Source organism: Lactobacillus sp. HMSC08B12, assembly GCF_001808415.1.
GTDB classification, from domain to species: Bacteria; Bacillota; Bacilli; order Lactobacillales; family Lactobacillaceae; genus Lactobacillus; species Lactobacillus delbrueckii.
Genome location: NZ_KV793196.1, coordinates 1 through 49,787, shown reverse-complemented (window position 1 = coordinate 49,787; position 49,787 = coordinate 1). Strand labels below are relative to the sequence as shown.

Annotated in this window: 47 protein-coding genes, 1 tRNA gene, 3 pseudogenes and 1 other annotated feature; of the genes and pseudogenes, 3 read left to right on the top strand and 48 right to left on the bottom strand. The window is 51.2% G+C overall.

The window, feature by feature from the left end; all coding sequences use genetic code 11:
• Positions 1–224: 224 nt before the first annotated feature.
• The 5 genes from acpP to HMPREF3168_RS08085 all read right to left on the bottom strand — a co-directional run bounded on the left by acpP (position 225) and on the right by HMPREF3168_RS08085 (position 5,632).
• The gene (gene acpP, locus HMPREF3168_RS08105) at positions 225–467 is read right to left on the bottom strand and encodes an acyl carrier protein (protein ID WP_003611988.1); all 243 of its coding nucleotides are present in this window, start codon (positions 465–467) and stop codon (positions 225–227) included.
• Positions 468–528: 61 nt separating this feature from the next.
• A complete protein-coding gene (gene plsX / locus HMPREF3168_RS08100; RefSeq protein WP_003611984.1) occupies positions 529–1,521 on the bottom strand; it encodes a phosphate acyltransferase PlsX in 993 nt (330 codons plus the stop codon).
• A gap of 25 nt (positions 1,522–1,546) precedes the next feature.
• Positions 1,547–3,586 carry an ATP-dependent DNA helicase RecG gene (recG, locus tag HMPREF3168_RS08095; protein ID WP_070489534.1) on the bottom strand — a complete coding sequence of 680 codons (2,040 nt, stop codon included), beginning with the start codon at positions 3,584–3,586 and terminating at the stop codon, positions 1,547–1,549.
• Positions 3,586–5,250 (bottom strand): DAK2 domain-containing protein, encoded by a 1,665-nt coding sequence (locus HMPREF3168_RS08090; RefSeq protein ID WP_070489532.1) that lies wholly within the window; start codon positions 5,248–5,250, stop codon positions 3,586–3,588. The genes recG and HMPREF3168_RS08090 overlap by 1 nt, the downstream gene beginning before the upstream one ends.
• Before the next feature lie 19 nt (positions 5,251–5,269).
• The gene (locus HMPREF3168_RS08085; RefSeq protein ID WP_002879711.1) at positions 5,270–5,632 is read right to left on the bottom strand and encodes an Asp23/Gls24 family envelope stress response protein; all 363 of its coding nucleotides are present in this window, start codon (positions 5,630–5,632) and stop codon (positions 5,270–5,272) included.
• Positions 5,633–5,807: 175 nt separating this feature from the next.
• On the opposite strand from HMPREF3168_RS08085, the gene rpmB reads away from it, so the two are divergent.
• Positions 5,808–5,993, top strand: coding sequence for a 50S ribosomal protein L28 (gene rpmB, locus HMPREF3168_RS09960; RefSeq protein ID WP_003615500.1), 186 nt, complete (start codon positions 5,808–5,810; stop codon positions 5,991–5,993).
• A gap of 100 nt (positions 5,994–6,093) precedes the next feature.
• Here the strand turns inward: rpmB and HMPREF3168_RS08080 are convergent, their stop codons facing one another.
• The 12 genes from HMPREF3168_RS08080 to gmk all read right to left on the bottom strand — a co-directional run bounded on the left by HMPREF3168_RS08080 (position 6,094) and on the right by gmk (position 19,029).
• Positions 6,094–7,665 (bottom strand): ATP-binding cassette domain-containing protein, encoded by a 1,572-nt coding sequence (locus tag HMPREF3168_RS08080; RefSeq protein ID WP_070489530.1) that lies wholly within the window; start codon positions 7,663–7,665, stop codon positions 6,094–6,096.
• Between the two features lie 163 nt (positions 7,666–7,828).
• Positions 7,829–7,903 (bottom strand): LPXTG cell wall anchor domain-containing protein, encoded by a 75-nt coding sequence (locus tag HMPREF3168_RS11010; RefSeq protein ID WP_371440834.1) that lies wholly within the window; start codon positions 7,901–7,903, stop codon positions 7,829–7,831.
• A gap of 712 nt (positions 7,904–8,615) precedes the next feature.
• Entirely contained in the window at positions 8,616–8,876 is a 261-nt protein-coding gene (locus HMPREF3168_RS08070) for a hypothetical protein (protein ID WP_035170830.1), read from the bottom strand.
• A gap of 241 nt (positions 8,877–9,117) precedes the next feature.
• On the bottom strand, positions 9,118–9,801 hold the full coding sequence (locus HMPREF3168_RS08065; protein ID WP_070489527.1) for a thiamine diphosphokinase: 684 nt from the start codon (positions 9,799–9,801) through the stop codon (positions 9,118–9,120).
• 29 nt (positions 9,802–9,830) lie between these two features.
• Positions 9,831–10,724, bottom strand: a complete 894-nt coding sequence (gene rsgA / locus HMPREF3168_RS08060; protein WP_016396451.1) for a ribosome small subunit-dependent GTPase A — start codon at positions 10,722–10,724, stop codon at positions 9,831–9,833.
• The gene (gene pknB, locus HMPREF3168_RS08055; RefSeq protein ID WP_070489525.1) at positions 10,725–12,731 is read right to left on the bottom strand and encodes a Stk1 family PASTA domain-containing Ser/Thr kinase; all 2,007 of its coding nucleotides are present in this window, start codon (positions 12,729–12,731) and stop codon (positions 10,725–10,727) included.
• Entirely contained in the window at positions 12,721–13,476 is a 756-nt protein-coding gene (locus HMPREF3168_RS08050; RefSeq protein ID WP_050952595.1) for a Stp1/IreP family PP2C-type Ser/Thr phosphatase, read from the bottom strand. Before HMPREF3168_RS08050 ends, pknB begins: the two co-directional genes overlap by 11 nt.
• Positions 13,477–13,481: 5 nt before the next feature.
• On the bottom strand, positions 13,482–14,798 hold the full coding sequence (gene rsmB, locus HMPREF3168_RS08045) for a 16S rRNA (cytosine(967)-C(5))-methyltransferase RsmB (protein ID WP_070489523.1): 1,317 nt from the start codon (positions 14,796–14,798) through the stop codon (positions 13,482–13,484).
• Positions 14,788–15,735 (bottom strand): methionyl-tRNA formyltransferase, encoded by a 948-nt coding sequence (gene fmt, locus HMPREF3168_RS08040; RefSeq protein WP_070489522.1) that lies wholly within the window; start codon positions 15,733–15,735, stop codon positions 14,788–14,790. Before fmt ends, rsmB begins: the two co-directional genes overlap by 11 nt.
• Before the next feature lie 12 nt (positions 15,736–15,747).
• Positions 15,748–18,129, bottom strand: a complete 2,382-nt coding sequence (priA, locus tag HMPREF3168_RS08035; RefSeq protein ID WP_070489519.1) for a primosomal protein N' — start codon at positions 18,127–18,129, stop codon at positions 15,748–15,750.
• 62 nt (positions 18,130–18,191) lie between these two features.
• On the bottom strand, positions 18,192–18,413 hold the full coding sequence (gene rpoZ / locus HMPREF3168_RS08030; protein ID WP_070489517.1) for a DNA-directed RNA polymerase subunit omega: 222 nt from the start codon (positions 18,411–18,413) through the stop codon (positions 18,192–18,194).
• 1 nt (position 18,414) lies between these two features.
• Entirely contained in the window at positions 18,415–19,029 is a 615-nt protein-coding gene (gene gmk, locus HMPREF3168_RS08025) for a guanylate kinase (protein WP_070489515.1), read from the bottom strand.
• A 173-nt stretch (positions 19,030–19,202) separates the two neighbouring features.
• Here gmk and HMPREF3168_RS08020 point away from each other — a divergent pair, with 173 nt between their 5' ends.
• On the top strand, positions 19,203–19,508 hold the full coding sequence (locus HMPREF3168_RS08020) for a hypothetical protein (protein WP_070489513.1): 306 nt from the start codon (positions 19,203–19,205) through the stop codon (positions 19,506–19,508).
• Positions 19,509–19,660: 152 nt separating this feature from the next.
• On the opposite strand, the pseudogene HMPREF3168_RS10790 reads toward HMPREF3168_RS08020, so the two are convergent.
• The 13 genes and pseudogenes from HMPREF3168_RS10790 to rplU form a co-directional block, all read right to left on the bottom strand.
• Positions 19,661–20,353: pseudogene (locus tag HMPREF3168_RS10790) on the bottom strand (peptide ABC transporter substrate-binding protein); the annotation flags it as partial.
• Positions 20,354–20,564: 211 nt separating this feature from the next.
• Entirely contained in the window at positions 20,565–22,253 is a 1,689-nt protein-coding gene (gene recN, locus HMPREF3168_RS08005) for a DNA repair protein RecN (RefSeq protein ID WP_070489505.1), read from the bottom strand.
• 21 nt (positions 22,254–22,274) lie between these two features.
• Positions 22,275–23,090 (bottom strand): TlyA family RNA methyltransferase, encoded by an 816-nt coding sequence (locus HMPREF3168_RS08000; RefSeq protein ID WP_002879684.1) that lies wholly within the window; start codon positions 23,088–23,090, stop codon positions 22,275–22,277.
• The gene (locus tag HMPREF3168_RS07995; RefSeq protein WP_070489503.1) at positions 23,090–23,953 is read right to left on the bottom strand and encodes a polyprenyl synthetase family protein; all 864 of its coding nucleotides are present in this window, start codon (positions 23,951–23,953) and stop codon (positions 23,090–23,092) included. Before HMPREF3168_RS07995 ends, HMPREF3168_RS08000 begins: the two co-directional genes overlap by 1 nt.
• Before the next feature lie 4 nt (positions 23,954–23,957).
• Complete coding sequence (locus HMPREF3168_RS07990) at positions 23,958–24,197, bottom strand: exodeoxyribonuclease VII small subunit (RefSeq protein ID WP_002879682.1); 240 nt, start codon at positions 24,195–24,197, stop codon at positions 23,958–23,960.
• Positions 24,190–25,560, bottom strand: coding sequence for an exodeoxyribonuclease VII large subunit (gene xseA, locus HMPREF3168_RS07985; protein WP_070489501.1), 1,371 nt, complete (start codon positions 25,558–25,560; stop codon positions 24,190–24,192). The genes HMPREF3168_RS07990 and xseA overlap by 8 nt, the downstream gene beginning before the upstream one ends.
• Positions 25,547–26,398 (bottom strand): bifunctional methylenetetrahydrofolate dehydrogenase/methenyltetrahydrofolate cyclohydrolase, encoded by an 852-nt coding sequence (locus HMPREF3168_RS07980; protein ID WP_070489499.1) that lies wholly within the window; start codon positions 26,396–26,398, stop codon positions 25,547–25,549. Before HMPREF3168_RS07980 ends, xseA begins: the two co-directional genes overlap by 14 nt.
• A gap of 46 nt (positions 26,399–26,444) precedes the next feature.
• Complete coding sequence (nusB, locus tag HMPREF3168_RS07975) at positions 26,445–26,843, bottom strand: transcription antitermination factor NusB (RefSeq protein ID WP_002879679.1); 399 nt, start codon at positions 26,841–26,843, stop codon at positions 26,445–26,447.
• Positions 26,843–27,277, bottom strand: coding sequence for an Asp23/Gls24 family envelope stress response protein (locus tag HMPREF3168_RS07970; protein WP_004560645.1), 435 nt, complete (start codon positions 27,275–27,277; stop codon positions 26,843–26,845). The genes nusB and HMPREF3168_RS07970 overlap by 1 nt, the downstream gene beginning before the upstream one ends.
• A gap of 19 nt (positions 27,278–27,296) precedes the next feature.
• Positions 27,297–27,863 carry an elongation factor P gene (efp, locus tag HMPREF3168_RS07965; RefSeq protein WP_050952606.1) on the bottom strand — a complete coding sequence of 189 codons (567 nt, stop codon included), beginning with the start codon at positions 27,861–27,863 and terminating at the stop codon, positions 27,297–27,299.
• A 69-nt stretch (positions 27,864–27,932) separates the two neighbouring features.
• Complete coding sequence (locus tag HMPREF3168_RS07960) at positions 27,933–29,039, bottom strand: M24 family metallopeptidase (RefSeq protein WP_070489497.1); 1,107 nt, start codon at positions 29,037–29,039, stop codon at positions 27,933–27,935.
• 144 nt (positions 29,040–29,183) lie between these two features.
• Positions 29,184–29,483, bottom strand: a complete 300-nt coding sequence (gene rpmA / locus HMPREF3168_RS07955) for a 50S ribosomal protein L27 (protein WP_002879309.1) — start codon at positions 29,481–29,483, stop codon at positions 29,184–29,186.
• Between the two features lie 15 nt (positions 29,484–29,498).
• Positions 29,499–29,810, bottom strand: coding sequence for a 50S ribosomal protein L21 (rplU, locus tag HMPREF3168_RS07950; RefSeq protein ID WP_003618434.1), 312 nt, complete (start codon positions 29,808–29,810; stop codon positions 29,499–29,501).
• Between the two features lie 16 nt (positions 29,811–29,826).
• Positions 29,827–29,903 (bottom strand) — a sequence feature (ribosomal protein L21 leader region).
• Positions 29,904–30,050: 147 nt separating this feature from the next.
• Between rplU and HMPREF3168_RS07945 the strand changes: the two genes are divergently transcribed.
• A complete protein-coding gene (locus HMPREF3168_RS07945) occupies positions 30,051–30,407 on the top strand; it encodes an arsenate reductase family protein (RefSeq protein WP_013439856.1) in 357 nt (118 codons plus the stop codon).
• A 41-nt stretch (positions 30,408–30,448) separates the two neighbouring features.
• On the opposite strand, the pseudogene HMPREF3168_RS07940 reads toward HMPREF3168_RS07945, so the two are convergent.
• The 18 genes and pseudogenes from HMPREF3168_RS07940 to HMPREF3168_RS07855 form a co-directional block, all read right to left on the bottom strand.
• A pseudogene (locus tag HMPREF3168_RS07940) lies at positions 30,449–31,156 on the bottom strand (PLP-dependent aspartate aminotransferase family protein); the annotation flags it as partial.
• A 122-nt stretch (positions 31,157–31,278) separates the two neighbouring features.
• Positions 31,279–31,692: pseudogene (locus HMPREF3168_RS07935) on the bottom strand (ABC transporter ATP-binding protein); the annotation flags it as partial.
• A 12-nt stretch (positions 31,693–31,704) separates the two neighbouring features.
• A complete protein-coding gene (purD, locus tag HMPREF3168_RS07930) occupies positions 31,705–32,970 on the bottom strand; it encodes a phosphoribosylamine--glycine ligase (RefSeq protein ID WP_070489495.1) in 1,266 nt (421 codons plus the stop codon).
• 16 nt (positions 32,971–32,986) lie between these two features.
• Positions 32,987–34,528 (bottom strand): bifunctional phosphoribosylaminoimidazolecarboxamide formyltransferase/IMP cyclohydrolase, encoded by a 1,542-nt coding sequence (purH, locus tag HMPREF3168_RS07925; protein WP_070489492.1) that lies wholly within the window; start codon positions 34,526–34,528, stop codon positions 32,987–32,989.
• Positions 34,529–35,110 (bottom strand): phosphoribosylglycinamide formyltransferase, encoded by a 582-nt coding sequence (purN, locus tag HMPREF3168_RS07920; RefSeq protein ID WP_070489490.1) that lies wholly within the window; start codon positions 35,108–35,110, stop codon positions 34,529–34,531.
• Between the two features lie 8 nt (positions 35,111–35,118).
• Positions 35,119–36,153: a phosphoribosylformylglycinamidine cyclo-ligase gene (gene purM, locus HMPREF3168_RS07915; RefSeq protein WP_070489536.1), complete on the bottom strand. Its 1,035-nt coding sequence runs from the start codon at positions 36,151–36,153 to the stop codon at positions 35,119–35,121.
• A gap of 2 nt (positions 36,154–36,155) precedes the next feature.
• Positions 36,156–37,634 (bottom strand): amidophosphoribosyltransferase, encoded by a 1,479-nt coding sequence (gene purF / locus HMPREF3168_RS07910; RefSeq protein ID WP_003615543.1) that lies wholly within the window; start codon positions 37,632–37,634, stop codon positions 36,156–36,158.
• The gene (gene purL / locus HMPREF3168_RS07905; RefSeq protein WP_035162012.1) at positions 37,610–39,832 is read right to left on the bottom strand and encodes a phosphoribosylformylglycinamidine synthase subunit PurL; all 2,223 of its coding nucleotides are present in this window, start codon (positions 39,830–39,832) and stop codon (positions 37,610–37,612) included. Before purL ends, purF begins: the two co-directional genes overlap by 25 nt.
• Complete coding sequence (purQ, locus tag HMPREF3168_RS07900) at positions 39,832–40,506, bottom strand: phosphoribosylformylglycinamidine synthase subunit PurQ (protein WP_070489488.1); 675 nt, start codon at positions 40,504–40,506, stop codon at positions 39,832–39,834. Before purQ ends, purL begins: the two co-directional genes overlap by 1 nt.
• Positions 40,506–40,754, bottom strand: coding sequence for a phosphoribosylformylglycinamidine synthase subunit PurS (purS, locus tag HMPREF3168_RS07895; RefSeq protein ID WP_003615547.1), 249 nt, complete (start codon positions 40,752–40,754; stop codon positions 40,506–40,508). Before purS ends, purQ begins: the two co-directional genes overlap by 1 nt.
• Positions 40,755–40,758: 4 nt before the next feature.
• Positions 40,759–41,481, bottom strand: coding sequence for a phosphoribosylaminoimidazolesuccinocarboxamide synthase (gene purC / locus HMPREF3168_RS07890; protein WP_003615550.1), 723 nt, complete (start codon positions 41,479–41,481; stop codon positions 40,759–40,761).
• A gap of 323 nt (positions 41,482–41,804) precedes the next feature.
• Complete coding sequence (gene purB, locus HMPREF3168_RS07885) at positions 41,805–43,100, bottom strand: adenylosuccinate lyase (RefSeq protein ID WP_011544054.1); 1,296 nt, start codon at positions 43,098–43,100, stop codon at positions 41,805–41,807.
• 43 nt (positions 43,101–43,143) lie between these two features.
• Complete coding sequence (purK, locus tag HMPREF3168_RS07880; RefSeq protein ID WP_016396430.1) at positions 43,144–44,268, bottom strand: 5-(carboxyamino)imidazole ribonucleotide synthase; 1,125 nt, start codon at positions 44,266–44,268, stop codon at positions 43,144–43,146.
• Entirely contained in the window at positions 44,258–44,725 is a 468-nt protein-coding gene (gene purE / locus HMPREF3168_RS07875) for a 5-(carboxyamino)imidazole ribonucleotide mutase (protein ID WP_016396429.1), read from the bottom strand. Before purE ends, purK begins: the two co-directional genes overlap by 11 nt.
• Positions 44,726–44,908: 183 nt before the next feature.
• The gene (locus tag HMPREF3168_RS07870; RefSeq protein WP_035170816.1) at positions 44,909–45,157 is read right to left on the bottom strand and encodes a DUF2087 domain-containing protein; all 249 of its coding nucleotides are present in this window, start codon (positions 45,155–45,157) and stop codon (positions 44,909–44,911) included.
• Between the two features lie 120 nt (positions 45,158–45,277).
• Positions 45,278–47,086, bottom strand: coding sequence for a hypothetical protein (locus tag HMPREF3168_RS07865; RefSeq protein WP_070489486.1), 1,809 nt, complete (start codon positions 47,084–47,086; stop codon positions 45,278–45,280).
• Between the two features lie 184 nt (positions 47,087–47,270).
• The gene (locus HMPREF3168_RS07860) at positions 47,271–49,409 is read right to left on the bottom strand and encodes a type IA DNA topoisomerase (RefSeq protein ID WP_016396426.1); all 2,139 of its coding nucleotides are present in this window, start codon (positions 49,407–49,409) and stop codon (positions 47,271–47,273) included.
• A gap of 188 nt (positions 49,410–49,597) precedes the next feature.
• Positions 49,598–49,671: transfer RNA gene (locus HMPREF3168_RS07855), tRNA-Arg, on the bottom strand.
• Positions 49,672–49,787: the final 116 nt, after the last annotated feature.

The following is a 49,787-nucleotide window of genomic DNA, read 5'->3' as shown; positions in this document are numbered from 1 at the left end:
GTGTTCAGTTTAATTTTACAATCGGCGATTATTTTCTAGTGCTTTTTAGTTGTTTCTTCATCATTTCTGCCAGTCCACATCATAATCATTAAATTATTGTTTGCTTTTTATCATATTTGCCGCCATTTCCTGGAAAGAGACCACAAAAAAAGCATTTGCCGCAGATCTTTCTTTGGCAAATGCTAATTAAATATTAGTTGCTTTCATTTCGTTTTCAATGCACTTTAGCCTTGGTGGCTCTTGATGTAAGCTACCGCGTCAGCGACTGTGATAATCTTAGCAGCGTCTTCATCAGGAATTTCAGCGCCGAATTCGTCTTCCAGCTGCATGATGAATTCTACCAAGTCGATGGAGTCAGCGTCCAGATCCTTGGTAAAGTTAGTGTCCATAGTGATTTTGTCCTTGTCCAGCTGGAAGTTGTCAGCGATCAAAGTGGCAATCTTGTCAAAAATTTCTGCTTCAGTCATTATTCTTTCTCCTATAATTTCTAACTGCCCACTTGCTTGGGCTATTTTCTTTTTCTTATCCTTACTTACTGAATTCTTGCTTAAAGGTATTTGTTAAGTCTTCAGTCAAAATCTTGTCGATCTGCTTAACCGCGTAGTAGACGGCCCGGGCGTCTGACCGGCCATGCTGCTTGACGACTGGTGAGTTTAAACCGAGCAAAACCGCCCCGCCATACTTGGCCGTGTCAAAGCGGCTGGCTACAGACTTCAAGGCGTCTTTAGCCAGCAGGGCCCCCAGCTTGGCCTTAACACCATTGTTCAAAAGGCCGTCTTTCAGCATGTGGATGATGACGCTGGCCGTTCCTTCGATGCTCTTTAAGACCGCGTTGCCGGTAAAACCGTCTGTGACCACAACGTCGGCCTTCCCTTGCAAGAGTTCGTGCCCTTCAATGTTGCCGGTGAAGTTCAGGGAGCTGTCCTGCAAGAGCTGGTAGACTTCCTTGTGCAGGTCGTCGCCCTTGTCAAATTCAGCCCCATTGTTTAAAAGAGCTACTCTTGGCTTGGAAACGCCACGGACCTTTTCCGCATAGTAGGAGGCCATTTCCGCCCATTGCAGCAGGTATTCCGGCTTGCTAGTAGCATTAGCGCCAACGTCAATGATGTTGAAGCCGTCATCTGAAGATTCAACTGGCATGGTCGGCATGAGGCCTGGCCGGGCCACGCCCTTGATCCGGCCGACAATGAAGATCCCGCAGGTTAACAGGGCCCCGGTATTGCCTAGTGACAGCAAAGCGTCTGCCTTGCCTTCCCTGACCCAGTTAGCTGCCACGACCATGGAAGAATCCTTCTTGGTCCGCATGGCCTTGACTGGCTCATCTTCATCAAGAATAACTTCCGTGGTGGCCACGATTTCGATCTGGTCATCGCCTGCTGGCAGCAGCTCTTTCAGCTTGCCTTCATCGCCGAAGAAGATAAACTTGTCTTCCGGCAGTTCAGGCTTGGCCTTTAAAACTGCTTCTACAATCGCCTCAGGAGCGTTTTCCCCGCCCATGGCGTCAATCGCGATTTTTCTCATCAATAATCTCTTTTTCTATATTGGACTAAGCTCTCGCTTGTACGATTTTCTTATATTTTATCACAGCTTGCAGGTCTGCCAACTTTTCTGCTTTCAGGTCCGGATCAGCCTGGACGATCCGCTTGGCCTCATCCCTGGCTACCACCATGACCTGGTAGTCGCTGACAACGCTGCCCGTCCTGAATTCCGGCAGGCCTGACTGAGCCTTGCCAAAGAGGTCACCCTCGCCCCGCATCTTGAGGTCTTCTTCGGCGAGCTTAAAGCCGTCGTTAGTTTCAGCCACGATCTTCATTCGCTGCTTGCCGGCTTCTGTCTTCGGGTCAGCTAAAAAGACGCAGTAACTTTGCGTCTGCCCCCGGCCGATCCGGCCACGCAGCTGGTGGAGCTGGCTTAAGCCAAAGCGGTCAGCGTCAAAGATGACCATCAAGTTGGCATTGGCCACGTCAACGCCAACTTCAATCACGCTGGTAGTAACCAGAATATCGACCTCCCCTGCCGCAAAGCGGTCCATGATCTGCTCTTTGTCAGCTGCCGCCATTTTCCCATGCAAAAGGACAACTTCCTGGTCTGGAAATTCGCCGGCCAGCCTGTCGTGCAGGGCTTCAGCATTTTCCAGGTCAATCGTTTCCGACCCACTGATCAAGGGCGTAACCGCATAAATCTGGAAGCCTTCCGCCAGTTGCTGGCGCATCAATGAATACACCTCATCTAGCTGGCTGCTGGTCTTCCAGTAGGATTTAATCGGCTTACGGCCGGCTGGCAGGTGTCTGATTTCTGACAAGGCGGTGTCGCCATAAACAGTCAAGGCCAATGAACGGGGAATCGGGGTCGCCGTCATGGCCAGGATATCCGGCCGGTCCCCCTTGTTGATCAAGGCCAGGCGCTGGACAACGCCAAAACGGTGCTGCTCGTCGATAATAACCAGGCCCAGCTTTTTAAAGGCCACTTGCTCTTGGATCAAGGCATGGGTGCCGATCACCACATTAATGCTGCCATCAGCCAGCTCCTTGTAGATTTCCCGCCGCTCCATGGTTTTAGTTGATCCCGTTAAGAGGGCCACCCGGACGCCGAAATCTTCCAGCATGGCGGAAATTTTGTGATAGTGCTGGTTGGCCAGAATTTCAGTTGGCACCATCAAGGCGGCCTGGTAGCCAGCTGTCACTGCCCCGTAAATGGCAAACACGGCCACTACGGTTTTCCCGGACCCAACGTCCCCCTGAAGAAGGCGCTGCATCTGCTGGTCAACAAACATATCGGCAAAAATCTCATTAATCACCTTTTTCTGGTCAGGAGACAGGGCAAAAGGCAGAGACTTGGTCAGCTTGCCGATTTCTTCCAGGTCGTAATGCTTGGCATAACCACTGTGGCTCTTATTTTGGCTGGACATCAAGGCCAGCTGCATTTGAAAGAGGAAGAATTCCCGAAAAACAGCGCTTCGGCGGGCCTCCTTAGCCTCAGTCAGGTCTTTAGGGTGGTGCATGGCGATGACCAGGTCCTGGTCAGCCATGAGCCGGTAGTGCTTGCGCAAGTCCTCTGGCACAGCATTGCCCATCTCATCCATGCTTTCGGCAATCGCTAGGTCGATCATGGTCTGCAGCTTCTTTTGCTTGATCTGCCGGTTGACCGAATAAATCGGCGCCATCCCGTCATCACTGTTTTTATTGGCTAAGAGCTTATAAGCTGACAGGCACTGCTTTCTCAGGTCATATTTGCCATAGACGGCGATTTCCTGGCCCACGCTCAGCTGCTTGGTCAGCCATGGCTGGTTAAAAAAATTGACCATGATAATATCATGATCAATTCGTAGTTTGAAGCTGACCCGGCTCTTGTGGTAGCCAAAGTAATTCTGGTAGGGGTTGGTGGCCACGATCCCCTTCAGCATGACCTTCTGTCCGTCCTCCAGCTGGTCCAGCGGCAGGTTCTCCAGTTCGTCATAGCGGTAAGGGAAGTAGAAGAGCAAGTCGTAGATGCTATAAATGCCCAGCGACTGCAAAGCTTCTGCCGTCTTGGCCCCCACGCCCTTCAAGGCCGTCACCGGTCTGAAAATAGCTTCGTTTAAAGTCATTATTCTACAGAAATCAAGAAGTTGTAAACTGGCTGGCCACCGTCGTGAATTTCGAATTCGCAGTCATCATCTTCGTGAGCTGCTTCCAGGCGGTCAACAACTGCCTGGGCTTCTTCTTCAGTAGCATCGCTGCCGTACATCACGGTCACGATTTCAGAGTCTTCATCCAGCATCTTTTCTGTCATAGCGACAGTTGCGACAATTGGGTCAACATCGTCAACCACAATAGTGCCATCAACGATACCAATGAAGTTGCCCTTGTGGATTTCAACGCCGTTGATTTCAGTGTCACGGGTTGCCCGGGTTACTTCACCGGACTTGACAGAGCCAAGTTCATCAGTCATGGCTTCAACGTTCGCGTCAACACTGGCTTCCGGGTTGAAGGCCAGCATAGCAGTTAAACCTTGCTGGATAGTCTTGGAAGGCACGATGCCGACTGGGATTTCAGCAACTTCAGCAGCCTGCTTGGCGGACATGATGATGTTGCCGTTGTTTGGCAGGATGATCGCCTGCTTGGCGCCAGACTTGGTGATGGCGTCTATGATGTCTTGAGTTGAAGGGTTCATGGTTTGCCCGCCGGAGATGATCCGGTTGACCCCTTCGCTTTCAAAGAGCTTGCGGACACCGTTGCCGGAAGCCACTGCGATCACTGCAAAGTCAACGCTTTCTTGTTGTTCTTGCCCGTTGTCAACGATCGTTTCGTGCTGAATCCGCATGTTGTCGATCTTGATCTTGCCCAATTGGCCGAATTGTGACCCGTAAAGGAAGACCTTGCCTGGGTATTCAGTGTGAACGTGAACCTTGGCGATTTCTCCGTCAGAAACTGCTAAGAGGGAGTCACCCAGTTCTGACAGGTAGCTTCTGAATTCTTCCAGGTCGAATGGCTTCTTGTTTGGCACGTCAGCCTTGAGGTCAACCATGATTTCAGTACAGTAGCCGTTGGCAATGTCGGAAGTTGCCAGTTGCCCTTGCACTGCCTGGTGGTGGGTAGCGTTGATCAAGGAGTTCATGTCGTCAGCATCTGGCACGTACTTGTCATCGAAGTTTTCACCCAAAAGGCCTTCCAGGAAGCCTTCATAGATAAAGACCAGACCTTGGCCGCCGGAGTCAACCACGCCGACTTGCTTAAGAACTGGCAGCAGGTCAGGAGTGCTCTTCAAAGCTTCCTTGGCGCCTTCAACGATCGCCTGCATTACTTCTTCTACATCATCGGTTTCATTTGCCTTGTTAGCACCTGCTTGAGCGCCGACCCGGGCCACAGTCAAGATGGTCCCCTCAACCGGCTTCATCACAGCCTTGTAGGCAGTAGCCACACCATTGCTAAAGGCATTTGCCAATTCCTGGGCGTTCAAAGTGGTCTTGCCTTGAGTTGCCTTGTAGAAGCCGCGGAAGAGCTGGGAGGTGATAACCCCACTGTTGCCGCGCGCGCCCATCAGCATCCCCTTAGCCAGGCTTTCGGTCAAGTCGCCGACACTGCTGCTTGTGTTTTCGGAAACGGCCTTAGCCCCGCTTTCCATCGTGAGATTCATATTCGTGCCAGTGTCGCCGTCAGGAACTGGGAAAACATTTAGATCATTGACGAATTGCACGTTCTTGCTCATCCGGTGAGAGGCAATCCGCACCATGTCTCTAAATTCTTTACTGCTAATTTCACTTAAAACCAATATTGAATCCTCCACTTATCTAGTCGTCGAGAACCTTTACACCTTGAACAACGACGTTGACCGCCTTGGTGTCGATCCCCAGCTGGCTTCTTAAGTTATATTTGACACTGTCTTGTACATTACGACTTACTTCAGAAATTTTCAAGCCGTAGCCAACAATAATATAGACATCAACAGTTACTTGATTTTCGTCAGACTTAACAACGACGCCGCGCTTGTAGTTTGCCCGGCTCAAAATGCTGTCGACTCCGTCTCTGATGGCATTCTTGGATGCCATACCGACAACGCCATAGTTAGACGTAGCTGCACCACCAACAACAGTTGCAATTACACCGTTTGAAATATCAATCAAACCATACTTTGTCTTGATTTTAACAGCCATGTTTATCCTCCGTCTTATTTCCAATATACATCCTTATTTTATCATAACGAGATCAAAAGCTAACAGTTCCAACTTTATTTTCTGGAAAATACTTTTCAAAATAATAATTGAAAAAGGTCAAACTTTATGGTAAAGTCTAATAGTATGACATGACATGTAAAGGGGGTTTAGCAGCATGGCAAAAGATTTCGTAACCGGTAAGAAGACCACTTTTGGTAACACGCGTTCACACGCTTTGAACTCATCAAGTCGTTCTTGGAAGCCAAACCTTCAAAAAGTTCGCATTCTTGTAAACGGCAAGCCTAAGCGCGTTTGGGTTTCAACCAAGACTTTGAAGTCTGGTAAAGTTACCCGTGTCTAGTGACGAAACGAGCCCGGTAGATCAATGATCTGCCGGGTTTTATTTTTGACAAAAATTCATCAGCAACAAAAACAGGCGGCTCATTGAGCTGCCTGTTTTGTTACTTCTCGGCTAAATTGACCACCCGGTCAAACATAGCTATTTCTTCATCTGAAATCTTGTGAGCTACTTCGATTACGGTGCTAGGGAAATTCTGTAGAATTGTCTGGTGAATTTGCTTGGACAAGCGGGGATCCAGGGCTGAGGTCGCTTCATCGGCCAATAACACCGGCCGCTTGGCCAGCAGAGCTCTGGCGATTTCCAGCCGCTGCCCCTGACCGCCGGACAAGTTTTTGCCTTCTTTTCCGACTTGGTAGTCTAGACCTTTTTCCTCAATCAAGCTGGTTAAACCGGCTTTTTGACAAACTGCCAGCAGGTCTTCCCGGCTGACTTCCCTGCCTAAAGAGATATTATATTCGATCGTATCATCAAGAATATAAGGCTTCTGCTGGACAAAGGAGAAGTACTCGTGGTCCTTGCTCCAGTCACCATTGGCGTCTTCACCGTTGATCTCGTAATGTCCATCTGCCAGCTTGATCCGGCCAACCAAGACGTTAAGCAAGGTTGTCTTGCCCCAGCCAGACGGTGCTTCCAGCAAGACTTTTTCACCATTTTTAACAGTCAAATCGAGATTGTTTAAAAGCTTCCGGTCCCCTCTTTGCACACTTGCATCGTCTAAAGAGAGTTCCTTAAATTCATCCCGGTCCGCAGCACTTTCTTTTGCTGTAAAATCTGCCACGGCAGTAAACTTTTCCCAGATCGGATTGCTGGTTTTAATGTCATTGACCGAAGAAAAGATACCGACAATCGGATTGATAAAGTTGTTGGCCAGCTGGGAGATCATCATGAAGGTCCCCAAAGTGATCTGCCCTTGAGTCACAAAGTAGATCCCCAGGCTGAAAGGAATGATCATGCTGCAGACGTAGGCAAAGGAAGTGATGACTTCTGTCGTCACCATTTCCGCCTTTTTCATCTTGGCCAGGGCCGTTTCCATTCTCTGGCTGTAGTGGAGCATTCTGCTGTAAATACTGTCTTCAGCGTCATAGAGTCTGGCAAAAGCGGAAAAATTGATGGTGTCCGTCATTGCCTCAGTATATTTGCTGTTCTCCCCTTCCCAGGCAGAAGAAGCAGATTCAATTTTTGGCCCGAAAACATTCTGCAAAAGGCCGGGAGCCAGGGAGGCGACCAGGAAAATCAAGGATAAAGCCCAGGAAGACAGCATGGCTGCCGCAAATGCCGCGATGAACTGCAGGCCATTGAAAATAATGTCCAGTTCAGCTTCCACCCGGTGACTTTCCACTTGCTTGAGGTCATTAGTCATAAAGGACAGGTCAAATTTGGGATCAGAATTATCTGAATACAACAAATATTTTGTTGCCTGCTCCTTGATCTTCAGGTTGACGTCCTTAATTATATTCGCCTGCATAATTTGGTAGATTAAGGCCAGGCAGGCAAAAAGGACAATACCCACAACTGCTTTAATAGTTAATTGTAATAAACTCCCCTTAGGATTTCCGGCAAAATTAATGAATTCCTGGAAGACATAAGCGATAAAAACCGCCTGCAGTGCCTTTGCGGCGGCGAAGACCGCAAAGACCAGCAACTTCCACTTGCTGGCATATTTTAACGTCATTTCTCTCCTCCTCGTAAATAATAAAGTATTTCCAAATATGCTTAAAATAATACTACTGAAAAATTAAAATGTAAATATACGATTCTAATTTTTTAAAAAAGCTGTATACAAAAAGCGGCTCTGAAATAGAGTCGCTTTTCCAATACTTTTATTGTTTATACAATTACTTTTCGTTCTTCTTACGCCGGCCAAAGACGAAGAAACTTGCACTGGCCAGCAGTGCCACAATCCCTGCCAAAAAGGCAGACTTATCCTGGCTTTCGCCGGTTTGCGGCAAAGTTGCGCTTGCTTTTTGCCAGTTGCCTTGGTTTCAGTCTTGCCTGCCGGAATTACGATAGTTTCGGTTTCCCCGGAGTCAGCCGGACTTTCACTTGGTTCGTCTTCTGCTGGAGTTTCAGCTAGTTCGTCTTCGCTTGGAGTGGTTGGAGTTTCGCTCGGCTCGTTTGCTTCTTCCAAAGCTTCCAAAATAGCCAGGTGCTTCTTAGCTTCAGTAAGTGCCAAATCCGCTGCTTCCTTGGCCTTAGCCGCGACAGCTGAATCAGCCTGCTTGCTTGCCAAGTTGGCTTGCACCTCAGCTTGAGCAGCTTCTTCTGCGGCAGCATCAAGTTCTGCCAACTTAGCCTTTTCACTGGTAGCAGTCTTTTCTGCTTCAGCCAAAATAGCAGCCTTTTCCGCAGCTTCCTTGTTTACGCTGGCCAGTTTGCTTTGTGCTGCCTTGTCTGCGGCAGAAGCTTCTTCTGCAGCTTTTTGGGCATCAGCAGTCTTTTCCTGCTTAGCCGCAGCAAGAGTTTCATTTGCCGTAGTCAAAGCTGCTTGCTTAGCAGACAGGTTGCTTTCGGCGCTTGCGAGTTCTTGTTTGGCTTGAGCAAGCTTAGCGTCAGCTGCCTTGAGCGCGTCAGCCTTTTCATCAGCCGCCTTTTGAGCGGCAGAAGTTGCTTCTTGCGCCTTAGTCAATTTTTCCTTTTCAAGGCGTCATTGGCCACTACCTTAGGTAAAGCCTGGTATTCCTGCTCAGCTTCGCTTTCGGCTGCCTTCTTTGCAGCTAAGTCTTTATTTGCGGTGTCGCTGGCAGCCTTAGCCTCATTATCCGCGTCAGTCAGTTCCTTAACCTGGCCGTTTACCTGGTCAACTGCCTTCTTGGTCAGCCAAAGCTGCTTGAGCTTCATCATTAGCCGTCTTGGCTTCTTGCGCCTTCTGGCTGAGTCTGCCATCGTTTCAGCTGCACTTGCTTCATCTTTTTTTCGCTTTATTTTCCATATGACTCACCTCTATAAACACACAATAGTTCGAGATAATATCCCTTAGCTTTTATTATACAAATAAGTTATTTATTGATAAGCGCTTTCACGGAGGAATATTTGCATTTCTTTGTAAAATCACGTCAAAGGCGCGAAAAAGTCCCGCTTTTCAGCGAGACTTTTTTATAATATTAATTATACTATCTTTTGCAAATCAAGCCATTTGGTAGCGGTCTAAATCTTTAGAATAAACAACCGCTACTAAGCCTTTCTTCAAGGATAACCGGCAGCTATCCTTATCCGGCAAAAACTCATTAGAGGTAAAGGACCGCAGATAGTCACCGCTATAAGGAGCCAGGTCATACAAGGCCCCCTCAATCGTCAAATCTTCTACTGGCAGAAGGCAGGTCACCCCAAAGTAGCTATAGTCCTGCTTCTTCATCTCGTAGCTGCCAGCTTGCCGGTAAAAAATCAGATTCTGCTTGTCAATCAAGGTCAGCTGGTTGGCATACTTACGCAGGTCCGGGTTCAAAATGCCAAAAGCATTGATCGCCGCGTGGTCAAGCCGGCCGCCAGTAGCCCCGTAAACCTTTAGCTGGTCAATCTTATAATCGCCAAAAGCAATCCCCAGCATCAATTCTGAATCAGTCCAGTCCTTCTTGGGCACCGAATAGCGGATATCCGCGACCATACCTTCTACCCAGGCCAGTTCATCAGCCTTCAGCGAGTCAAAATCTCCGATTGCCAAATCCGGCTTAAAGCCTAATTCCAGTAAAAGCAGCGCTCCCCGGTCGACCCCAATCAAAAGGTCACCCTTGGCTTGCGCCTGCTTCAGCTGCTCCTTCAAATCAGCCGGCCATTCTTCCTTTGGCCCGCCAAGCAACACTGCCGCGTCCATCACAAAACACCCTACCCTAACTTATTTCATCACTTCAAATATTCCGGCATCCGGCCTTCCTCGATTTCCGTCCGCATGGCCAGATAGTCATCATAGCGGAAAGCAGCGATTTCACCTAGAGCCAGCTGGTCCTTGACCGCGCACTTCGGTTCATGCAGGTGCTGGCAGCCCCGGAACTTGCAGCCCGTACTCAAGGCCTTAAATTCCTTAAAATACGTACACAGTTCATTCAGTTTGATCGGCGTCAGATCAATTGCCGAAAAGCCTGGCGTGTCTGCTAAAAAGCCTTCCCCTAATTTGAAAAGGGTAACCGTCCGGGTTGTATGTTTTCCCCGGTTCAAGCTGGTTGAGATCGCGCCCGTCGCCTGGCCCGCGTCTTCCTTGATAAAGTTCAGCAAAGTTGACTTCCCCGCCCCTGACTGGCCAGCCAGAGTCCAGATCTCGCTTTCCCCGATCTGCTTGGGAAGTTCTGCTGCTAGGCTTTCCCTGTCCAGGTAAACCCGGTAGCCGATCTTTTGGTAGTAAGCCAGCTGGCTTTCAATTTCTGCCAATTTTTCCTTTTCCAGCAGGTCGCTCTTTGACAGGTAGATCGTTACCTCTACTCCCTGCCAGGCAAAAAAGACCAGGAAGCGGTCCAGGAGAGCGGTGGAGAAATCTGGTTCAACTGCCGAAATGACCAAAAGCACGTGATCGACATTAGCCACCGCCGGCCGGCCGATCCGGTTCTTCCGGGGCAGAATCTTCACCAAATAAGCCAAGCCCTGTTCATCCAGCTTGACCTGCACGCTGTCACCGACCTGGGGCTTCTCCCGGTTCTTGCGGAAAACGCCCCGGGCCCTGGTCCGCACGACTCCTGCCGGCGTTTGCACGTCGTAGTAGCCGGCAATTAAAGAAACTACCGTTCCTTGTACTATTTCTGCCATTTAATTCCCGCTTTCACTGTCATCTGCTGAAATCGTCTCATCAACTACAGTTTGGTCATCACGGACAATCTTGATCTTACCGTCACCCTTAGTAACAGAAAAAGTGATCGTAAAGTCCGTGTCCTTGGTGATGTAAAGGTCCCGGTAAATATTGCCGAGACTGTGGTCGTCATCCTGGATATAAATCCGGACATGGTTGCCCTGGCTGGGGGAAGAGCTGGAGCTTGACTCACTTAAGCTTGATGAGCTCTCTGCAGCCTGGTAGTCAACCGTGAAGGTCTTCTTGACCTCTTTCTTCTCAGCCCCCTTGGAGACCGTAATCGTCAAAGTATCACCCTCAGAGACCTCGCTGCCAGCGGCAGGATCAGTGGAAATCACGTCACCGCTGTCCACGCTGTCCGAGTAGTCCTTCTCAACCTTGACGCTGAGCTTCTTGCTCTTGGCGTAAGACTGGGCGTCTTCCAGGCTCTTGCCCGTCAGATCGGCCAGTTTAAAAGTTGCCTTCTTGCTGCTGGAGGAGCTTGAAGGCTTAGGCTGGTCTTCTAAAGCCACGGCCACCACCAAAGTGATCGTTGTCTTAGAGGCATCTACCTTGCGGCCGGCCTTGACGCTTTGGGAAATGATCAAGCCTGGCAGGTACTCATTTGATGGCGCCTTCCGGCTCTTGACCTTGAAGCCCAACTTGTTCAGCTTCTTTTTGGCGATCGACAAATAAAGGCCCTCAACATCGGGCACCTTGGTCAAGTTTGGTCCCTTAGACACCAGCAGGTTGACCTTTTCCCCCTTGTCAACGGGACTGTTGGCCTTCGGCGTGGTCGAAATCACCTTGCCTTTTTTAACATCGCTGGAGTAAGTCCGCTTAACAGCGCCTACTGCCAGGCCCGAGCTCTTCAAAGAAGTCTTGGCTGCCTTCTCCGTCATGTTCACGACGTCCGGCACCCGGACATTGTTATGGCCAACTGCCAAAAACATGAAGAGCAGGATGGCAAAAACCGGGAATAATGACCCAATCCACCACCACTTATATTTCTTGATACTAGCCCAGAAAGACCGCTTCTTTGGCTCTTCAGCCTTGCCTTCCTTGGCCTTCTCAGCCTGCATGACCTTGCCGTTCAAGGCTGGCAGGATCTTAGTTTCATCATTATTGCCGTGGCTTGGCCGGTAAATTGCTTCGCCTGCCCGGCTCGGATCCAGACTGGAGTCCAGGTCTGCCTTCATTTCAGCCACGGAAGCATACCGGTCCCGCGGATCCTTGGCCGTCGCTTTTAAAACAACGTTTTCCAGGGCCTGGGGAATGGCCTTGTTTTGCTTTCTAAGGGACGGAATATCGTCTTCAGCATGCTTGAGGGCAATTGCCACCGGCGTTTCCCCATTAAAAGGCACATGGCCAGTCAAGGCCTCATACAGGATGATCCCCAAAGAATAGATGTCAGACTGCTTGGTGACCATCCCGCCCCGGGTCTGCTCAGGAGACATATAGTGCACCGAACCCAGGACCGAGTTGGTCTGGGTGATCGCGCTTTGGTTCAAGGCGACCGCGATACCGAAGTCAGCAATTTTGATGTTGCCTTTTTCATCCATCAAAATATTCTGCGGCTTCAAATCGCGGTGAATCACATTGTGCTTGTGGGCCAGTTCCATCGCTGACAAAATCTGGTCCATGATCTTGATGACCTGCGGGAGGGGAATCGGGCTGTTTTCCCGGATATAGTCCTTTAAGTCAGGTCCCTTCACGTATTCCATGACCATATATGGCAGGCCATGGTCGGTCCCCACGTCAAAAACAGAGACAATATTAGGGTGGCTCAGTTCACTAGTGGCCAGGGCCTCTCTTTGAAAGCGGGCCAGAACCTGGGAGTCCTTCTGCAAATCAAGGCGAATAATTTTAACGGCGACCTGTCTCTTCAAAATTATGTCATCAGCCAGGTAGACGTTGGCCATTCCGCCTTCACCCAGGGTGTCGACGATCCGGTAACGGTCTCCAAGCAAATAACCTTTATTGATCACTCGCGCCATCCTCCTCATTTACGGCCAGGCAGACGGTAATATTGTCGCCGCCGCCCAGACGATTGGCTTCATTGACCAACTTGTTGCACCTCTCCTGCAGGTTCAGGCCCTTGGTCGCCAAAACCTGTTGAATCAAAGGATCCGATAGGGAATTGGTCAAGCCGTCAGTGCAGAGAAGGAGCACGTCATCAGTCTTCATTTCAAGTTCATTATATTCCGGATCAATAGTGCTTGAAACGCCTAAGGCTTGCGTAATGATATTTTTCTGCGGGTGGGTCTTCGCCTGTTCTTTGGTGATCTGCCCCATCTTGACCAGTTCATTGACTAAAGAGTGGTCTTCAGTGATCTGGCGGAAATTCCCTTCAGAGTAGCTGTAGGCCCGGGAGTCACCCAGGTGGGCAATCAAGACTTCCTGGTCAAAGAACATGGCCAGGACAATCGTCGTGCCCATCCCGTTCAAGTCCGGGAAGCGGTCTGCGGCCTTCAGAATCGTTTCGTTTTCTGAGCGCAGCTGGACGTCCAGCCATTTTCTGGCCAGATTCTTGTCGTGCAGGTCGGTGTTAGCGAAATTGTGGCCCAGGTGGCTGACTGCCATCGTGGAAGCAACGTCGCCGCCCTGGTGGCCCCCCATCCCATCGCAGACGATGGCCATGGTTACCCCAACGCGATTCTGAAAAATCTGCACGAAGTCTTGATTGCTCTCTCTAACTCTACCAATACTTGAAGCAAATGCCGTTTTAATCACAAGTACTAACCTCTTGTCGTAAACTTGGCAATGAAAAATCCATCACTGTTGTAGCTGTCGGGCAAGATCTTCAGCATCCCCTTGGGCGCGGAGATCTTGGCCGTTTCAAATGGTTTCAATGCAAAATCTGGATGCGCGGCTAAAAATTTCCGCACGTTTTCTTCGTTTTCTTCTACAGAGATTGAGCAGGTGGAGTAGACTAACTCCCCGCCCTTTTTCAGCAAGCCGGATACTTCGTTCAAAATGTCCAGTTGGATTTCAGCCAAATGGCTGATGTCTTCCGCTGTTTTCGTGTAGCGGATTTCCGGCTTGCGGCGCAGCAGTCCCAGACCGGAACATGGTGCGTCTATCAATATCTTATCAAATTCTTGCCCGGAAAAATACTCCCTTGCCTTCCGCGCGTCCAAAGCTTTGACCTTGACCCGGTCAGCAACCCGCATTCTGGCGGCATTTTCCTTGACCAGACGCAATTTCTTTTCATGGATATCCAGAGCAGTCACTTGCCCGTCAGGCAATTGCTCAGCTATTTGAATGGTCTTGCCGCCTGGGGCGCTGCAGGCATCAAGGGCCTGCTCATTTCCCTTAAAGTCAAAGGCTTCTGCCACCAGGCTGGCTGCTTCGTCTTGCACCGTCACTTCACCATCTTTGAAAAAGTCGGTCATCACGATCCCGCCCCGGCTTAAGGCATAGCTGCGGCTGGCCAAAGGCGACTCCTGAGGGGCAAAATGGGTCCGGTCCAGGTCCCGGACGACCCGCTTTTCATCAGCCAAAGCCGAAATCCGGATTTCGTTTTTCGCCTTGCTGTTGAAGCTGGCCATGATTTTTTCTGCCCTGCTCTTGCCCCAGTTGGCTACGAAATAGTCGCTCAGCCAAAGGGGCATGCTGCACTTGACGCTGAGATAGTCTGGCGCGTCTTTTTCCGGCAGGACCTCTCCTCGCCGTAAAAGCGAGCGCAAAATCCCGTTAACCAGGCGGTAGCCGCTAGATTTTGGCCGGCCATAGGCCTTAGCCAGCTTGTTGGCCTCGTCTAAGACTGCCCGGTTTGGTACCTTGTCTAAAAAGAAGATCTGGTAGGCCGACATCAATAAAAGGGGCTTGATATATGGCTCTCTCAGCCGGGCCTTGACCAGGTCCTTGAGCTGGTATTCCAGGTAAAGCTGGTATTGGATGGTCCCATAGACCAGGTTGGTGGCCAGCCGGCTCTCTTCACCCGGCAGCTTAGCCGCCTTTAACGCGTGGTTTAAGCTGATATTTGAATATGAGCCCTGGTTAATCACCTTCATCAAGGTGTCTAGGGCCACGGTGCGGGCGTTAGTCTTCATCTACGATCTTTTCTCCTGCTGCAAACTTCTTCCCCTGCCCATTCAAAAAGTCCTTGATGGCCATGGCCTTCTTGCCATTTGGCTGGACTTCAAGCAGGTTCAAGACCGTGTTGCCGGCAAAGCTGATAGCAAAGCGGTCCTGGTTGGTCAAAAGGTGGCCAGCTGGCAGACTGGTGTTGTCGTCAGCCACTTCTGCCTTCCAAACCTTTAAGCGCTGGCCCTTGATGACCAGGTAGGCGCCTGGGTCCGGATTGAGGGCCCGGATCAAGTCCTTGGCCTCCTTGGCCGTCAATTTCAAGGAAATTCTTTCTTCAGCCTTGCTGATGGTTGGGGAAAAGACTACCTGGCTTGGATCCTGCGGCTTTTTGACAATTTCGCCACTGGCAATCTTTGGCAGAGTTTCCAAAAGCAGGTCCCGGCCAAGCGGAGCCAGTTCTTCGAAGACTTCCCCGCTGGTCTCATCTGGTCTGATCGGCAGGCTGGCCTGGGCATACATGTCGCCGGCGTCCATTTCCTTGACCATTTCCATGATGGTGACCCCGGTTTCCGCATCCCCGTTTCTGACCGCATACTGGATCGGTGCCCCGCCCCGGTATTTCGGCAAAAGGGATCCGTGCACGTTAACAGCCGCGATCTTAGCGGACTTCAGGAATTTGGTCGGCAAAAACTGGCCAAAGGCCGCGGTGATGATGAAATCAGCGTCAAGCTGCAGCAATTCGTCAAGTTCAGCTGACTTGGACAGGCGGACTGGCTGGTATAAAGGCAAGTCGTTGGCCAAAGCCACTTCCTTGACCGGGGAGTAAACGACCTTTTGCTTGCGGCCAACCTTCTTGTCCGGCTGGGTGACCACGGCCAAAATATGATAACCGGCCTTGATCAGGCCTTCCAAAACTATAGCGCCGAATTGCGGCGTTCCTAAAAAGATTACTGAATTCACGTTTTTATTCCTTTACATAATTCTCTCTGGCTCTGAATCGATCTCAACAGTCAAGCCGTACTTTTTCACTTCCTGGGCCTGGTCCTGGATCTGGTGCAGGAGCTCATTTAAGTGTTTTTCTCTTTTATATTTTACCAGTATTTGGTAATAATACTGGCTCTTTAAGCGGCTGATCGTTGCCGGAGCCGGCCCTAAGATAATAGTCGGCGCCCGCAATTCCCTCTGCAATTGCCGTTTGATTTTAAAAGCCTCCCGGGCCGCGTTTTGCTCATTTTTGGCTGAAACGGAGACCAGGACCGTGTAAAAGTAAGGCGGGTAGTCGCTGGCATGGCGGACCCGCATTTCTTTAGCGTAAAAAAGCTCATAGTCCTGCTTTTGCGCCAGGTGGATAGCGTAGTGGTCCGGATTATAAGTCTGGATCATGACCTGCCCTTCCTTGTCGGCCCGCCCTGCCCGGCCAGCTACTTGCGTGAGCAGCTCAAAAGTCCGCTCAGAAGCGTTGTAGTCGGGCAGCCATAAACCAGTGTCGGCATTGATTACCCCAACCAAAGTTACATTAGGGAAGTCCAGGCCCTTGGCGATCATCTGCGTGCCCAGCAAGATGTCGGCTTCTCCTTGGCCAAAACTGGTCAAAATCTTGTCATAGCTGCCCTTCCTCCGGGTCGTGTCCACGTCCATGCGGAGGATTTTAGCTTGCGGAAAAAGCTCAGCCAGCTCTTCTTGCACCTTCTGCGTCCCCGTCCCCAAAAAGCGGATCTGCCGGTCCCGGCAGTTGGGACAAATCTCCGGAACAGCTTCTTGGTAGCCGCAATAGTGGCACTGCATAGTCCAAGTGTCCTTATGCATGGTCAAGGACAAGTCACAGTTAGGGCACTTTAAAACAAAGCCGCAATTGCGGCAGAGCATGAAGTTGGCAAAGCCCCGCCGGTTTAAAAGCAGGATTACCTGCTCTTTTTTCTCCAGCCGCTTTTGAATCGCCTCAGCCAATGGACAGGAGATGTCAAACTGGCTGCCGGCAAACTGCACGTGCTTTAAGTCAAGCAGGTCGACTCGCGGTAAAGGCTGGCTCTTGGCCCGCTTTTTTAAGCGCAAAAGCTGGTAGACCCCCTTTTGGGCCCGGGCCCGGCTGGCCAAAGACGGCGTCGCGCTACCCAAAATCAAGGGACAGTGGTGGTAGCGGGACCGCCAAATTGCCACGTCCCGGGCATGGTAGCGGGGATTGTTGTCCTGCTTGTAGGAGCCTTCATGCTCTTCATCGATAATGATGAGGCCTAAATTGTCCAAGGGGGCAAAAACCGCGCTTCTAGCGCCTACGACCACCTGGGCCTGCCCCCGGCGGATCCTGCGCCATTCGTCATAGCGCTCACCTTCCGACAAGGCCGAGTGTAAAACCGCCACCTGCTGGCCAAAGCGGGCCTGGACCTGCTTGACCATCTGGGGGGTTAGGGAAATTTCCGGCACCAGCATCAAGGCTGTCCTGCCCAAGGCCAGGGCCTGGCTGATCGCCTGCAGGTAGACTTCGGTTTTCCCGGACCCTGTCACTCCTTCTAAAAGAAAGGTCTGGCTGACCCGGCCCTTGATGTCCTGACTGACCCGGCTCAAGGCCGCGGCCTGCTCGTCATTTAGGTCTAAAGGCCGGCTGGGAGCAACCGGCTTGGTTGGCCGACGGTATTTTTCCTGGTCTTTTTCCTGCAGCCATTTCTTGCTGACCGCCGTTTTTAAAGTTGCTGAACTGATGCCCAGACCGGTCAATTCTTCCCGGCTTTTAGGATAAGCCGCAAAGTCCCCGGCCAAATCAGCCAGCAATTTTCTTTGCTGGCTGGCCGTTTTTCTAGTTTCTAAAAAAATCTCCTGGTAGTCAGCGGCCGACAGAAGCGGATAGTAGACTGAAACCAGCTTCTTTTTCGCCTTATTTTCAACCAGGTATTCTATCCTGGCCTCCCCCTTATTCAGGAGCTGCTTGACCAGCTTGATCAGACGCGGCTCTTCTAAGTTGGCCAAATCCACCGGGTCTCCCGCAAAAAGAGGCATTTGCTCTGCCCGCGGGCTGTTTGGCAGGAGGATTTTCCGGTAATTGGCCCGCATTACCCCCGGTAGCATGGTCTTGAGGATACTGATCCGGTAGGCAAAAATCTGCCGGGCCAGGTCGCTGGACAGGGCGACCAGCTCGGGAGTCAAAGGCGGCATTTCATCGACCACTAAGAGCAGGTCCTTTAACTGGCCGGTAAAGTCGCTGCTTTTTTTCACGGCGACGACAAAGCCCTGGACCTTGCGGCGGCCAAAAGGCACCACTACCCGGCTGCCAATTTCAACTTCCAGGTCATCAGGGATATGGTATTCAAAAACGCGGTCAGTCTGGTGGGCGGCCACATCGACAATAACTTCTGCGATCAAGTCCTTCTCCCTTCCTTTACGCTAAAAGAGGAGCGGGCTTCTGGTCCGCTCCTCTTCAAGGATTATTCGTTGGCTTCACCGTGAGGGTCAGCGTCAATCGTTATCTTGCCGGCAGCAATTTCTTCCAATGCCTGGCCGACCGGCTTCAAGTTGTGGTAGGTGTCCAAAGCGCCCGGCTTGCCGGCTTCCAGTTCACCAGCCCGCTTGGCAGCCAAAACTGACAGTGAGTATCTTGAATCAACTTCATCTAGCAGCTTGTCAATTGATGGATAGGTAATTCTCATCTTAGTCCTCCTTAACCATTTTCCGATAATCGTCGATCACGCGCTTGACGCTGACGTGTTCAGCGTCAACGATTGCTTTAATGTGGTTGACGGCGTTGGCGACAGTGTCGTTGACTACCGCGTAATCATAGTCCTGCATCACCAGAATTTCCTTGCGCGCTTGGGTAATTCTGCCCCGGATCACGTCTTCGGATTCCGTGCCCCGGTGTTCCAGCCGGTCTCTTAAAGTGTGCAGGTCAGGCGGCGTCAAGAAAATAAAGACGCCATCTGGCATTTGTTGGCGAACCGTTCTGGCCCCGTTGACATCGATTTCCAGCAAGACGTCCTTGCCGGCAGCCAGCATTTCCTTGACCGGGCCCAAAGGGGTCCCATAAAGGTTGCCGACGTATTCGTTGTATTCCAGCAGCTGATTGTCAGCAATCGCCTGCTTGAATTCTTCCCTGGTCACGAAGTAGTAGTCTTTCCCGTTCACTTCGCCTTCACGGGGCTTGCGGGTAGTCATTGAGACTGAGTATTCGAAGGGGAAGACCTTGTGTTCAACAATTGCGCTTTTGACGGTTCCCTTGCCCACCCCGGACGGGCCGGACAAAACCAACAGTAATCCTTTATCTGCCATGATAGCTCCTTTTTTGACTAGTAATTCTATTTTGGACCATAAGCGCCTTCTGATCAAGTCTTAAGGCCGAAAAAAGCTTTTTTAAAAAAGGGGCTTGCTTTTTCGAATGTTCGTTCGTATAATATGCTTACAAACAGGCGTTCGAAAATGATTTACTTAAAGGAGTATTCACCATGTCCAAATTTCAAAACTTTGCCAGCCGAGCCGCTCAGCCCCTTAAGAAGGCCTTTCGCTATCTCTTTGCTTATGACGAAGACCGGCTCACCCTCCGCGGCGACAGCCTGGCAGTTAACTTAGCTAAATTGCAGCTGGCCTTCTTGAAGAGGCAGTATCTCCTGGTCACCTTAAATGACGGCAGCTGGCGGGTTGGCAAGATCACCAAGCGGATTTCACCCAGCCGCTTCGTTTTCCGCGATGCCGACAACAAGATTTTTTACTTGCTTGACATTAATGACATTTTAACAGTTGAGCTGCCTTAAAGCAAAAAAGAGCCTGGCTTTTCCAGACTCTTTTTGCAGTTATGTTCTCTTACGCTTTTCGTTATTTCACGCTGGCGTACTTGAACTGCCAGCCGCCGAGGTTGTCGTTGTAGACATTATTGATTTCCGGTCTGATCAAGTAAGCAGTTGAGATAGTACTTATTCTTGACCATCTTCCAAGACAGGTTGGACCCCGTCCAGCCCTTTTGCATATACGGCCAGTTATAAAGCATGTACTTTGAAGCCGTCCCGTAGTTGGACCCGTACTTCTTGACCGCCTTTTCTGCCTGCGGGAAGAAGAGGGCGAAAGCCATCAAGTTCTTGAAGTAAGGAATCCGCCGGTCCAAAGTCACGACCAGCTTGTAGTCGCCTTCTGCTTTCACGCCCAGGCTGGATAAAGGCTTCTTGCCGGCAGTAATAGCCGTGGCATTCTTGATGCCGTCAAACAAGTAGGCATATTCTGAAGCCGTCTTAGGGTTGACCGTTCTTCACCAGGAATAGACAAAGTCCTTGGCCGTGACCGGACTGCCATCACTCCACTTGGACTTGCGCAAAGTAAAGGTATAGGTCTTGCCGTCCTTGGAAACCGTGCTGCTGGTGGCCAGGGCCGGCATCAACTTGCCATTTTTCCCGGTCCGGTACAAGGCTTCCATTGTGTTCCGCAATTGGTCAAAGCTGACAGTATCACTGGCCTTGGATATGTCAATGGTCGAAATTTCAGCTGAAGTCGACCAGAAAAATTCCTGCTTCTTGCTGGCCTGGCTATTGGATTTGCCGCAAGCCGTCAGCATAATCATTGACAAGGCCGCCAGAGCCAGCGGCGCTTTATTCTTAATCGGTCTCATTTTTTCGCCCTCTCTTTCTTGCAGATTTTTACACTGGTCCAGAAATACATTATATTTTCTGGGAGTATGTTTAAACTTAAATTAAAACAGCAATTATCCATTGTCGACGCTTTTCACCTGCAATTAAAGCAGAAATTGCGTATTCTTCCCATGCGCATGCAAAAAACTCTCCTGCCTTCTGGCAAGAGAGTTATTTTTTGATAATTATTTTCTAATCTTGTTTCTGCTGACTGGCAATCAGGTCGGCCGCGTTTTGCTCAGCAGCTTCGCTGACATTAGCTCCGGCCATCATCTGGGCGATCATCTTGATGCTGCTGTCTTCATCAAGTTCCTTGACCTGGGTAAAGGTCTCACCGGCTGCAACCTGCTTGGCGATGGCAAAGCGGTGGTCGGCGCTGGCCGCTACCTGCGGGGAGTGGGTGATGGCGATAACCTGCTTTTGGCCGGCAATCGCGTGCATCTTCTTGCCGATGGCCGCTGCCACCCGGCCGGAAACCCCGGTGTCAATTTCATCAAAGACCATGGTGCCAACCGGCTCAACCCGGGAGAAGATAGCCTTTAGGGCCAGGATCAGCCGGGACTGTTCCCCGCCGGAAACGATCTTGACCAGCGGCATCAGCTCTTCGCCTGGGTTTGGTGCGATGTAGAAGGCCAGGTCATCAGTCCCCTTGACCGTGAAATTATCAGTCTTGGCGAAGCGGATGGAGAAACGGGCTTTGTCCATGTACAGGTCAGCCAGTTCACGCTTGATCGCTTCTTCCAGCTTCAAGGCGGTAGATTCTCTGGCCTGGTGGAGGTCAGCCGCCATGACTGACATTTTTTCTTCAACAGCAGCTATCTGCTTGACCAGTTCTTCTTCGTCAAGGCCACCAGTTTCAAACTGGCTGAGCTCCTTGGAGACTTTTGCATAGAAGTCAAAAACGTCTGCCAGGCTTGGTCCATACTTCTTCTTCAAGTTATTCAAGAGGTCCAGGCGGTTTTGCACGTACTGGTAGCGTTCTTCATCAAATTCCAAGCTGTCCATGATGTCGCCCAGTTCTGAGCGGGCATCGCTCAGCGAATATACCCCGTCAGTAATGGACTGGGCCACATTCTTGAAGTCCTTGTCCAGGTCGGCCAAATCTTCTGCCGCTCCTTGGGCATCCCCCAGCAGGCTGGTTAAGCCATGCTCGTCATCGTCAAAAAGCTGGATCATGAAGTTGGCGGATTCAGCAATCTTCTGGTAATTGTTCAGCTTGTTGAACTCGTCTTCCAAGTTCTGGTCTTCCTGCTCATCCGTCAAATCCGCTTGAGTCAACTCTTCGACCTGGAACTGGAGGATGTCCTGGCGCTGGGCCAGTTCCCGGCTGTCCCGGCGCAGGTGCTCCAGGCGCTGGTTAAGGCTTTGCCAGGTCCGGTATTCAGCCTGGTACTTGCCTAAAAGGGGCTTGAAGTCCTTGCCTGCGTATTCATCGACCAGGTCAATCTGCCGGCTTTGGTCCATCAGCATCTGCTGGTCGTTTTGGCCATGGATGTCGACCAGGTACTCACCAATTTTTGCCAAAGCGGTGATGGTGGTCAGTTGCCCGTTGATCCGGATGACGTTCCGGCCCTTGCTGGAAATCTCCCGGCTGATGATCAGGTCATCACCGTCCATCGGCAGGCCGTAGTCAGCCGCGATTTGTTCAACTTCCCGCATTTCCTCATCTTGCAGGGTAAAAAGGCCCGTCACCACTGCCTTGCTCTGGCCAGACCGGACCATTTCTTTTTGGGCCCGGTGGCCCAGCAAAAGTGACAAAGCATCGATCAAGATGGACTTGCCGGCCCCGGTTTCCCCGATCAGGACTGTCATTTGCGGCTGAAACTTGATTTTCAGACTCTTAATGATAGCGAAATTCTGGATATCCAATTCGACAAGCATAAGCGTCCCACAGCATCCTTTCTACAGACCCTGGGCAGCCCGGTCAACCAGCTCGCTGACTGAGCCGGACCAGAGATTCTGCCCTGGATTTGCCTGGTCCTTCTTCAAGTGAAGCAAAAATTCAATATTCCCCTTGCCGCCCTTGATTGGTGAATAGTCAACGCCCAAAATGGAAAAGCCAATTTCCAGGGCCTTGGCCATAGTGTGCTCGATCACTGCCTGGTGAACCGCGTGGTCCCGGACGATCCCGTGCTTGCCGACATTTTCCGGACCGGCCTCAAACTGAGGCTTGATCAAGCAGACGGCATCCCCCTGGTCTTTTAAGATTTCATACATCGGCGGCATGATCAAGTCCAGGGAGATAAACGACACGTCGGTCATGGCGAAGTCCGGCAGGCCTTCGGTAAAGTCGGCGGGAACCGAGTAGCGGAAGTTCTGCCGCTCCATCACCACCACCCGGGGGTCATCCCGCAGCTGCCAGGCCAGTTGGTTATAGCCCACGTCCAAGGCATAGACCAGCTTGGCCCCATTTTGCAGGGCCACGTCGGTAAAGCCACCAGTTGAAGCCCCGATATCCAGGCAGACCTTGTCTTTTAAGTCAATGTTCCAGACCTTGACCGCCTTTTCCAATTTGAAACCGCCCCGGGAAACATACTTGAGCTTATCCTTTTTAATGAAAAATTCCTCGTCAACGGGAAACTTCTCCCCGGCCTTATCGATCCGCTGGTGGTTGTGGTCAGTTACAAGACCCGCCATGATGGCTCTTTGGGCCTGAGTCCTGGAGTTAAAAATTCCCTTGGCGGCCAATAATACGTCCGCGCGTTCTTTACTTGCCATTACAGTACCTTCTGATACAAATCCAAAAAGCCCAGCAAAACTTCTGCCTTTTCCCCGGCCAGGTCAGCCTTGCCCTTTTCAATCAGCTGCTTGAGTTCATTTCTGGTTGCCTCTGCCCCCAGCATGGTCAAGCTGTTGTTCTTGCCCACTTCCTGGTCCTTATGGGTCGCCTTGCCCGCTTCTTCCTGGCTTTCAACGATGTCTACAAGGTCGTCATAGAGCTGGTAAGAGCGACCAAAGTGCTTGGCGAAGGCCAGGTACTTTTGGGCCTGCTGGTCAGGGCAAGCAGCTAATGCCGTGGCCATCTGAACGCTGGCCAAAATCAAGCAGCCGGTCTTCAGCCATTCCATGTGGTCAATCACTTCTTCACTGCTGTCTTCATTGTTGGTGGTGTCGATGTCCAGATATTGGCCAGCCACCATCCCCTTTGGACCCACAGCTTCAGTAATGATCTCGACCAGCTTCCAGTTATGTTCAGCCTGGGCGATCCACTGGATACCTAAAGGCTGGAGAGCATCCCCGGCCAAAATAGCTTCAGCTTCGCCCCATTTCTTGTGGCTGGTCAATTCCCCCCGCCGGTAATCGTCATTGTCCATGGCCGGCAGGTCATCGTGGATCAAAGAATAGGTATGGATCAGTTCAATCCCGCAGGCGGCCTGGACTTCTTTTTCGGTGATCTCAACGCCCAAGGCGTCTAAAGTTGCCAAAAAGAGCAAAGGCCGCAGGCGCTTGCCCCCAGCCATAACTGAATAAGCCATGATTTCAGCAAAACGGGGGTCATCGCTTTCTTTTGCCAATTGTCCTTCTAAAAAATCATTGATGATTGGCGTGTACTTAGCTTGAAATTCTTTAAAAATTGTCATGGCTTTATTCCTTTGGTGCTGAAGCATCGGTTGGATCAAGTTCCTTCTCGCTGCCATCAGACTCGATCAACTTGGCCACGGTGTTTTCGGCCTTGGTCAATTCCTGCTTCAATTCCCGGCTCAGCTTGACTCCGGTCTGGAACTGGGCCAATGATTCTTCCAGTGACAACTGGCCATTTTCCAGCTGGCCAACGATTTCCTGCAGCTCCTTGAGCTGGCTTTCAAAATTGTTCTTCTCAGTCATTCTTTTCTTCCTTAATCTCTTCAATCCGGCCGATGGCCTGGCCATCCTTTAAGTGCAGGCGAACCTGGTCGCCTGGAGCCAATTGCTGAACTGACTTGACCACGTTGCCGCTCGCGTCAGTCGTGTAGCTGTAGCCCCGGGCCAGGGTCTTTAAAGGACTGTAGTCGTCCAGCTGCTGGACGGCCTGCCGGCAGGCAGCCTGCTTTTGTTCCAGAATCCGCTTGATCCCCATTTCCAGGCTCTTGGCCAGGTAGCTGTTTTCCTGCTTAAGCTGCTTGATTCTCCGGTCTGGGGCCTGGTGCTGGAGGCGCTGGGTCAAAAGGCTGAGCTTTTGCCCCTGGTCTTTGACAATTACTTCCATCATCCGGCTCAGCTGCTGGGACAATTGGTCGACCTGCTGCATCTTCTGCTCATAGAGGCGCTGGGGCTCTTTCATGATAAAAGAATTCTCCAGCTGGGCCAGGGCCTGGGCCCGGACCTGGATCACGGCCCGGATGTCGGTCAAAAGCCGGGTCTGCAGCTGGCCAATTTCAGCCAGGACCAGGGTCAGGGCCGGCGTCGCCATTTCAGCGGCTGCCGTTGGCGTAGCCGCCCGGCAGTCAGCTGCCAGGTCACAGAGGGTGGTATCTGTTTCGTGACCAACTGATGAAATCACCGGCATCTTCATGGCATAAACCTGGCGGACCACTTCTTCTTCGTTAAAAGGCCACAGGTCTTCTAAAGATCCGCCCCCCCGGCCGATAATGAGCACGTCATATTCATCTGCCCGGGCTTGGATCTGCTGCATAGCAGAAACCAAGCTGCCAGCTGCGCTTTCCCCTTGCACCTGGGCTGGGAAAAGGTCAATTTCAGCGTGCGGGAAGCGGCGGTTAGCCGTTACCATGATGTCGTGGATGACCGCCCCGGAGGCTGAAGTCACAACAGCGATCTTATCTGGAAAAAGGGGCAGAGGGCGCTTATGCTCTTGGGCAAAGAGGCCTTCTTTAGCCAGCTTCTCCTGCAGCTGCCTAAAGCGTTCATACAAGGCACCAAGGCCGGCCGGTTCCATGCTTTTGGCATAAAACTGGTAGCTGCCCTGGGCTTCATAAGTTGACAAGCGGCCGGTCACGTAGACCTTCATCCCTTCTTCCGGCTCGAACTTAACCTTGTCAAAGTCTCCGCGGAACATCACCACATTGATTTTAGACTTGTCGTCTTTTAAAGAAAAGTACTGGTGACCACCTCTCCGGAAGCGGAAATTCGACAATTCCCCTTGGAGAAAAATTTGCCGCAGGTAGGGATCCCGGTCAAATTTCTGCTTAACATACCAATTTAATTCACTGACAGTCAAGTACTTTTCGTCCGTCCCATTAGTCGAGTCCATGCTGTCTCCTCGTCAATTTGATGACTTCTTCCATTAAAAACTCTACCGTCAAAGGGCCAACCCCGCCAGGCACAGGCGTGATCCAGCTGGCCTTTTCTTTAACGGGGGCAAAATCAACGTCACCGACCAGGTAGCCGTCCACCCGGTTGATGCCTACATCAATCACGACCGCCCCTTTTTTAACCATGTCCGCCTTGATCATTTCCGCCTTGCCGACCGCGCAGACCAGGATGTCGGCCTGCTTGGTCAAGTCAGCCAAGTTCCGGCTGCGGGAGTGCAGGATTGAGACAGAAGCGTTTCTTTCCAGCATCAAGGCAGCCAGGGGCTTGCCGACAATGTTTGACCGGCCGACAATCACGGCGTTCTTGCCAGTCAAGTCAATTTGGTAGTGGTCCAAAAGGGCAATGATGCCGGCAGCCGTAGCTGGTTCGACAAAGTGCTTGCCCTGCCAGAGGCGGCCGATATTGGCCGGAGTCAGGCAGTCAACGTCCTTCTCCGGATCGATCCTTTCAATGACCCGGTCAGCATTAATCTGCGGGGGAACCGGTAACTGGACCATCAGGCTGGAAACTTCCGGGTCCGCGTTCAAGCTGTCGATCAACTTTAAGACATCCTCTTCGCTTTCATCAGCCGGCAATTGATAAACTACCTGCTTGATGCCCAGCTTCTCAGCCTTCCGCTTCTTGGAGGCGACATAGACCTTGCTGGCCGGATCATCGCCAATATTGATGACGCAGAGCTTGGGACTGACCCCATGCTCTTTTAAGGAAGCCACTTCACTGCCTAACTTTTCCCCTAATTCCCGGGCCAGCTTCTTCCCGTCTAAAATTTCTCCCAAAACTGCCTCCTTAAGAAAAAAAGCCGGCGAAATGCCGGCTTAAAGATTATTCTTGCACAAAGTTTGCCAATATGCCATTGATGAAGGCCTTTGACTTCGGATCATCAAACTCGTCACACAAGTTCAAAGCCTCGTTGATGGCTGACCGGTCTTCAATAACCGGGCTGTACAGCATTTCATACAGGGCTACTTCCAAAATCGCCAAGCTGGTCTTGCTCAGCCGCTCCAAGCGCCAGCCTTGCTTCAAGTTGGCGGAAAGCTTGTCACGCAGTTCAGCCTGCTTGTCGATCACGCCGCTGACCAGTTCCTGGCTGTAGGCCGGCAAAGTATCCAAGTCCAAAGCGGACTTGACATTGTTTTCCAATTCACTGGCCGTCACGCTGGGATCCTGGTTGTACAGATAAATGGCTTGCAGTGCAATTCTTCGACTATCGTGTTGATTCATTACTTATCTTCTTCTTGATCGGGGAATAATGGTTGATCAGCATCTTCAAAGTTCTTTTCATCTTCAGGGAAGACGAGACCAACGACATGAACATCAATGGACTTCAAATTCATATCCGTCATCTGAGTCAGCTGCTGCTTCAGAGCTTCTTGAATCTTGCCCGCAACAGCTGGCACGTTGACGCCGTACTTGAGATATACGTAAACGTCAGCCGTCAGTTCGCCGTCTTCATCAACTGAGACGGCAACTCCCTTGCCCCGATCCTCGCGGCCAAAGACACGGCTCAAGCCTGACTTCAAGCCACCGCGCATCCCGGCAACACCGTCGACCTTCTGAGCTGAAATGCCCAGAATGACTTCGAGTACCTGCAGGTCGATCTTGATTTGATCGCCCTCATCATTGCCGCTTAAAACGATTGTTGAATTATCAGCCATTTTTCCACCTCGAAAATTACTACTTAGAACGTGATACGTATGAACCGTCACTAGTATTGATCGTCAGCACGTCACCAACATTGATAAAGAATGGCACAGTGACAACCAAACCGGTTTCCATCGTAGCTGGCTTACCACCACCTGATGAGGTATCGCCGCGGATGCCTGGTTCGGTTTCAACGACTTCCAGGTCAACCGTGTTTGGCAGGTCCAGACCCAAGGTTTCACCATTGTGGGAAATAATGTTCACAATCATGTTTTCCTTCAAGTACTTGGCTTCCTGGTCGATCTGAGCGTTCGGCACTTCCAATTGCTCGTAAGTTGCCGTGTCCATGAAGACATAGCTCGAACCGTCGTTGTAAAGGTATTGCATTTGCCGGGTTTGAATGTCAGCCGTTTCAACCTTGGCAGTTGAACGGAAAGTGTATTCTTGAACGGCGCCAGTCCGCAAGCTCTTCAGCTTTGAACGAACGAAGGCACTGCCCTTACCTGGCTTAACGTGCTGGAATTCAACGATACGCCACAGGTCGTTGCTGTATTCGATCGTGAGGCCGTTCTTGAATTCGTTAACAGAAATCATTGTCATCTGGTAAATCCCCCATTTCTACATCTTAAATTGTACCAATAAACACTAAATTTTACCATAAAAATAATCTTACAGGTGAATGAGTTCGTCCTTTGGCAAAGTGGACAAAACTTCCGGAGTGTCGCCATTAACCAGAATATCATCTTCGATCCGGACCCCGCCTTGCGGCAGGTAGATGCCTGGTTCAACCGTGTGCACGATCCCGTTTTCCAGGGTCGTCTGGCTGAACAAAAATTCCGGCTGACACATTTCATGGATTTCCAGGCCGATCCCGTGGCCAATCCCATGGCCGAAGTATTGCCCGTAGCCGGCGTCATTGATGTAGCCCCGGGCTGCCTGGTCAACGTCCTTGCCAGTTGCCCCGGCAACAGCGGCGGCAATCCCCCGCTTTTGTGCTTCCAGAACGATCTTGTAGATCTTTTCCAGTTCGTCTTCCACGCTGCCCAAAGCGTAGGTTCTGGTAATGTCGGCGGTGTAGCCGTTATATGAAGCGGCCGCGTCAATTACGACCAGTTCGTGCTCTTGCATCAAGCGGTCGCTGGCCACCCCGTGGGCCCAGGAAGAACGGGGACCAGAAGCGATAATTGAGTCATAGCCCGGGCCGTCGCCGCCGTAGAGCTTGAAGAGGTAGTCGAGCTTGGCGCCCACGTCTCTTTCCTTGGCACCTGGCTTAAGCATTGGCAGAACTTCTTCAAAGGCTCTTTCTGAGATTTCAACAGCCTTTTTAAGAGTGGCCAGTTCCAGGTCATCCTTGACATTGCGGACCCGTTCAACGATTTCAGCAGCCATCACCAGGTCAACATCTGGCAGCTGGGATTTGATCGCGTCATATTCATAAGCAGAAACAAATTCTGCTTCGACTAAGAGTTTCTTGACCCCCAGCTTCTTGACTTCTGCCGCGATTTCGGCCGCTTCGTGGCCATGCTTCATGACTACCTTCAGTTTACCCACTGCCTGGGCTTCAATTTGCGGGGCAAAGCGGGAGTCTGACAGAAGCACCCGGTCGCCGTTTTTGGTAATGATCAGCTGGGCTTCTTCACCGGTAAAATTAGTCAGATAGCGGTAGTTTGCCCGGTTGAAAACCAAGAGGGCATCCGCGTCCTTGTCCTTGATCAAGTCAGCAGTTTCCTTGATCCGTCTGGTCAACAGACTTAACAATTCATTGTTCTTGCTCATAAGCACCATCCTTTTCTGCAGCTTTTAAGCTTTTATTCATGATGCTTTTATTATACAAAAGATCAAGGGCTTAAACATGCTTTCCCCGGAAAAAGGGCAAGAAAAAAGCAGGCAGCTGGGCTGTCTGCTCCTTTGCCGGCTTGATTATTCAGCGTCTTCTACTGGCAAAACAGAAACTTGCTTCTTGTACTTGCCAAGACGTTCGAACTTAACAACACCGTTAGTCAGTGCGAACAAAGTGTCGTCGCCACCGCGGCCAACGTTCTTGCCTGGGTGGATCTTAGTACCACGTTGACGGTAGATGATTGAGCCAGCGTGTACTTCTTGACCGTCGGCACGCTTTGCGCCCAAACGACGACCAGCTGAGTTACGACCGTTGGTAGTTGAACCACCACCCTTGTGGTGGGCGAGTAACTTTGCGTTTGAAAGAATGTTCATCATCATAGTGTTCACCTCTTACTAAGCTTCGATGCTCTTAACAGTAACCTTGGTGTAAGGTTGACGGTGACCGTACTTAGAATGTGAGTGCTTCTTTGGCTTGTACTTGAAAGTTACAACCTTCTTTTCCTTGCCTTGCTTGTCAACACTAGCAACTACCTTAGCACCTTCAACTAATGGAGTACCAACCTTAACGTCGTCACCATTAGCTACCAGGATAACTTGGTCAAAAACAACTTCTTCGCCAGCTTGTACGTCAAGCTTTTCAACGAAGATACTTTCGCCTTCGGCAACCTTGTATTGCTTGCCACCGGTCTTAATAACTGCGTACATTAGTACACCTCCGTATAAAATTACTTAGACTCGCCATCAAAGGTGCTGCCCAAAGCAGGCTTGTCAACCTTATCTGCGCGGTTGCAGAATCGAGGTATCACTCAAATTGCAACTCTGTTAGTATAGCACGCTTTGCCCGCCTTGCTCAAGTCTTTTGCCAGGCAAATTCCTGTTTTTGCCACATTTTTTGCGTTAAACTCAAAAGAGATAATTTAGTAAGGAAGAAATCGAGGGAAAAACATGCCAAAATTCTATGGATACAAGCGCTGCTCCACTTCCCGGAAGGCCCAGAAGTGGTTTGACGACAAAGGCATCAGCTATGACTTCCAGGACCTGGTGGAGACTCCGCCGGAAAAAGACCTGCTCTTGTCCTGGCTGACCAAGTACCAGGACCGCGGCCTGCGCTACTTTTTCAACACCAGCGGCCAGCACTACCGGCAAATGGGCCTGAAAGACAAGTTGCCAAATATGACTATAGAGGAAGCCGCTGATCTCTTGTCTAAAGATGGCAAGCTGATCAAGCGCCCCCTGGTCGTTGATGACCAGCACTTAACCTGCGGCTTTAAAGAAGAGGTCTACGAGCAGACCTGGAAATAAGCAAAAACAAGTTCCGGCTTCTGGAACTTGTTTTTTTGCTTTTATTCCCCCAAGGCCTGGGCCAGGTCGGCAATCAAGTCGTCCGCGTTTTCCAGGCCCACTGAGAGCCGCAAAAGCCGCGGCGTAATTCCCAGCCTGAGACGCTGGTCTTCTGCAACATCGTCATGGGTCTGGTAGTAAGGAATGGTCAAGAGGCTTTCTGGCCCGCCCAAGCTTTCCGCGAAAGTAATCAGCTTGACGCTCTTGAGAACCCGGTCGACTTCTTCGTCGCTGTCCAAATAAAAGGAGATCATCCCCGCCTTGCCCGGGTAGAGGACTTTTTCCACGTGCGGCGCCTGCTCCAGGAAAGAAACGATCTTTTTCGCGCTGGCCGTGTGCTGCTGCATTCTTAAAGGAAGAGTCTTCAAGCTTCTGTTCAAAAGCCAGCTGTCAAAGGCGAACATAGTGTCGCCAACCGTAATGGTGTACTGGAAGTAAAAATCGGCCAAAACCGGATCCTTGACCACCACGACCCCGCCTAAAATGTCGTTGTGCCCGCCCAGGTACTTGGTGGCTGAGTGAATGACCACGTCTGCCCCTTGGGTCAGCGACTTTTAAGTATTGTCAACGGCCACCAGGATATCAGGATTATAGTCATGAATAGCATCAGCCACGGCCTGGATGTCTACGCTCTTCATCATCGGGTTGGACGGGGTTTCCAGCCAAACAAGCTTGGTCTTTGGCGTCAAAAGCCCCAGCAAATTTTCCAAATTAACTGTTTTCTTAATCTAAAACTAATTATACCCGAAGGATCAGCCTTTTCCTAGCAGATAGGAAATGAAGAAAAAAATAACCTTCGAAAGCAGTTTCCCGCTTTCGAAGGTTATTCTTTTTAACCACCAAGGTAGGCCTTTTGCACGGCCGGGTCGTTGAGCAGGTCCTGCCCGCTGCCGGTCATCTTAACTTCGCCTGAGGCCAAAACGTAGCCCTGGTTGGCAATGCTGAGGGCCTGCCAGGCGTTTTGTTCAATCAAGAGGACAGTCATGCCTTCCTTGTTAATGCTTTTAATAATGTCAAAAATTTCCTGGATGTAGATTGGCGCCAAACCCATGGATGGTTCATCCAGCAAGAGCAGCTTCGGCCGCGCCATCAAGGCCCGGGCCATGGCCAGCATCTGCTGTTCCCCGCCGGAAAGAGTTGCGGCGTCTTGTTTTTGCCGTTCCTTCAAGATCGGGAAGCGTTTGAACATGGCTTCCATGTCCTTTTCCACCCCGTCCTTGTCCTTTCGGAGGTAAGCGCCCAGCTCCTTTTTCCAGCTTTAAAAGCGCTTGCCGGTTGCCCGGTAGCCGATATCACGCCGGTAGAATGTCTGCGGGATATCCAGCTTGGCCAGGTAGGCATAAACGTGTTCTTGGGCTTCTTTTAAGTCAGCTGCCTCAGCCCGGACCATCAAGATCCGGCCGCCGCTGCCGGCCAAATCAGCAGCCGGGCCGGTTACGTTGGCACAGTCAATGAAAATGCCATCTTCAGCTGGCAATTGGCCCAGTTTTTGCCCCTTAAGTGGCTTCTTCGGATAGCCTTCAGCGGCCAAAATGACGCCAAGGACTGCCTCATCCTTTTCTTCAACGGCTGGCATTTCCTCATCATTTACGCAGGCAGCAACCAGTTCCGCAAAGTCGCTCTTCAAGCGCGGCAAAACAACTTCCGTTTCCGGGTCACCCAGGCGAACATTGTATTCGATCATTTTCGGCCCCTGCTTAGTCATCATGAGGCCCAGGTACAAAACGCCGTGGTAGTCATAGCCGCCAGCCAGCAGACCCTTGGCCGTCGGTTCAACCAACTGGTCAACGATTTCCTGGTATTCAGCCTGGCTCAATTGCGGAACCGGGCTGTATGACCCCATCCCGCCGGTGTTCGGCCCCTTGTCGCCGTCATAGGCCCGCTTGTGGTCCTGAGCCAGAGGCAGGAGGCGGTAATTGCCCCCCTGCATAACGGCAAAGACGGAGTATTCCGGGCCAGTCAGAAATTCTTCAAGAACTACCTGCTTTTGCCCCTTGGCAAACATTTCGGTCAAAGTACTTTCCGCCGTTTCCTGGTCTTCAGCGATGATCACGCCTTTCCCGCCGGCCAGGCCGTCTTCTTTCAAAACGACTGGCAAGCCAAAGTCTGGCAAGGCACTAATGGCAGTTTCTGCACTCTGGAAGGTTTCATAACGCGGGTGCGGCACCTGGTACTTTTCCATGAACTGCAGAGCATAGTCTTTTGACCCTTCCAATTGGGCTGCTCTGGCATTAGGCCCGAAGATCTTCAAGTCAAAAGCATGGAAGTAGTCAACAATCCCGGCTACCAAGGCATCTTCCGGACCCACAAAGGTCCAGGCAATGTCTTCCTTAATAGCAAAGTCCTTCAAGGCCTTGAAGTCGTCTTCTGCAATACCGGTAGCTTTAACGCCGATCGCGGCCATGCCGGAGTTGCCCGGCGCGCAGAAGACTTCTGCAACGTGCGGGCTCTTCTTCAAAGCGCGGGCGACGGCGAATTCCCGGCCGCCAGAACCAACTACTAAAATTTTCAGCTTGTCTTTCATTTTTTTATCAGCCCTTTTAGTGTCTAAAGTGACGGACGCCAGTGAAGACCATGGCAATGCCGTACTTGTTGGCCATGTCGATGGATTCTTGGTCACGAACAGACCCGCCTGGCTGTACGATGGCCTTGATGCCGTGCTTACCGGCGTATTCAACGCAGTCGCTGAACGGGAAGAAGGCATCGCTGGCGATGACTGCCCGGTCGTCCAGGGCTTCTGCCGCGTGGTCGATGGCAATCTTTTCAGAGTCGATCCGGTTTGGCTGGCCGGCCCCAACACCCAGGGTGCGTTCATTGTTAGCGACAACGATCGCGTTGGACTTGGTGTGCTTGACTGCCTTCCAGGCAAAGAGGAGACTTTCCAGCTGCTCTTGCGTTGGCTTGGCTTCAGTTACGCATTCCCAGTCAGCGAAGTCTTCGTCCAGAACATCCTGGTCTTGCACCAGCAAACCGCCCATGACGGATACAGTTTCCTTGCTGGTTGCTTCGTCCTTCTTGCTGAAGTCCAGCTTAAGGATCCGGAGGTTCTTCTTCTTGGCCTTCAAGGCTGCCAAAGCATCATCATCGTAGTCTGGTGCGATGATGATTTCCAGGAAGATCTTGTGCATCTTTTCAGCAGTTGCCAGGTCAACCTTACGGTTCAAGGCAATTACCCCGCCAAAAATTGATACAGGGTCAGCAGCGTAAGCCCGGTCCCAGGCTTCTTCTAAAGTATTCCCCTGGCCGATCCCGCATGGGTTCATATGCTTCATGGCCACGGCAGTTGGCTTGCTGAATTCGCGGACGCATCTCAAGGCTTCGTCAGCATCCTTGATATTGTTGTAAGACAGCTGCTTGCCGTTTAATTGTTCAGCCTGCAAAACTGAGAAGGCCTTTGGCAGGGCATCTTCATAGAGCCAGGCCTTTTGGTGGCTGTTTTCCCCGTAGCGCATGGCTTCCTTTAAGTCGTAAGTTAAAGTCAGCTTTTCCGGAGCAGTTTCGCCGGCCTTTTCAGTCAGGTATTGGGAAATCAAGGCATCATATGAAGCAGTCAGGCGGAAGGCCTTAGCCGCTAAGCGGGCCCTGGTCTCCAGGCTGGTAGAGCCGTCTTTTTCAATTTCAGCCAAAACCTGGTCGTAGTCAGCCTGGTCAACCACGATCGTTACATCGCGGTAGTTCTTGGAAGCTGACCGCACCATGCTTGGGCCACCGATGTCAATGTTTTCGATAGCTTCAGCCAGGGTCACGTCAGGCTTTTCAATGGTCTGCTTGAATGGGTAGAGGTTAACGCAAACCAAGTCGATTGGCGTAATCTTGTGTTCCTTCAAAGTTGCCACGTGTTCCGGCAATTCCCGCCGGGCCAGGAGGCCGCCATGGATGTAGGGGTTCAAGGTCTTGACCCGGCCGTCAAGAATTTCCGGAAAGCCAGTCACATCTTCAACTGAAATAGTTGGGATGCCGGCTTCATCCAAAACGCGCTTGGTACCGCCAGTTGACACGATTTCGTAATCATTGGCCACCAGGCCCTTGACGAAAGGAACCAAGTTGGTCTTGTCTGAAACACTTACAAGTGCACACTTCATTTATTTGTTCTCCTCATCAAATTTCAGCAAAGCTGTTCTCAAGGCTTCCGGATACAGGTGGTGTTCACATTCGTGAATTCTTGCTTCCAGAGTATCAACCGTGTCGTCGTCATAGATCGGCACGTGCTTTTGGGCAATGGCCGGACCAGAGTCCAGGCCAGAGTCGATATAGTGAACCGTTACCCCGGTTTCAGCCGGGTGGTCGGCAAAGGCCCGTTCAATTGAGTGCAGGCCTGGGTAAGCCGGCAAATAAGCCGGGTGAAGGTTGACGATTCTGCCTTCATATTCGCTCAAAATCGTTGGCCCGATCACCCGCATGTAGCCAGCCAGGGCAATAAAGTCGATTTGGTAGTCCTTTAAGACTTGAAGGATCTTTTCTTCGTACTTTTGCTTGCCGCCGCAGGACTTGACCGTAAAAGTCACTACCGGTGTGTGGAATTTTTCTGCCCGCTTGATCACCGGAGCGTCCGGGTGGTCACAAAAGAGCAGGGCAAGGTCGCCGGGTAGGTCGCCCTTTTGAAAATGTTCGGCCAGAACTTCATAGTTAGTTCCGTTGCCGGATGCAAAAATTGCTACTTTCATTATTCTACCTATTTAATAATGATCTTCTCGCCGTCAGTTCTCTCACTCAAGTGGCCAACTTCAAAGACCTTTTCGCCACTTGCCAAAAGCAGCTGCTTGGCTTCTTCTTTCTTGTCAGCCGGTACTGCCAGGATCATCCCCAAACCCATGTTGAAGGTCTGCCAGCAGTCATCATCTGACAAATTGCCGACTTGCTTGAGGTAGTTGAAGATGTCCGGGACTTCCCAGCTGCCAGCGGCAATTTCTGCCCGCAAGCCGTCATTGAACATCCGCGGCACGTTTTCGATGAGGCCGCCCCCGGTAATGTGGGCCACGCCGTGAACCAGCCCTTGCTTGATCAAGGGCAGGACAGACTTGATGTAGATTCTGGTTGGAGCCAGCAGGCTTTCACCCACGCTCTTGCCCTTCAGTTCAGCTGGCTTGTCAGTCAGCTTGACATCATGGTCCTTAAAGAGGATCTTGCGGACCAATGAAAAGCCATTGGAGTGGACCCCACTTGAAGCCAGGCCCAAGAGAACGTCACCAGCTTGCGGAGTGTCAACTGACAAAAGGCGGTCTTTTTCCGCTACCCCAACTGTAAAGCCGGCCAGATCGTATTCGTCTGGGGCGTACATGTCAGGCATTTCTGCGGTTTCCCCGCCGATCAAGCTGGCCCCAGCCTGCTTGCAGCCTTCAGCCACGCCTTGGACAACTGAAGCCAGGAGGGCTGGATCGTTGTGCCCGCAGGCAATGTAGTCCAGGAAAAAGAGCGGTTCAGCCCCTTGAGCCAGGACGTCGTTAACGCACATGGCCACTACATCGATCCCAACGGTGTCATTCTTGTCCATCTTTTGGGCGATCATCAGCTTGGTGCCGACCCCGTCAGTCCCGGAAACCAGGACCGGGTGGTCATAGCCCAGGGAATCAAGGTCAAACAGACCGCCAAAGCCGCCAATATTGCCCACGTAGCCTGGCCGCTTGGTTGAGGCTACCGCCCCCTTGATCCGGCGCACCAGTTCATAGCCAGCATTAACGTCAACGCCTGCATCCTTATAGCGATTCACGATCATTCACCTCTGTTTTGCTTCTTTAAAATTTCTTCAACCGGTTCCACATTCAGCGGTTCCTTGATTTGTTCTTCGTAGTCGTACAAAGGAGTCGGGTACTTGCCGTCAAAGTAAGCAACCGTAAGGCCCCCGTTTGGCGCGTCACCGGTATCTGGCATGTCGACTGCCTTGATCAGGCTTGGAATGCTCAAAAAGCCCAGGCTGTCGGCCCCGATCAGCTTGCACATGTCGCTGACGCTGTACTTGGCCGCCATCAAGTCTTTTCTTTCAGAAATATCAATCCCGTAGAAGTGCGGGTATTTGAAAGGCGGAGAAGCAATCCGCATGTGGACGGACTTGGCCCCGGCTTCTTTCAGCATCTGCACGATATGCCGGGAAGTCGTCCCGCGGACGATTGAATCGTCAACGACCACGATATTTTTGCCGCTGACCACCCCGCGGACAGGAGCAAGCTTCATTTTAACCCCCTGCTCACGCAGAGCCTGGGTCGGCTGGATGAAGGTCCGGGCAATATATTGGTTCTTGATCAAGCCCATTTCATAAGGCAGGCCAGCTGCTTCAGCATAACCAGTCGCGGCTGAAAGTGAAGAGTTTGGCACCCCAATAACCATGTCCGCTTCTTCTGGAGCTGGCTGTTCCTTAGCCAGCAGTATCCCCATCCGCTTTCTGGCGGTGTGGATGTTAACCCCGTGGATAATGGAGTCTGGCCGGGCAAAGTAGATGTATTCCATTGAGCAGACGGCCAGCTGGGTTTCAGTCGTGTAGTGGTCAATATTGATCCCGTCTTTGTTGATGGTGATGAGTTCACCTGGCTGCACATCCCGGACCAGCTTGGCGTGTACCGCGTCAAGGGCGCAGGATTCGCTGGCTACGACATAGCTGCCGTTGTCCATTTGCCCTAAAACCAGGGGCCGGAAGCCGTTAGAGTCAAGGGCGGCATAGAGGGTGTCATTGGTCATCAAGAGGACGGCAAAGCCCCCTTTGACTTCGTTCAAGCTGGCCTTCAAGGCTTCGATAAAAGGCATACGGACCTTGCGGCGGATCAAGTGGATCAAGACTTCCGTGTCAGAGCTTGACTGAAAGACTGACCCGGAATCTTCCAGGCGCTTTTTCAGCGTCTTGGCATTGGTCAAGTTCCCGTTGTGGCAAAGGGCGATTTCCCCGTCCTGGAAGTGGAAGAGGAAGGGCTGGACATTGGCCAGGGAGTCTGAACCGGCAGTACCGTAGCGGACGTGGCCGATAGCCATGTTCCCTTTTAAAAAGTCCAGGTCAGCCGGGTTGGAGAAGACTTCTGACAAGAGACCCCGGTCACGGAACTGGCGGAGCTTCTGGCCATCGCTAGCCACGATCCCGGCCCCCTGCTGGCCCCGGTGCTGGAGGGCATGGAGACCAAAGTAGGTCACGTTGGCCGCGTCAGGGACATTGTAGATCCCGAAAACGCCGCATTCTTCATTTAATCCTTTGATTTCATAAGGCATGGCAGGGCTTCCTCCCAAATTTGCTTCAATTCCGCTACCGGCAAGTCGGCTGCTTGGTCCTTCAAGGTCAGCTTCAGGCTATCGCCAGCCGTTTGACCGATCTTGACCGCGTCAGCTGCCAAAGCTGCAGCAAATTCAGCTGAGTATTCGCTTGGCACGCTGACCAGGAAGCGGCCTGGAGTTTCGCTGAAGAGTTCGGCACTGGTCAAGTCGCAGGCAACTTCTGCCCCGATCCCGTGGCCAAAGCTGCTTTCAGCCAGACTGACAGCCAGGCCGCCTTCGCTTAAGTCGTGGGCGCTGGCCACGTGGCCGGCTTCCATTTGGGCCAAGAGGCGCTTCTGGTAGTCCTTAATGTGGTCTAAGTCCAAATCGTTCAAGGACCCGGAGATTTCCCCGGTCAGCATCTTTTGCAGTTCTGAGCCGGCGTAGTCCGCCCCGGTTTGGCCGACCAAGTAAAGGTCGTCGCCTTCTTCTTGGAAGCTGTCTCTGACCAGGTGGTCCAGGTTCTTGACCAGACCAACCATGCCGACCATTGGGGTTGGGTAGATGGACTTGCCGTCAGTTTCGTTGTAAAGGGAAACGTTACCGGAAACAACTGGAGTTTCTAAGACTTCGCAGGCCTTGGCAATCCCCATGACTGAGTGGTGGAGTTCCCAGAAGACTTCTGGTTCATTCGGGTTACCGAAGTTCAAGCAGTCAGTGATGGCCAGAGGTTCTGCCCCGCTGGCGATGATGTTGCCAGCTGCTTCAACAACGGCCCGCTTGCCCCCGATTTCCGGGTCCAGGTAGATGAAACGGCCGTTGCCGTCAGTGGTCATGGCAATCCCCTTGTGGGTGCCGCGAACCCTCAAAACACCGCTGTCTTCACCAGGCCCGACAACCGTGCTGGTTCTGACCATGGAGTCGTAGGTCTGGGTGAACATTCCCTTAGAAGCGATGGTTGGCTGGGCCAGCATCTGCTTGTAGGTCTTTGCCAAATCCGTAATCTCAGGTTCCCAGGCCGGCTTAGCCGCGTCATCGATCATGTGCTGCGGCTGCTTTTCTTCGCTTGGTTCTTCCAAGACGTCTTCAGTCAGACTGGTTACCGGGATATCGCAGACAACTTCGCCATGGTGGCGCAAAACGTAGTTGTGACCGCTGGTAATCCGGCCGATAACAACGGCGTCAAGGTCGTAGAAGTCAAAAATCTTCTTGACGTCTTCTTCGTGGCCCTTCTTAACGCAAAGCAGCATTCTTTCCTGGGATTCACTCAGCATGATTTCGTAGGCTGACATCCCGCTTTCTCTTTGCGGTACCAGGTCCAGGTTCAGTTCCATGCCGGACTTGCCTTCTGAAGCCATTTCTGAACTTGAGGAAACGATCCCGGCTGCCCCCATGTCCTGGATGCCGACCAGCCAGTCAGCGTGCTTTTGGGTCAATTCCAGGCAGGCTTCAAGCAGCAGCTTTTCCATGAAGGGGTCACCAACTTGGACAGCTGAGCGTTGGCTTTCGTGTTCTGAGTCAAAGGAGTGAGAAGCAAAGGTTGCCCCGTGGATCCCGTCACGGCCAGTCTTGGCCCCGACGTACATTACGGCATTGCCTTCACCTTGGGCCAGGCCCTTTTGCATGTCCTTAACGTCCAAAAGGCCGACGCTCATGGCGTTCATGACTGGGTTGCCCTTGTAGATGTCGTCAAAAGTGAGTTCGCCGCCAACAGTTGGGATCCCCATGCAGTTGCCGTAGCCACCGATGCCGGCGACAGTTTCGTTTAAAAGCCAGCGGGTGTGGGCGTCATCTAATTCACCAAAGTGCAGAGAGTCCAAAGTAGCAACTGGCCGGGCCCCCATGCTGAAGACGTCACGCAGGATCCCGCCGACACCAGTAGCTGCCCCTTGGTAAGGTTCAACAGCAGTTGGGTGGTTGTGGCTTTCAGCCTTGAAAACGACAGCTTGGCCGTCACCGATGTCAACAACCCCTGCCCCTTCACCAGGCCCTTGCAAAATGCGGGGACCCTTGGTTGGGAAAAGACGGAGAACCGGCTTAGACTTCTTGTATGAGCAGTGTTCGCTCCACATGGCTGAGAAAAGGCCGGTTTCAGTGTAGTTTGGCAGGCGGTGCAAAAGCTTGTCACAGATGTAGTCGTATTCTTCTTCAGACAAGCTCCAATCGAGATAAGGCTTCTTTTCTTTGATTTCTTCTGGAGTCATTTCCTGCATCATTACGCTTTTACCTCCGCGTGGTCCAAAATTGACTTAAACAGGCGCAAACCGTCGGTGTTGCCCAAGAGGGCTTCGACTGCCCGTTCCGGGTGAGGCATCATCCCTAAGACATTGCCTCTTTCGTTGGTGATCCCGGCAATATTGTTCAAAGAGCCGTTCGGGTTTTCCTTTGAATAGCGGAAAACGACCTGGCCATTGTCTTCGATCTTCTGCAAGGTTTCCGGGTCGGCGTAGAAGGAGCCGTCAGCGTGCGCGATCGGCAGGTTGATCTTCTCACCCTTTTGGTATTCAGAAGTAAAGATGGTGTCGTTGTTGGCTACTTCCAATTCAACCATCTTGCAGACAAACTTCAAAGAGTCATTTCTCTTCAAAGCGCCTGGCAAAAGGCCAGCTTCGGTCAAGATCTGGAAGCCGTTGCAGGTCCCGAAGACCGGCTTGCCGGCCTTGGCCATTTCGACAATAGCGGGCATGATATTGGTAAAGCGGGCAATAGCGCCGGCTCTCAGGTAGTCCCCGTATGAGAAGCCACCTGGCAGCATGACAGCGTCAAAGCCGTCCAGGCTGCTTTCCTTGGAAGGAACGTAGGCCACGTCAGCTCCACAAACCGTGTGCAAGGCTTCGTAGAGGTCGATGTCGCAGTTGGAGCCCGGGAATTGGATTACCGCAAACTTCATTATTTTTCCTCCAAGATCTTGTAGCTGTAGGTTTCCATGTTGAAGTTGACCAGCAGCTCTTCAGAAATTTCCTTGACAGTTTCTGCTACAGGCTTGTCTCCTTCTTCAATAGTTACATCGAAGAACTTGCCGACCTTGACGCCCTTGACTTCATCGTGGCCCAAAGAGTGAATTGAGTTGGTGATGGCTTCACCTTGCGGGTCGAAAACTGATTGCTTGTAAGTAACGTAAATCCGTACAGTAGTCATTTGCTTAATCCTCCTTGGCCAAAGCATCCTTCAAACGGGCCAAAACTCTTTCGTAAACATCGATTAGGTTGCCGATTTGCCGGCGGTAAACGTCCTTATCCATGTGGTCCTTGGTTTCCATATCCCACAGGCGGCAGTTGTCTGGTGAGAATTCGTCAGCCAGGACGACTTCACCGTTTGGCAGGGTCCCGAATTCAACCTTGAAATCAACCAGCAGCATGCCGGCGTCGGCAAAGAGCTTGGTCAAAAGCTGGTTGACCTGGCGGGAGATTTCCCAGATCTGTTCATGTTCTTCATGAGTCAGCAAGTGGAAGGCAATGGCGTCTGATTCATTCATCAGCGGGTCGTGCAGGGCGTCGCTCTTCATGAATAGTTCTTCAACTGGAGTGTCCAGCTTCTCGCCTTCTTCTTTCAAGCCATAACGCTTGCAGAATGATCCAGCCGCGATATTCCGAGTAACAACTTCCAGGTCGATCATCTTGACCTTCTTGACCAATTGTTCGTTTTTAGACAAGCGCTTGATAAAGTGCGTCTTCACCCCATGCTTCATCAAATATTCGAAAACCAGGCTAGAAATTTCCGCGTCAAGTTCACCCTTGTTTTGGAAGACATCGTGCTTCAAGCCGTCCAAAGCGGTAGCATCGTCCTTGTAAACAGCGCGGAGCACTTCTGGATCGTCAGTGGTCCACATTTCCTTAGTCTTACCCTGATAAAGCAATTCTGCCATTTTTTACCCTCCGATTAACACAAACTATAATAATGTAAACAGGAATTACTATTCGTAATTTCTTTCTTGAACTAAGAATAACAACTTAAAGGATAACAACTTAAAAAAGTTTGGTCAAGAGATTATCGAATATTTTTTAGCTATCACTCCTCTTACAATCGGATATTCCTTCATCATTTTTGGACAAAAACTTTAACAAGCAAAAATCAAGGGATAAAAACCGAACAAAAAGCGGCTCATTTTATGAGTCGCTTTTAATTATCTAGATTTCTCTATCCTTTTATATATTGGCAATAGCATTGAAAATCATTGCCTTTTTACACTTATTCCAAACCTAGGCGCTTGTAGATGTCGTCAACGTGGCGCAGGTGCCAGTGGTAGTCGAAGGCATCGTCAAGATCAGCCTTAGTCAGTTGCTTTTGAATGGTTGGGTCTGCTTCAAGGAGAGGCCGGAATGGAACTTGTTCAGCCCAGCACTTGGCCGTGTATGGCTGGATCAAGTCGTAGGCAGCTTCCCGGCTCATGCCGCTTTCAACCAGCTTGAGCAGAACGCGGCCGGAGTAGATCAAGCCCAAAGTCTTGTCCATGTTCTTCTTCATGGTTTCCGGGAAGACGTCCAGGTTGGCCAGGATCTTGCCCATCCGGTTGAGCATGTAGTCAAGACCGATGGTGCTGTCTGGCAGGATTACCCGTTCAGCACCTGAGTGGGAGATGTCTCTTTCGTGCCACAGGGTTACATCTTCGTAGGCAGTTACGACATTGCCGCGGAGAACTCTGGCCATCCCGCAGATGTTTTCTGAACCGATCGGGTTGCGCTTGTGCGGCATAGCGGAAGAACCCTTTTGCCCTTTGGCGAAGTGTTCTTCAACTTCGTGGATTTCCGTTCTTTGCAAAGAACGGATTTCCGTAGCGATGTTTTCCAAAGAAGTTGCAACCAGGGCGATGGCAGCAATGTATTCAGCGTGCAGGTCACGTGGCAGGACTTGGGTTGAAATTTCCTGGGCGTGCAGACCCAGCTTCTTGCAGACATATGCTTCTACTTCTGGGTCAACTTCAGCGAAAGTCCCGACGGCACCGGAAATCTTGCCGGCTTCCACTCCGCGGGCAGCATGTTCAAAGCGTTCCTGGTTCCGCTTCATTTCTGAGTACCAGCGGGCGAACTTCAAGCCGAAAGTAGTTGGTTCAGCGTGAATGCCGTGGGTGCGGCCCATGCAGACCGTATCCTTGAATTCAAGGGCCCGCTTGGCCAGGATGTCGATGAAGTCCTGGATGTCCTTGCGAAGGATGTCGTTAGCCTGCTTCAATTGGTAGCCCTGGGCAGTGTCAACCACGTCAGTACTGGTCAAGCCGTAGTGCACCCACTTCTTTTCCGGCCCCAATGATTCAGAAATGGTCCGGGTGAAGGCAATAACGTCGTGGTGAGTCACGGCTTCAATTTCGTTGATGCGGTCAACGCTGAACTTGGCGTTCTGCTTAATCTTTTCCACGTCTTCTGCCGGAATGTGGCCAAGCTTGGACCAGGCTTCATCAGCAGCGATTTCTACTGCCAACCAGCATTCATACTTCTTTTCATCAGTCCAAATGGCACCCATTTCTGGTCGGGTATAGCGTTCAATCATTTATTTTCCACCTTTAAAAAATCGACAATAATCTGCTTTTTAATTATACATCCCAAACTTTTGTCGCGGCAATCTCGGCCAAAGTCTTGTCGACATCATCAGTCAGGATCGTCACGTGCCCCATCTTCCGGTCTCTACGGACCTCGCCCTTGCCATAGTCATGGAAGGACCACTGCGGCTTTTCGGCGATCAGCTTTTCCGTGCCGGCCACGTGCTGGCCTAATACATTGACCATGACGACCGGGCTGAGCAGCTTGATCTTTGGCAAAGGCCAGTTGCAGATAGCCCGGTTGTGGACGGCAAACTGGGAGAAGTTGCAGGCTTCAATTGAGTAGTGGCCGGAATTGTGGGGCCGGGGAGCAAGTTCGTTGATGACAATTTTGTCATCTTTAGTAACGAACATTTCTACGCCTAAGATCCCCTTTAGGTCAATGGCTTCAGCGATCTTAACGGCAGCCTCCTGGGCCATTTGGGCCAAGTCCGGGGAAATCCGGGCCGGGACGATACTTTCATGCAGGATTTCGCCCTGGTTGATGTTTTCGCTGACCGGGAAGACCGTGACTTGGCCATCAGAGTTGCGGCCAATCATGACGGAGGCTTCCATACGGAAGTCGACAAATTTTTCCAAAATGCAGTCACCGCAAGCCAAGACATCAGCAGTCTTGTCCAAGTCGGCAGCTGCTTTTAAAACAACCTGGCCCTTGCCGTCATAGCCGCCTTCACAGGTCTTCAAAACGGCTGGCAGGCCCAAGTCACTGACGGCTTCTTCCAGGTCAGCCCGGTTCTTGACCGCTCTGAACTTGGCCACTTCACAGCCGGCACTTTGGATAAAAGTCTTTTCCCGGATCCGGTTGTTGGTCGTGTATAGAAGCTTGGTCCCTTGCGGAATAAAGACCTGGTCCTTGACGCTCTCCAGGGCATCCAGGTCCACGTTTTCAAATTCGTAGGTCAAGACATCGCTTCTAGAGGCCAGTTCATGGATGGCGTCGATATCACTGTATTCAGCCACGATCTGGTCATCTGCGGCTTGGCCGGCCGGGCAAGCCGGAGTTGGGTCCAGGATGATGACCTTCATTCCGCTGGCCTTGGCATCAAAAGCCAGCATTTGCCCTAATTGCCCCCCGCCAATGATGCCGATCGTTTGGCCGGGCTTGATTTTAATAGACAAGGTCTGCACTGCTTTCTTTGGCTTGGTCGTGCATTTCCTTGCGGTAGTCCACGATCTTTTGCTGGAGTTCTTTATCTTCGATGCCTAAGATCTGCATGGCTAAAAGAGCCGCGTTCTTGGCGCCGGCCGGGCCGATGGCAGTCGTCGCTACAGGGATGCCGGCTGGCATTTGCACGATGGAAAGAAGGGAGTCCATCCCGCCTAAAGCGCTGGTCTTGGCTGGGCAGCCAATTACCGGCAAGGGAGTGTTGGCAGCGATCATGCCTGGCAGGTGGGCTGCCCCACCAGCGCCGGCAATGATCACCTTAGTACCGTTTTTCGCTGCTTTTTGGGCAAAAGCGAACATTTCCTCCGGCATTCTGTGCGCTGAAATAACCTGCTTGTCGTAGTCAACCCCGAAATTGTCGAGCAGCTTGCAAGCTTCCTGCATATAGCCCCAGTCTGACTTGGAGCCCATTACAACACTGATTCTACTAGTCACGATTATTCCTCCTGTCTACTTTCTCTTAGGATAACAGAAAACGGGACTTTTTTAAAGAGAAAGATGAACCATTACTTGTGAATGCGGTTATATCATTCGTTTTTAATTAAAAAATCGTAAGAAAAAGACCACCATGTGGTGATCTTAAATGCCATAAAATCAATCTTTCTTTTCTGCCCGCCAGTAATGCTGGCCATAAGGGTCCCGCCCCAAGCGGCCAGTGTCAACCAAGTAGCGGCGCAAAATCGCGTAGTCGTCATAGACTGCCGCCAAAACTTCATTGACTTCCTTTTCAGAATAGTCCCGGCCAAATTCAAAGCGGTCGATTAGCGCTTCAAACAAGGCCTCTTTCGCCTTTTGCTTGCGGGGAATGACCTGTAGGCGGCCGTCCTTGAAGAATCCTGTAATATCCGTTTAAATTTCCTCAACTTCCAACTTCTTACTCTACCAGCTTGGTCTTTTTCCTCTTGCCCTTGCCAGCCCCTTCTTTAATTTCATTCTTCCTATACCCACAATCATTAGACTCAACTACTTTGTAATATGATTCACTTTCAAAGTTTCCGTTGGATGATTCAAGTTGACGTAGAGTTCGGCCTTGTAGCTGCTCAAACCTTCAAATTCCCGGGGTCTAGTGTGAAACTTGTAGCGGTTCAAAAGCTTGCCGGCATCTGTTTTGCCATCTAAGCCTGCCCCGATCTTAAAGAGGTAATCGTTAAAGGCAATATAGTAAACGTCATAGGCACTGTTCCAGACAAAGCCCTGGACTTCAGCGGAATTGCTGATGAGGTCGCTGCCAGTTGCCCCAACTTCCTTGGCCTTGAAGCTGTCACCGTTTCTGCTGATCTTCCAGTATTCATAGCGGTGCTTAGAAGCATTGTGGAAGAGGGCAAGCAAGGTGTTGTCGTCAATTACGTCCGCGTTGAGGAAAATCCGCGGATACTTGGCTGACCCGTTCCAAACCTTGAAGGTCCAGATCTTGTCAATTTCCATGGTGGATTTCTTGACCCGGATCAGTTCCTGGGAGTTGGACCAGTTGTTGGACCGGTTCCAGTTGGCCAAAACGTAAACATACTTCTTGGTGCTGCCGACTGACTGGCCATGGCCCAGCTTCATGTATGGGCTGACCTTGATGTTCTTGATATAGCTTAGCCAGGTGTTGAAGCTCAGCATCTTGCTTGGAATCAGCTGCCAGTTATACTCCTTGACCTTCCGCATATTATAGTAGACCATATGCCCCCGGGCTTCCCAGTTGTCTGCCTGGCCTAAGTCAAGGTTGCTGGTCACCAGGTCATTGTCATAAAAATCAATCCCTTGAACGGCGCTTGACACCTTGGCCTCCAGGTTGCTTGAACCTGGCGCGCTCAAAACTGCCGGATGATAGAAGATGGTTTCAATATCCGCGCCTTTAGCGTTGCCAGACATGTTGGTCGCCCAGTACTTGTGGGAGCTGGCCCTGTCTCTGGCCGACTTGGTCGCCCAGTGCTTGTGGGAGCTGGCCCTGTCTCTGGCCGACCAGGTCTCAATCTTTGGCAAATCAGTTTTCACCGGCGTTACACCAGCCGAGCTGATCCCTTCTTTGGCATCCCCGCGTACCGTCAGCTTGCTGGTCGCCTTGGCCTTGCCGTACTTGAAGGTCAAAACCGCCGTCCCGGCCTTGCGGCTGGATACATAGCCAGTATCAGAAATATTCAATTTAGCAGACTTGCAGCTGATCTCAACTGAATCATTGTCAACCAGACTGCCGTGCTGGTCAGTCACGTAGTTAATCGCGTCTTCGGCATTAAAGCCAACTGAATCATACTGGTTGTTGACCAGGCTGACCTGGGAAACCACATTAGCTTTCGAGAGGACAAAAGCCTTCTCATTCACGTAGCCGACTGGCCGGCCGTTAACGTAGATGTAGTAGTAGCGCTTGCCATCTTTAACCTTGTATGACTTGGACTGGACGTGGGCGTATCTGAAGTCAGCCGAGACCGTCAATTTCTTGCCGAACTTCCACTTCTTCTTCACGTTCTTGTAGGCCGTCTTAGTCACCCACTTGTACTTGACCTGCTTAACCGTCTTGTACTTGGTCTTGCCCTTCTTACTCTTCTTCTTGACGGCGACCTTCTTCTTGACCGTGTACTTCTTCTTTTCCTTGGTCTTTGTCTTGACCTTCTTAGTTACCTCTTCCAGCCTGAGCGAAGAATAGACCTGGTAGCTCTTGTTACCCATGATCTTGGTCACAAGATCGGTCTTCGTGCTCTTACTATAGTCTTTGCTGCTTGCTTGCACCTGACTGGCCAGGCCGGCCATCAGTGCCGCACTGGTCATCATGCCCAGGGCAAAACGTCTCATCAAACTCTTCCCTTCACTTCTAAAAATACAAAACTCATAAATCTACGGTTCTTAACAAAAAGCACCCAGATAATTTACACTTTTATCACGAAATGCCTTTTCATACTTTACCACAGTTTTCGGGCACTATTTCATTTGTAACAGATTTGTTAACTCATTTTAGGAAATATTGCTTTTGCAAAAATCAGTCAAAAACCAAAGAGAGCTTGTCCCCTTCCAGCTGCAGCTTGGCTGAATACCGCTGCCCGCTCTTTTTAGAGACAAAACCGTCCAGCTTGTCAGTCTTGCCCTTGCTGATCAAGGTCTTCACAATCCGCTTGCCCATATTCTTGCCGGCAAACTTCTTGGGCAAGGTGAAATGGCAGCCGCCCCGGTAATTACTGCAGCCGTAAAACTTGCCCTTGTCAGTAATTTCCCCTTGCTTGCAGACCGGGCAGGGGCCGATTGCCGCGGTTTTGGCTTGCCGGGTCTGGGCTTCTTCCTGCAAGCCCTGATCAACCTGGATCTTGCCTGGCACTTCTGTAATCATCTTTGAAATGAATTTCTTGATCTGCCCTAAAAAGTTATCCTGGCTCCGCTCTTTGGCCCCGACTTGCTTTAAGGCCTTTTCCCACTGGGCCGTCATCTGCGCGCTGACTAAGAGTGGCTCAGCTTCCGCCGCCTTGCAGAGGATGGTCCCTTCCGGGGTAACCGACAATTTGTTTTGCCGGCTTTGCATGTAGCCCCGCTTCTTCAAGATTTCGATGGTGCTGGCCCGGGTAGCTTCCGTCCCGATCCCTTCAACGTCCTTTAAAATAGCCTGGGCGTCTTCATCGTCCAGGGTCTTGCCGGCCGTCTTCATGGCCGTGATCAAGCTCCCTTCCGTAAACTTGGCCGGAGGCTTGGTCTCTTCTTCTTGCTCTTTCAATTTCGCCGTCAGTTCCTGGCCGACTTCCAGGGGCGGCAGCTGGGCATCTTTAACCGGCCCTTCCAGAATCTTCCAGCCCAGGTTTACGCTGACATTGCCGCTGGCTTTAAAAGTCAATTGGCCGACATTAATCAAAGCCGTGGTCTTCTCATAGACATAGGCCTTTAAAAACATCTCCAAAGTTCGCCGCAAGACCAGGTCATAGACCTGCCCTTCCAGCTTGGGCATTTTGCCCATTTGTGCCTGGCTGGGCACGGTCTTGGTCATGATGATGGCGTGGTGCTCCTGGACCTTGCCGGAGTCGACATAGCGCTTCTCCGCCTTTAAGGGCTTCATTTGCTCTTTGACTTCTGCAGAATTTGGCAACAGCCCCTGGTAGCGGTCCAGGTTCTGGGCCAGGTAGGCATACTCATTGTCCGTAATATAATTGCAGTCTGTCCGCGGATAGCTTAAAAACTTATTTTCATACAAATTCTGCACAGCCTGTAAAACCTGGCTGGCTGAAGCATGGTAGCGGCGGTTGGCTTCCGTCTGCAGGCTGGACAAGGAGAAGAGGCGGGGGCTGGCCAGGCTCTTTTGCTCCTTGTCCACCTTGGCCACCCGGCCAGTCTGCTTGCCCAGACTCCCGCCTTTAGCCAGTAAAAACTGCTCCAGTTCTGCCGGACTCTTGAATTTCGTTTCCGGCAGCAAGCGGCCGGTAAATTTCTTTCTTCCCTGCCAAAAATCGGCCATGAGCAGCCAGTACTTCTCCGGCTTAAAATTAGCAATCTCCTGATCACGCTTATAGACCATGTACAAAGTTGGCGTCTGCACCCGACCGATTGAATAGGTCCCCTTGACCCCCTGCTTTCTTAACAGCAAGGTAAATAAGGGACTGCCGTTCATCCCGACCAGCCAGTCACTGATCTGCCGGGTCTGGGCTTCCTTATAGCGGTAGTAGTAGTCCTTACCCGGCCGCAAGTTCTGGAAGCCTTCCCTGATCGCGGCTTTTTCCAGTGAATTGATCCAGAGGCGGAAAAGGCGCTTCTGTTTCAAATCGATCCCCGCCTGCCGCATGATGGACCAGGCGATGTTTTCCCCTTCCCGGTCACTGTCCGTGGCAATCACGATCGTATCTGCCCGCTTGAGCAAATTAGCGACAATATTGAACTGCTTCTTCTTGTCCCGGGGAACCAGGTACTTGTACTGGTCGGGAAAAATCGGCAGCTTCTTTAAAGACCAGCGCTTGTAGCTGGCGTCATAGGCTTCCGGCAGGGCCATTTCCACTAAATGGCCAAAACCATAAGTGATCACCGTGTCTGCCGGCAAGATCGGGTCCGCCACCTTAATCTGCCCCTCCCCCTTCTGGCTCTGGGTAAAAGCGGCCGCGTATGCCCGGGCCTGGCTGGGCTTCTCTGCTAAAATTACCGTCGTCATTACATTTCCTGCCTTGCGTTAAAAATCCCGAGCAAATAAAAAGGCCCCGGCCAAGTGGCCAGGATTGCTCGAACAAACGTTTAATATTTATTCCATTATAGTTTACTTTTGCCGGCTTGGCAAATTTTCTGCGGATATAACAAAAAAATCACCGAGGCAAGCCTCAGTGATTTCTCTGGTTGCAATCATGATTCGGGTGAGATTCGAACTCACGACCCACGGTTTAGAAGACCGTTGCTCTATCCAGCTGAGCTACCGAACCGTTATACTCCGACGCAACAAATTAAGTATATTAGACCAGGGATAAATTGTCAAACACATTTCAGAAAAAAAGTTGCTTTTTTTCTTGGTCGCCGATTGTAAAATTAAACTGAACAC

Coding starts and splice junctions, on each gene's coding strand:
- acpP (WP_003611988.1), bottom strand. CDS start 467: ATGACTGAAGCAGAAATTTTTGACAAGATTGCCACTTTGATCGCTGAC.
- plsX (WP_003611984.1), bottom strand. CDS start 1,521: ATGAGAAAAATCGCGATTGACGCCATGGGCGGGGAAAACGCTCCTGAG.
- recG (WP_070489534.1), bottom strand. CDS start 3,586: ATGACTTTAAACGAAGCTATTTTCAGACCGGTGACGGCCTTGAAGGGC.
- HMPREF3168_RS08085 (WP_002879711.1), bottom strand. CDS start 5,632: ATGGCTGTTAAAATCAAGACAAAGTATGGTTTGATTGATATTTCAAAC.
- rpmB (WP_003615500.1), top strand. CDS start 5,808: ATGGCAAAAGATTTCGTAACCGGTAAGAAGACCACTTTTGGTAACACG.
- HMPREF3168_RS08080 (WP_070489530.1), bottom strand. CDS start 7,665: ATGACGTTAAAATATGCCAGCAAGTGGAAGTTGCTGGTCTTTGCGGTC.
- HMPREF3168_RS08070 (WP_035170830.1), bottom strand. CDS start 8,876: ATGGCAGACTCAGCCAGAAGGCGCAAGAAGCCAAGACGGCTAATGATG.
- HMPREF3168_RS08065 (WP_070489527.1), bottom strand. CDS start 9,801: ATGGACGCGGCAGTGTTGCTTGGCGGGCCAAAGGAAGAATGGCCGGCT.
- rsgA (WP_016396451.1), bottom strand. CDS start 10,724: ATGGCAGAAATAGTACAAGGAACGGTAGTTTCTTTAATTGCCGGCTAC.
- rsmB (WP_070489523.1), bottom strand. CDS start 14,798: ATGAAGACTAACGCCCGCACCGTGGCCCTAGACACCTTGATGAAGGTG.
- rpoZ (WP_070489517.1), bottom strand. CDS start 18,413: ATGAGAATTACCTATCCATCAATTGACAAGCTGCTAGATGAAGTTGAT.
- gmk (WP_070489515.1), bottom strand. CDS start 19,029: ATGGCAGATAAAGGATTACTGTTGGTTTTGTCCGGCCCGTCCGGGGTG.
- HMPREF3168_RS08020 (WP_070489513.1), top strand. CDS start 19,203: ATGTCCAAATTTCAAAACTTTGCCAGCCGAGCCGCTCAGCCCCTTAAG.
- recN (WP_070489505.1), bottom strand. CDS start 22,253: ATGCTTGTCGAATTGGATATCCAGAATTTCGCTATCATTAAGAGTCTG.
- HMPREF3168_RS08000 (WP_002879684.1), bottom strand. CDS start 23,090: ATGGCAAGTAAAGAACGCGCGGACGTATTATTGGCCGCCAAGGGAATT.
- HMPREF3168_RS07995 (WP_070489503.1), bottom strand. CDS start 23,953: ATGACAATTTTTAAAGAATTTCAAGCTAAGTACACGCCAATCATCAAT.
- HMPREF3168_RS07990 (WP_002879682.1), bottom strand. CDS start 24,197: ATGACTGAGAAGAACAATTTTGAAAGCCAGCTCAAGGAGCTGCAGGAA.
- xseA (WP_070489501.1), bottom strand. CDS start 25,560: ATGGACTCGACTAATGGGACGGACGAAAAGTACTTGACTGTCAGTGAA.
- nusB (WP_002879679.1), bottom strand. CDS start 26,843: ATGAATCAACACGATAGTCGAAGAATTGCACTGCAAGCCATTTATCTG.
- HMPREF3168_RS07970 (WP_004560645.1), bottom strand. CDS start 27,277: ATGGCTGATAATTCAACAATCGTTTTAAGCGGCAATGATGAGGGCGAT.
- efp (WP_050952606.1), bottom strand. CDS start 27,863: ATGACAATGATTTCTGTTAACGAATTCAAGAACGGCCTCACGATCGAA.
- HMPREF3168_RS07960 (WP_070489497.1), bottom strand. CDS start 29,039: ATGAGCAAGAACAATGAATTGTTAAGTCTGTTGACCAGACGGATCAAG.
- rpmA (WP_002879309.1), bottom strand. CDS start 29,483: ATGATGATGAACATTCTTTCAAACGCAAAGTTACTCGCCCACCACAAG.
- rplU (WP_003618434.1), bottom strand. CDS start 29,810: ATGTACGCAGTTATTAAGACCGGTGGCAAGCAATACAAGGTTGCCGAA.
- HMPREF3168_RS07945 (WP_013439856.1), top strand. CDS start 30,051: ATGCCAAAATTCTATGGATACAAGCGCTGCTCCACTTCCCGGAAGGCC.
- purD (WP_070489495.1), bottom strand. CDS start 32,970: ATGAAAGACAAGCTGAAAATTTTAGTAGTTGGTTCTGGCGGCCGGGAA.
- purH (WP_070489492.1), bottom strand. CDS start 34,528: ATGAAGTGTGCACTTGTAAGTGTTTCAGACAAGACCAACTTGGTTCCT.
- purN (WP_070489490.1), bottom strand. CDS start 35,110: ATGAAAGTAGCAATTTTTGCATCCGGCAACGGAACTAACTATGAAGTT.
- purF (WP_003615543.1), bottom strand. CDS start 37,634: ATGCCTTATGAAATCAAAGGATTAAATGAAGAATGCGGCGTTTTCGGG.
- purL (WP_035162012.1), bottom strand. CDS start 39,832: ATGATGCAGGAAATGACTCCAGAAGAAATCAAAGAAAAGAAGCCTTAT.
- purQ (WP_070489488.1), bottom strand. CDS start 40,506: ATGAAGTTTGCGGTAATCCAATTCCCGGGCTCCAACTGCGACATCGAC.
- purS (WP_003615547.1), bottom strand. CDS start 40,754: ATGACTACTGTACGGATTTACGTTACTTACAAGCAATCAGTTTTCGAC.
- purC (WP_003615550.1), bottom strand. CDS start 41,481: ATGGCAGAATTGCTTTATCAGGGTAAGACTAAGGAAATGTGGACCACT.
- purB (WP_011544054.1), bottom strand. CDS start 43,100: ATGATTGAACGCTATACCCGACCAGAAATGGGTGCCATTTGGACTGAT.
- purE (WP_016396429.1), bottom strand. CDS start 44,725: ATGGGCTCCAAGTCAGACTGGGGCTATATGCAGGAAGCTTGCAAGCTG.
- HMPREF3168_RS07865 (WP_070489486.1), bottom strand. CDS start 47,086: ATGAGACGTTTTGCCCTGGGCATGATGACCAGTGCGGCACTGATGGCC.
- HMPREF3168_RS07860 (WP_016396426.1), bottom strand. CDS start 49,409: ATGACGACGGTAATTTTAGCAGAGAAGCCCAGCCAGGCCCGGGCATAC.